Source organism: Nocardia exalbida NBRC 100660, from assembly GCF_000308575.1.
Taxonomy (GTDB): domain Bacteria; phylum Actinomycetota; class Actinomycetes; order Mycobacteriales; family Mycobacteriaceae; genus Nocardia; species Nocardia exalbida.
Window position 1 is genome coordinate 1 of record NZ_BAFZ01000108.1, and the last position, 41153, is coordinate 41153.

The following is a 41153-nucleotide window of genomic DNA, read 5'->3' on the forward strand; positions in this document are numbered from 1 at the left end:
ATCTCGCGCCGCGCGACGCCATGGGCGGCATGCCGATCACGCACTGGAGCACCGTCGGCGGTGACCTGCGCGTTCCGCATTTCGTCGGACTGCACGGCATCCAGGTGCTGCTGGTGGTGGCCGTCACCCTCGCCTGGCTCGCGCCGCGCTACCGCTGGCTGCGTACGGAACGCGCCCGCGCGGCCGTCGTGGGTGTGCTCGCGGCCGGGTACGCCGGTCTGCTGGCGCTGGTCTTCTGGCAGGCGATGCGCGCTCAGTCACTGGTCCACCCGGACCCGGCCACCTGGCTGGCGGCAGGCGGGCTCGTCGCGACCGTCGGAGCACTGCTCGGTGCGGTGTACCTGCGCCACCGCGACACCGGAGCCGCGCACCGCCACCCGGCAGCGGGGCCGGTCAGCGCAGACGTTCCGCGTCACGGGTGAGCGCGACCAGAGTCCGGCCGAGCGCGGCCAGCTCCTCGGGCGTCGCGCCCTCCCCGATGGCGGTGGCGACGTCCTCGGCGGCGCAGCGGGCCGCGAACCAGCGATCGGCCAGGTCGGCGGCCTCCTGGGCACTGAGCACCACCGCGTCGTCGGGAATTCCGGTTCCCTTCAAGCTGTTGCGGTGTTCGTAGGCGCGTTGGCGACAGGACTGGCGGCAGTACCGGCGACGGCGGCCGGCCTCCGATTCCACGATCTCCCGCCCACACCACTGGCAGGACAAGCGGCGCGACATGACGCAGAACACTAATCGCTCGCCACCCGCGATCCGCTCAGCGACCCCCGCCGCGAATCACCCGGCCTCGGGCGTGGCGAGGCCTGCGCGACGCGGGCACTACAATGGAACGGTTCACCGCGGCCGCGTCGGGAACTATCGGCGCAGGCCCGATCGTTGTACGTAAGGTCCGGCGGGTGCCCCCGCGCACTCGTGCGGACACGGTCGCAGCGCACGAAGACTCGAGCACACAGGGAGAGGCACACCATGGCAGATCGCGTACTCCGAGGCAGTCGGCTCGGAGCGGTGAGCTACGAGACCGATCGCGACCACGACCTGGCTCCGCGTCGGATCGCCCGGTACCGGACCGACAACGGCGAGGAATTCGATGTTCCCTTCGCCGACGACGCCGAGATCCCGCCGACCTGGCTGTGCCGCAACGGCCAGGAGGGCGTGCTGATCGAGGGCACCAGCCAGGAGACCAAGAAGGTCAAGCCGCCGCGCACGCACTGGGACATGCTGCTGGAGCGCCGCAGCAAGGAGGAGCTCGAGGAGTTGCTCAAGGAGCGCCTCGAACTGCTCAAGACCCGCCGCCGCGCCTGACGGTCCGCGCTTCACGGACAACGGCCGCCGCATCATCGGATGCGGCGGCCGTTCGTGTCTCGCACACACCGGTCAGCGACTGGCCACCTTGCGGTAGCGCAGCAGCGCCAGCGGCACAGCGACCACGAGGATCGCCACCGAGCAGGCCACCGCGTACTCGACGCAGTGGTCGGCGGCCCAGCCGGTGGGCGGGACGAACGTGGGCGGCGAGTCGTTGTCGAACAACTTTCGCCCCGCCGCCGATACCGCGGTGATCGGATTCCACTCGGCGATCGTGCGCAGCGGGCCGGGCAGCGTCTCGGCCGAGATGAACGCCGAGGAGATGAACGTCAGCGGGAACAGCCAGATCAGCCCGGCGCTCTGCGCCACCTCGACGGTCGGTGACAGCAAACCGGTCAGCGCGCCGATCCAGGACATCGCGAACGCGAACAGCAGGATCACCGCGAACGCCAGCACGGCATCGGTGACGCTGCCGTGAATGCGCCAGCCGACCACGTACCCGCATCCGACCATCACCGCCAGGCTCAGGATGTTCACCACGAGGTCCGACAGCGTGCGGCCCATCAGCACGGCCAGCCGTGACATCGGCAGCGCCCGCATCCGGTCGATGATGCCCTTCTGTAAGTCCCCGGCCAGTCCGACCGTGGTGAACGCGGCATTGAACGCGACCGTCTGGGTGAAGATGCCCGCGAGCAGGAATTCCCGGTACTGGCCCCCGCCCAGTGAGGCGCCGAAGATGTAGGCGAACAGGAACACGAACATCAGCGGCTGGATCGTCGCGGTCACCAGCAGCGTGGGCACGCGCAGGATGGTCAGCAGATTGCGGTGGGCGACGATCGCGCTGTCCCGGAACAGCCGCAGGCGCGGAGCGGAATTCGGCTGCGCGGCGGCTTTTCTCGGCTCCGGCTCCGCCTTCGGGGTGGCCTCCCCCACCATTGCCGTGCTCACGACATGATCTCCTCTTGTACGTCGTCGGTCTCCGGTTCCGTGGCGGGCGCGCCTCCCGGTTTGCCGGTGAGGGAAAGGAATACGTCGTCGAGGCTCGGCCGGTGCACGTTCGCGTCGACCACGCAGACACCCGCGTCGTCGAGCCTGCGCAGTGCCTCCACCATGGTGCGCGAACCGTCGCCGACCACCACCGACACCTCGTCGGTGCCCGCCTCGTGGCCGGGCTCGCCGACGCCGATCTGCGCCAGGACGACCAGCGCGGGCTCGGCGGCCTGCCCGGCGGCCAGGGTGACGGTGAGGCGGTCGCCACCGATCGAGGTCTTCAGCTCGTCGGCCGAGCCGCGGGCGATGACCCGCCCGTGGTCGATGACGGTGATGCGGTCGGCCAGCAGGTCGGCCTCTTCGAGATACTGCGTGGTGAGCAGCACCGTGGTCCCGTCGTCGACGAGCTCGCCGATCACCCGCCACATGTCCAGCCTGCCGCGCGGGTCCAGACCGGTGGTCGGCTCGTCCAGCACCACCACGGCGGGCCTGGCGACCAGCGCGCCGGCGAGGTCGAGCCGCCGGGCCATGCCACCGGAGTAGGTTCCTGCCCTGCGGTGCGCGGCGTAGTCGAGCCCGAGGACGCCGAGCAGTTCGGTGGCCCGGGCCGAGGCCTGGCGTTGCGACATCCCGTACAGCCGGGCCACCATGCGCAGGTTCTCGTAGCCGGACAGGTTGCCGTCGACGGCGGCGTACTGGCCGGACAGGCCGATCCTTTTGCGCGCCGCGGCGGGATCGCGCAGCACGTCGATCCCCGCTACCCGCACCGACCCGGCGGACGGTTTCAGCAGCGTGGTGACGATCCGCACGGTCGTCGTCTTACCCGCGCCGTTCGGGCCGAGCAGGCCCATCACGGTGCCGGTGGGGATTCGTAGGTCGACCTCGTCCAGCACGCGGACCCGGCCGTAGTTCTTCACCAGGCCGGTTACCTCCACCGCGAAGCTCACCTGGGCGTCTCCTTCGTCTCCAGCCACCTCCGCAGCACCGGCCCGATCACCGCCAGCGCGTCCGGGGTGGTCATCGCGGAATGCGCGCAGCGCAGCTCGTGGTCATGGACGGCGCCGGTGACGTGCGGCTGCCAGGCGTCGGCGCGCCGGTCGGGGTCGTTCCGGTTGACCGGGTCGTCGCCCGCGGTGAAGAACAGCAAATCGCCGTCGAACGGCCGGGGCCGGAAGCTGTGCGCGAGCACGGTGCCGTTCTCGTAGCCCGCGTAGAGCCGCTCCAGATGCTCCACGGTCAGCGCCGCGAACGGCCCGGACCGGGCGCGCAGCAGTTCGGCCGCGTCCCGCAGACTCATGTCCGGATCGATCTCGCCATCGAGGTCGTCGTTGCCGAATTCTCCGACGATCTCGGCGACGCTCGGGGTCGCGTGCGCGAGCAATTCGTCGGACAGCCGGTAGCTGTCCATCATCGACAGCAAGGCGACCTCCTCGCCCGCCTCTTGCAGCTGCACCGCCATCTCGTGGGCGATCAGCCCGCCGAGCGACCAGCCGAGCAAGTGGTAGGGGCCCTCCGGTTGGATCTGCTTGATCGCGGCCACGTAGTGACCCGCGGCCTCGGCGATCGACTCGTAGCTGTCCTCCCCCGCGACGTGCGGAGCCTGCAAGCCGTAGACCGGCCGATCCGCAGGCAGGTGCGCGAGCAACCCCGAGTAGCACCATGCCAATCCGATCGCCGGATGCACGCAGAACAACGGCGCCTGACTCGCCGCGGTGCTCGGCCGGATCGGCAGCACCGGCGCGAGCATCGCCGCCACCGCGCTGCCCGAGGACGCGTCCGCCCCGTCCAGCCGCGCCGCGATCGCCGCGGGCGTCGCGTCGCCGAACATCAACTGCACCGGCAGATCGATACCCGTCTCCCGCACGTGCGCGACCACTTTCGTGGCCAGCAGCGAGTTGCCGCCGAGTTCGAAGAAGCCATCGTCGACGCCCACCGACTCCACACCGAGTACCTCGGCGAAGGCCGCGCACAACGCCTCCTCCGCGGGGGTGCACGGTGCGCGGTAGCCCTCGCCCGCGGTGAACACCGGCTCCGGCAGCTTCGCGCGATCCAGCTTGCCCACCGGGCTGAGCGGCACCTCGTCGAGCAACATGATCGACTGGGGGACCATGTAGTTCGGCATCAATCCGGTCAGGTGCCCGGTCAACTCGGCCGCGGTGAGCGTCACCCCGTCGCGCGCCTTCACATACGACACCAGCGCCGTCGCGCCGGCCGGGGTGCGATGCCCGATGGTGGTCGAGAACGCCACCGCGCCATGGCGGGCGAGCGCGGCGTCGACCTCGCCGAGTTCGATGCGGAAGCCGCGGATCTTGACCTGATGGTCGGTGCGGCCGACGTACTCGATCTCCGGCGCGGCATCCACCGCCGCCCCGTGCTCGCGCGACCCGGCCCACCAGCGCACCAGATCGCCGGTGCGGTACATCCGCTCCCCCGGCTTGCCGAACGGATTGGCGACGAACCGCTGGGCGGTCAATCCCGGACGGTTCAGGTAGCCGCGGGCCAGCGCGTCACCGGCCAGGTGCAGTTCACCGGTCACCCCGAGCGGAGCCGGATGCAGCCGCGCGTCCAGGATCGCCGCGTTCACGCCACGGATGGGTCCGCCGATGGTGATCGGCTCGCCGGGTGTCATCGGCTGGGAGATGACCGTGACGATGGTGGTCTCGGTCGGACCGTAGACGTTGTACAGGCTGCGGCCGGGCGCCCATCTGGTCACCAGGTCCGGCGGCAGCGCTTCACCGCCGACCAGCACGTGCTGCAACTCGCGCAGGCCGGTGGGGTCGACCGTGCCGAGGGCGGAGGTGGTGATGAACGCGTGGGTGATCCGTTCCGCGGCGAACACCTGCCGCAGATCGTCGCCGCCGACCACGCCGCCGGGCGTGATCACCAGGGTCGCCGCGCCGCCGAGGGACAGCAGCAGATCGAGCATCGCGGCGTCGAAGCTCGGAGTGGCGAAGTGCAGCACGCGGCATCCCGGCTGGACGTCGAACCGGTGGGCGGTCTCGGCGGCGAAGTTCGACAATCCGCCGTGCGTGACCATCACGCCCTTCGGTGTGCCGGTGGAGCCGGAGGTGTAGATCACGTACGCCGGGTTGTCGATGCGCAGTGGAGCGAGGCGCTCGGTGTCGGCGATCGGCGCGTCCGGCGCGTCGAGCACCCGCGCGCGGAAGGCCGGATCGTCGAGCACGATCCACTCCGTGCCCTCGGGCAGCTCGCCGCGGTAACTCGCCAGTGTGATACCCAGCGCCGCACCGGAATCCGACAGCATGTGGGTGATGCGCTGCTGCGGGTACAACGGGTCGACCGGCACGAACGCCGCCCCGGCCTTGGCCACCGCGAGCACGGTCGCCACCGACTCGATCGATCGCGGGATACCGAGCGCCACCAGGGTTTCCGGGCCGACGCCACGGGCGATGAGCACCCGCGCCAGCCGGTTGGTCCAGCGATCGAGGGCGTCGTAGGTCACCTCGGTGCCGTCGGAGACCAAGGCGACGGCGGCGCGATCGACGCTCGCGGCCTGCTCGAACACCTCGGGGAAGGTGATCGGCCGGTCCGGTTTCCCTCCGCGTACCGGAGCCAGCCCCGACCACTCGGCTGGGTCGAGCAGCTCCAGATCGCCCACCGCGGTGGTCGGGCTCGCGGCGATCGCGGCGAGCAGCCGGGCAAGGCGCTTGCCGAGCCGCTGGGCGGTCGGCTCGTCGAACAGATCCCGCGCGTAGTTCACCGACACCGTGATGCCGGCCGGATCTCGGTGCGCGGTCTGCGTTTCGGTCAGGGTGAACTGGAGATCGAACTTCGCGATCCCGGTGTCGATGTCCGCGGCCTCGATGCGCATCCCCGGCAGGTCCAGCCCCCCGACCGGCTCGTTGCGGACCGAGAGCATCACCTGGAACATCGGATGGTGCGCCTGGGACCTGGCCGGATTGAGCACCTCCACGAGACGTTCGAACGGCAGGTCCGCGTGGGCGAAGGCGTCCAGGTCGGTTTCGCGCACCGTGTGCAGCAAGTCGGTGAACCGGGCGCCCGGGTCGATCCGTGTGCGCAGCACGAGGGTGTTGACGAACATGCCGACCAGCCGGTCCAGCGCGGGATGACCGCGGCCCGCGATCGGGGTGCCGACGGTGATGTCGTCGGTAGTGGTCATCCGGTGCAGCAGCACCGCGAGCGCGGCGTGCAGGACCATGAACAGGCTGACGTTGTTGCTGCCCGCGATCGTCTGCAGCTCGCGGTGGGTGACCGGGTCCACCGCGCACTCGACGGTGCCGCCCCGGTAGGACGGAGCGGGCGGGCGCGGGCGGTCGGCGGGCACGGTCAGCAACTCGGGGATGCCGTCCAGGGCCTGCCGCCAGTAGGCCAGCTGCCCGCTCACCGCCGAGTCCGGGTCGTCCTCGCTGCCGAGCACGTCCTGCTGCCACAGGGTGTAGTCGGCGTACTGCACCTCCGGCTCCGGCAAGTCCGGTGCGCCGCCGCCGCGAGCGGCGCGATAGGCCACCGCGACGTCGGCGGCCATCGGCTCGAGCGACCAGCCGTCCATCGCGATGTGGTGCACGACCACGACGAGAACATGCTGCGCCGGTTCGTCGGCGCCGCTCGGCACCGAGATCAGCGCCGCACGGATCGGCACGGTGGTGGCCAGATCGAATCCCGGTGCGACGAAACGCCGTACGGCGGTCTCGATCTCCTCCGGACGCGCGGTCATCCGCGCCAGCGGGATCGCCGCCTCGGCCGGGTCGAGCACGACCTGGGCGGGTGCGCCGTCGGTCTCCGGGAACACCGTGCGCAGGGTTTCGTGCCTGACCTGCACCGCACGCAGCGCCGAGACCAGCGCGCCGACATCCAGGTCGCCGGTCATGCGCAGCACGAGCGGGATGTTGTAGGCGCCCGCCGACTGTCCCCCGCTCGACCCGCCCGCGTTGAACCGGTTGAGGAACCACAGCCGCCGTTGCGCGGCCGACAGCGGTATGCGCTCCGGGCGTTCCCTGCGCACCAGCGCGGGGCGGTCCGCGTCGGACGCCGCACCCGTGTCCAGCAGCTCGGCGAGTCCGGCGACCGTCGGCGTGGCGAACACGGCGCGCACGGCGAGCCGCACGTTCGTCGCGGCGGCCAGCCGCGCGACGAGCTGGGTCGCCAGCAACGAGTTGCCGCCGATGTCGAAGAAGTTGTCGTCGGCGTGCACACCCTCGGCCCCGATCAACTCGCCCATCACGGCGGCGACCAAGCGCTCCGTGTCGGTCCGGGGCGCACGACCGGTCGAATCGCCGACGGACTGCGGCTCGGGCAGTGCGCCGACGTCCAGCTTCCCGACGGGGGTGAGCGGGATGGTGTCCAGCACGGTGACACCGGAGGGCACCATGTGCGTGGGCAGCCGGTGCGCGACGAACGCGCGCAGCGCTTCGGTGTCCACCCCGGCCGTGCGGTCGGCGGGCTGGACGAAGGCGATGATCCGGTCGGCGCCCGCGATGCGGCGCACCTCGGTGTGCGCGAATCGCACCGACGGGTGTTCGCCGAGCGCGGCGGTGATCTCGCCGAGTTCGACACGGAAACCGCGCAGTTTCACCTGGTGGTCGCTGCGCCCGAGGTAGACCAGCTCGCCCGAGGCGTTCCAGCGCACCACGTCGCCGGTCCGGTACATCCTGGCGCCGGCGGGGCCGTGCGGATCGGCCACGAAACGTGTCGCGGTGAGGCCGAATCGGTCGAAGTACCCGCGTGCGACGCCATGCCCCGAGAGGTACAACTCGCCGGGGACGCCGACCGGTACCGGGCGCAGCCGCTCGTCGAGAACCGATGCCCGGGCACCCCGCACCAGGGTGCCGATGGTGATCGGCTCACCGGCGCGCATCGGGCCGGAGATGGTGATGACCACCGTGGTCTCGGTGGGCCCGTACACATCGCACATCACCCGTCCCGGCGCCCACCGCGACACCAGGTCCGGCGCCACCGCCTCGCCGCCGACCATGAGCGCCCGCATATGCGGCAGCGGCCACCGTTCGTGGTCGATCGTGGCCAGTGCGGCCGGGGTCATGAAGCCGTGCGAGACGCGCTCGCGTTCCATCAGCGCGGCCAGCTCGTCGCCGCCGTAGATGTCGGTCGGGCAGATCACCATCGCCGCGCCCGCCCCCAGTGCGATCAACAGGTCCAGGATCGCCGCGTCGAAACTCGGCGTCGCGAAGTGCAGTGTGCGGGAATGCTCGTCGACGCCGATGCGGTCGCGGATCTCGTCGGCCAGGTTGGCCAGACCGCTGTGGGTCACCGCGACGCCCTTCGGCGTTCCGGTCGACCCCGAGGTGTAGATCAGATAGGCCAGATCGGCCACCTGGATGGTGCGCGAACGCTCGCGGTCGTGGATCGGGGCGTCGTCGTGGCCTTCGAGTTCGGCGGCGAACTCGGGGCGGTCCAGCAGCAACCACTCGATGTCGCGCCCCGCCGGGGCGCCCTCGCGCAGGTGCCGCACATGCGTGGTGATCGCGACGCCGGTCGCGCAACCGGAGTCGGCGAGCATGTGCCGGATGCGGTCGGCGGGGTACTTCGGGTCGACCGGGACGAACGCCGCGCCGGACTTCGCCGCCGCCAGCATCGCCACCACCGAATCGGTCGAGCGGGTGAGCCCGAGCGCCATCCGCGTCCCCGGACCGAGTCCGCGCGCGATCAGCGCGCGCGCCAGGCGATTGGAGCGCCGGTCGAGCTCGGCATAGGTGAGTGACGTCGTGCCCGCGCACAGCGCCGTGTGGTGTGGATACCGCTGCGCGGTCGCGGTGAAGTACTCGGCCAGCGTGCACGGCGGGGCCGCCGGGCCGCCCCGCGCGGGGGCGAGGGTGCGGCGCTCGTGGTCGGTGCGCGCGTCGACGTCGCGGATCAGTACGCGCGGGTCGCCGGTGACGGCGGTGAGCACGCGCAAGAATCGGTCCGCCAGCGTCTCGATCGTCATCGCGGCGAAAAGCTCGGCGGCGTAGATGAATTCGAAGACGCTGTCCGCCTCGCCCGCGATGGACCCCGGCCGGCCGGTGTCGTTCGCGACGCGCAGCTCCAGATCGAACTTCGCGGACGCGATGTCCAGCGGCTCCGCGCGCAGTGCGAGACCGGGCAGTTCCAGCGTCGGCGCCGGACCGTCCTGCACGCTCAGTGCGACCTGGAACAGCGGGTGCCTGCCCGAGGAGCGGGCTTCGGCGCCGAATTCGTCCACGATGCGCTCGAACGGGATGTCGGCATGCGCCAGCGCGGCCAGCTCGGTGTCCCGATCGGCGCGCAGCAGATCGGTGAAGCTGCGGTCCGGATCGACGTCGGAGCGCAGCACCAACGTGTTCACGAACATGCCGACCAATCGGTCGAGCTTGGTGTCGGTGCGCCCCGCCACGGGGGTGCCGATCACGATGTCGCGACCACCGGTGACACAGCGCAACAGCACCGCGAACGCCGAACGCAGCACCATGAACTTGCTGACGCCGCGCTCGCGGGCCAGCGCGGCGAGTTCGCGCTGCACCTGTTCCGGCACCGTGAAACGCACCGTCCCGGCCTGCTGGGTCGGCTCCGCGGGCCGCGGCCGGTCATACGGCAGCGGCAGCTGATCGGGGAGGTCGGCCAGCGCGGTGCGCCAGTACTCCAGTTGGGTCGCCGCGGCACTGTCCGGATCGCTCTCCTCACCGAGGCAGGCACGCTGCCAGAGTCCGAAGTCGGCGTACTGCACCGGAAGCGGCGTCCACGACGGCGCCTCGCCCTCGTGCCGTGCCGCATAGGCGGCGGCCAGGTCCCCGGTGAGCGGGCCGAGCGACCAGCCGTCGGCCGCGATGTGGTGCAGCACGACACCGAGCAGGTAGCGCTCGGGCGAGGTGCGCAGCAGCGACAGCCGCAGGGGCGGCTCACCGGTGAGGTCGAACCCGTTGTGCGCCAGTGCTTCCAGGGCAGCCTTCGCGCCGGAGTCGTCGATGTCGGTGACCGCCACCTCCGGCAGTGCGCGCTCGACCGGCAGGACCACCTGCTGGGCGCCTTCAGCGTCCTCCGGGAAGACGGTGCGCAGCACCTCGTGCCGCCGCAGCACATCGGCGAGCGCTTCGCGCAGTGCGGGCACGTCGAGATCACCGGCAACGCGGATCACGAAAGCGATGTTGTAGGCACTCGATTCGGGCGCGAATCGGTTGAGGAACCACAAACGCTGCTGCGGCAGCGACAATGGAATACGTCCCGGACGCGGTGTCCGCACCGCCAGCGCCGGCCGCTGCGTCCGGGGCGCTCGATCCAGTTGCCCGGCGATCCCGGCGACCGTAGGCGCCTCGAAGATCGACCGCACCGGCAGCTCCACACCGAACTCCGCGTGCAGCGCGGCGGCGAGCCGGGTGGCCAGCAGCGAGTTGCCGCCGAGATCGAAGAAGCTGTCCTCGGCTCCGAGGACCGGGCGTCCGAGCACCCCGCCGAACACGCCCGCCACGCCCAGCTCCAGCGCGGTGCTCGGCGGGCGGGAGGTTCCCGCGGCCGCGAACACCGGCGCGGGCAACGCCTTTCGATCCAGCTTGCCCGCGGGGGTGACCGGGATCTCGTCGAGCACCGCCACCGAGGCGGGCACCATGTAGCCGGGCAGCTGCCTGCGCGCGGTCTCCAGCACGGCCCGCGTCTCGACCGGCCGGTCGGCCGTGACATACGACGCCAGCCGTACCTGGCCGTGCTCATCGGTGTGCACCACGGTGAGCGCGAACCGGATGCCGGGATGCAGGCGCAGCACATTGTCGATCTCGCGCAGTTCGATGCGGAAGCCGCGGATCTTGATCTGGTCGTCCGCGCGTCCGAGGAACCGCAGCCGCCCCGTCCGCTCCACGACGACCAGATCGCCGGTGCGGTACATCCGCTCCCCGCGCCTGCCGTGCGGGTTGGCCACGAACCGCTGCGCGGTCAGGGCGAAACGTCCGTGGTAGCCGCGGGCGACGCCGGGACCCGACACGTACAGCTCGCCGGGCGTGCCCGGCGGCACCGGGTGCAAACGGTTGTCCAGCACGAACAGTCGCATGCCGCGGACGGGCGAACCGAGCGGCACCGGGCGACCCGGCTCCATCGGCCCGCTCGCGGTCGCGGCGACGGTGGCCTCCGAGGGACCGTACATGTTGTGCATACGATGCCCGGCGGTCCAGGTCTCGACGAGTTCCTCCGAGCAGGCGTCACCGCCGACGATGACCGTCTCCAGCTCGTCGAGCCCCTCGTTCGGCACGGTGGCCAGCGCGGCGGGAGTGACGAAGGCGTGGGTGACCCGCTCATCGCGCAGCAGTGTGGCCAGCTCGGCGCCGCCGTACATGCCCGAGGGGGCGATCACCATCGTGGCGCCCGCGGCGAAGCCGAGCAGCATCTCCAGCACCGATGCGTCGAAGCTGGGCGAGGAGAAGTGCAGCGTACGCGCCGCGTCCGAGATGCCGAACAGGTAGTTCTGCTCGGCGGCGAGGGACGCGATGCCCGCGTGGGTCACCACGACCGCTTTCGGCATGCCGGTGGACCCGGAGGTGTAGATGAGGTAGGCCGGGTGGCTCACCCGCATCGGGTGGTGGCGCTCGTCGTCGGTGATCGGGTCCGCCGGGCGGCCCGACGACTCCGCGGTCAGTTCGCCGGAGCCCAGGACCAGCCAGTCGGCCTCACCTTTGCGATGCTTGCCCCGCGAGGGCCACGCGGGCAGGGCCGCCAGGCAATCGGAGTCGGTCAGGCCGAGCATCGCGCCGGAGTCACCGATCATGTGCGCGATGCGCTCAGTCGGGTAGTTCGGGTCGACGGGCACATAGGCCGCACCGGTTTTGGCGACGGCCCAGATCGCGGTGATCGCGTCGAGACCGCGCGGCAGCGCGATCGCGACGACCGTCTCGGGCCCGGCGCCGTGCTGGATGAGGGCGCGCGCCAGCGTGTTCGAGCGCTCGTCGAGTTCGCGGTAGGTGGTGTCGGCACCGAGGTAGCGCACCGCCACCGCGTCCGGCAGCCGGCGCGCGGTGGCGGTGAGCAAGGTGGCCAGGGTGATCGGCGGCTCGGCCGGCGCGCCCGCGATGGGCACGAGGTTCTCGGTTTCCCTGCGGTCCAGGATCGGCAGGTCGCCCACCGGAAGCTCCGGGGCCGCCACGCCGCCCGCCAGCACCGCGATGAACCGGCGGGCGAACGACTGCACCGTGGATTGGTCGAAAACATCGGTGGTGTAGCCGAATTCGGCCGACAGCGGGCCGTCGCCCGAGTCGTCGTGGACGACCAGCTGCAGATCGAACTTGGCGACGTCCGAAGCGATCGGCAGCACCTCGGCGCGCACCCCGGGCAGATCGATCCGCAGGTCCGGCGCGTGGTCGTAGGACAGCATCACCTGGAACAACGGGTGCCGCGACGGGGAACGCTCCGGGTTGACCACCTCGACAAGCCGCTCGAACGGCACGTCGGCGTTGGCGAAGGCGTTGAGATCGGTCTCGCGCACCACGTCGAGCATGCGGTCGAATCCGACCGCCGGGTCGACCGCGGTTCGCAGGACGAGGGTGTTGACGAACATGCCGACCAGGTCGTCGAGCGCCGGATCGGAGCGGCCCGCGATCGGGGTGCCGATCGCGATGTCATCGCTCGCGCACAGCCGCGACAGCAACGTCGCCAGCGCCGCGTGCAGCACCATGAACATGCTCACGCCCCGGCTGGCCGCGAGTTCGATCGCGCCCCGGCGGATCTCGGCCGGGATGGCGAACTCGACCCGGCCGCCGACGGTCGATCTGCGTAGCGGGCGCGGGCGATCCAGCGGCAGGTCGAGCTGCTCGGGCAGGCCGGCCAGCGCCGAGCGCCAGTGGGTGAGCTGCCTGCTGAGGGCGCTGCCCGGGTCCGACTCCTCGCCGAGCAGTTCGCGCTGCCAGAGCGCGAAATCGGCGTACTGCACCGGCAGTTGCGTCCACTGCGGCGCGACACCGTTCGCGCGCGCGGCCACCGCCGTCATCAGGTCCTTGGCCAACGGTGCGATGGACCAGCCGTCACCGCAGATGTGATGCAACACGATGAGGAAGACGTGCCGCTGCGGACCGGTGCGGTAGAGCGCCACCCGGATCGGGGCCTGGCGGCGCAGATCGAAGCCGTACCCGGCGAATTCGGTCGCCAGTTCCGCCACATCGGATTCGGCCGCATCGATCGGGTCGAGCGTCAGCGGGATCGCCTCGGCCGGGTGGATCAGCTGGCAGGGCCCGTCCGGCGACTCCGGGAAGGTGGTGCGCAGGCTCTCGTGCCGTTCGATGACGTCCACCAGACCCGCCCGCAGCGCGGCCACATCCAGCGGCCCCTCCACCGCCACCGCCAGCGGCATGTTGTACGCGGCGGCATGCTCGGAGAACCGGTTCAGGATCCACAGCCGCTGCTGTGCCTGCGACAGCGGGATCCGCTCCGGTCGTTCGGCGGGCGCCAGCCGCGGTGAGGAGACGTCGGCGGTCTGCGTGGCGAAGCGACGGGTGAGCGCGTCGATCGTCGCGGCCTCGAACAGATCGCGGATGGTCAGCGCGGTGCCGAGCGCGGCGTTGATCCTGGACACCGCCCGCGCGGCGATGAGCGAGTTGCCGCCCAGATCGAAGAAGTTGTCCTCGACGCCGACCTCGGTGTCGAGCACCTCGGCGAAGATGCCCGCGAGGACGCGCTCCACCTCGGTCCGCGGCTCGGCGATCGGCCGGATCGACCGCACGCTCGGCGCGGGAGCGGGCAGCGCTTTGCGATCGATCTTGCCGTTGGCGCTCAGCGGCAGCTCGTCGAGTTCCATCAGCGCGGAAGGCACCATGTACCCGGGCAGCGTGTGCCGCAGCGCGGTCAGCAGCGCCGCCGTGTCCAGCGGAGCGTCGTCGTCCTCGTGCTTCGCCGCGACCACGTAGGCGACCAGCTCGTCACCGGTGCGTCCGGTGTGCGCCACGCACACCGCGCGAGCGACCTTCGGGTCGTCGAGCAGTGCGGCCTCGATCTCGCCGAGCTCGATGCGCAGGCCACGGATCTTGACCTGGAAGTCGCTGCGGCCCAGGTATTCCAGCACACCGGGCTCGCCGCCGGAGCGGCCGATCTGCCAGCGCGCCAGGTCACCGGTGCGGTACATCCTGGCACCCGGGGTGAACGGATCGGCCACGAAACGGTCCGCGGTCAGCCACGGTTGCCTCAGGTAGCCGCGAGCCAGCTGGACTCCGGCGAGATACAGTTCGCCGACCACGCCGGGCGGGACGGGCTGCAACCGGTCGTCCAGCACATAGGTCTCGGTGTTCCACACCGGCGAGCCGATCGGCACGACGCTCGCGTCGGGTGGGCACGCCCAGTAGGTGACGTCCACGGCGGCCTCGGTCGGGCCGTACAGATTGTGCAGTTCGGCGGCCGGTAACGCCGCGTAGAACTCCCGCACGGTGGCGGCGGGCAGCGCCTCACCGCTGCAGAACACCCGGTGCAGGCAGGCGCAGCCGCTCAGATCGGCCTCGGTGACGAACACCGATAGCATGGACGGCACGAAATGCGCTGTCGTGATCCGTTTTTCGGAGATGATCCGGGCGAGGTACGCCGGGTCGCGGTGCCCGTCCGGTGCGGCGATCACCAATCGAGCGCCGATCTGCAACGGCCAGAAGAACTCCCACACCGAGACGTCGAAGGTGGCCGGGGTCTTCTGTAGTACCGCGTCACCGGGGGTGAGCGGATACTCGTGCTGCATCCAGCGCAGCCGGTTGACGATCGCGGCATGGGTTACGCCGACGCCCTTGGGTTTTCCGGTCGATCCCGAGGTGAAGATGACGTAGGCGAGGTGATCGGGACGCAGTGTGGCCTTGCGGTCGGCGTCGGTGATCGGCGCGTCGTCGAATCCGGAGACCCGGGCGGTGTCGATCTCCAGCCGGGAGACGGTCGCGGGCAGTTCGACATCGTCGCGGGACGCCGTGAGCACGCACAGCGGTTCGGCCTGACGCACGATCTGCCCGATCCGCTCGGCCGGATGCTCGGTGTCCAGCGGCAGATACGCCGCTCCCGCCTTGACGATGGCGTACATGCCGACCACCAGGTCGAGGCTGCGGCGCAGGCACAGACCGACCGTCGTATCGGGTCCGGCGCCGCGCGCGATCAGCAGCCTGGCCAGGCGGTTGGCGCGGGCGTCGAGTTCGGCGTAGGTCAGCGCCTCGGCACCGAATTCGAGCGCGACCGCGTCCGGGTCCGACGCGACGCGCTCGGCGAAGAGGCTCGCGAGCGTGCCGTCTTGCCGGGGCGCCGTGGTGGCGTTCCAGCCGTGCAGCACCTGTTCCCGCTCGGCGTGCGTGATCGCGCCGAGGGACTCGGCGGCCGACAGCGGATCGGCGGCCAGGAACCGGCCGAGGAAGTCCAGGTAGCGCGCATGGTGCACGCTCACTTCGGCCTCACCGTAGAGGCGGGGGTTTGCTTCGAAGTCGACGTGCAGGCGGCCGCCCGCGCCGTTGTAGACGTTGACCGAGAGATCCTCCACCGGGCCGGTGGCCAGCACGTGCATGGAACCGACCAGGCTGCCGAAACGCAGTTCGTCGTGGAACAGCATCAGGTTGACCATCGGGCCGAAGAATCCGCGCGCGTCACGGGAGTAGCCGCTGTCGCGCCGGATGTCGTCGTGGCGGTAGCGCTGATGACGTAAGGCGCCGGTGATCTGCAACTCGGCCGCCTTCACCAGGTCGCCGATCGTGGTCGCCTCGTCGAATCGCAGCCGGATCGGCACGACGTTGGAGATCACGCCCGCCGAGCGGCGCAGCGACACCGTGGTGCGCGCCGAGACCGGCAGGCTCAGGACCACGTCCGAGTTGCCCGTCACCGACCGCACGTACGCGGCCAGCGCGGCGACGAACACCGCCGAGTCGGTGGTGTTCCACGCGCTGGTCGCCGCCTCGATCGCGGCATGGTGGCCGTCGTCCAGCACGGCGGTGGCCAGCCTGCGGCCCGCGTCATGGGTGATGGTGCCGAGGCGGGCGCCACCGAGGCTCACCGGCTCGCCCACGCCCGACAGCTGCCCGAGCCAGTACTCGCGATCGTTCTGGAAACGACTGGAGTCGTGGTAGCGCGCCTCGTCGGCGTAGATCTCGGCCAGGGAGGTCGCCCGGGACGCGACCGGCTCGGTCCGATTCTCCAGCGCGGTGTAGATCTCCGCCGTGCGGGTGAGCGCGTTCATCGCGCCGTAGCCGTCGATGACGATGTGATGGGCGAACGAGTACCAGAGGTAGTCGGAGTCTCCGATCCGCAGCACCGCGTTGGAGGTCAGCGGGTCGCGTTCCAGGTCGATCGGCGAACTCGTGTGCTCGTGCATCCAGCGCAGCGCCGCCGCGTACGGATCGGCCTCGCCACGCAGGTCGATGCGGACCCAGCCCGGCCGGTGCACCGGGTCCACGATCTGATACGGAGTGCCATCTATCTCCACCATGCGAACTTGACCCACCTGGGTCTCCGCACCGAATCGCTCGATCGCGTACAGCAACCGCCCCTCGTCCAAGTCGCCGTGTATCTCGACGTACTGGGAGATCGTCAACGGTACGTCGGGGCGAATGCGCTGCGCGTACCAGAGGGCAGTCTGTGCGGGTGACAGAGCAAACGGTTGTGCAGAGAATTCGCCGGATGAACATTGGTCGACGCGATCCGTGGCCAATGAACTCATCAATCACTCCGTTCTGCCGCTGTTGACGCAACTCCCCGAGCACCACCCCAGCAAGCGCGCGCGCCAGCTGTAGGACGTGATCCACGCCCTATGATTCGGAGCGTCGCATCAACCGGATTGCCGACGTTTTGGATTTGTGTCACATCCAACGTCCTTGGCAGAAGGCCACTTTGGTTGGTTACATTTCCGCAAACATTGCGACTCGACTAGGTCGATCCGAAGCAAAACGGGCCCTGACCAGACCGTTCGATGGTACCCCGGCGAGCGCCTACGTTGTCTGGCGAACAGTGCGCAACTTAATTACGCACCTTCACTTCCGGGACAATGGGGGCAAGAACATACCAAATGTTCGGTTAACTTCCGGTCGGCGGGGAAAAATCTAGCGTTCGCCGACGAGACCGGGCGTCGGCCGGGCCCTGCGCGCAGCTCGCCGCCGGGCGACCGCGGCCAGCGCGGCGGCAGCCGTCAGAATAACGAAAATCCGCTCCGGCGCAGGACCTATTCGCGTTGCGAGAGTGGTGTCGTCCCGCAACGGAAGCTCCGCGACCAAAGCGGCGGGCACGAATAACGCGGTTTCCTGCCGGATAGTGCCGTCGGCGCTGATAATGGCGCTCACGCCCGAGGTGGCCGCGACGACCAGCGATCGTCCGTGCTCGACGGCACGAATGCGAGACATGGCCAGTTGCTGATAAGTCATCTCGCTGTCGCCGAAGGTCGCGTTGTTCGTCGGCACGGTGAGCAACTGCGCACCCGCGCGCAGCGCGTCCTCGAACGACCGGTCGAAGGCCACTTCATAGCACGTCGCGACACCGATGTCGATACCCGCCGCGTGCACAACTCCGTCACCATTTCCCGGTACGAAATATCCGGCCCGATCGGCGTATTCGGAGAAAAGCCGGAAAAAACTCCGCATCGGCAGGTATTCCCCGAAGGGCTGGATGATCTTCTTGTCGTGGCGCTCACCCGGGCCCGCCGCGCCATTCCACACCATCACCGAGTTGGTCGTCGTCCGGTCCTGGTTGATCAGCACGGCGCCGACCAGGATGGGCGCGCCGATCCGCTCGGAGGCCGCGGTGATCAGGGCGGCGGCGTCGGTATTGCGCAGCGGATCGATGTCGGAGGAGTTCTCCGGCCAGATCACCACATCGGGGCGCGGCGCGCGGCCCGCCGCCACCTCCTCGGCCAGTTCTTCGGTGCGCCGGACGTGGTTGTCCAGCACGGCCCGCCGTTGCGCGTTGAAGTCCAGCCCCAGGCGCGGCACGCTGCCCTGGATCGCCGCGACCGTGACCGTTCGGACGCCGACGTCCGGATCGGGCAGCGCGGATCGCAGCAGCAAACCGGTGAGCGGCACAACGAGCACGGTGAAAATCACCGCGGCGTATCCGAGTCGGGTCGCGGGACCGCGCACGGCGCCCGGTCCGAGCGGACCGGTCTCGTCAGCGCCGGTTTCGCACCCGCCTCCGGGGGTAAGCGAGGATTGGAGCAGGGCGACCAACGCCGCCGTAGCGGTACCGGTGAGCGCCACCGCGAACCCGACCAGCGGGGCGCCACCGACCGCTGCCAGCGACAGGAACCAACCGTCGGCCTGTCCGAACGCCAAACGCCCCCACGGGAACCCGCCGAACGGGAAGCTGGATCTGCCCCATTCGGCCGCCGTCCATGCCGATGCCACCCACAGCGGCCAGCCGGGCAACGTACCGACGAGCCGGCCGAGCAGACCGAAGACCCCCACGTACAGCCCGCAGACGAGGGACAGCGCCAGCCACGGCAGCGGCCCGACGTAGATGCCGGTCCACGGCAGCAGCGGCACGAAAAACGCCAGTCCGGCCAGCAATCCGTAGCCGAAGCCAGCCCGCAGCCGACCGTCGCCGCGTACGGCGAGGGTGAGTATCGCAACGCCGAGCGGCGCGAGAAACCACCACGGCCTGGGCGGAAAACTGCCGAACAACAGCAGTCCCGCGACGATCGCCGCCACCGAGCGCGCCGTCACCGGATGCCCGCGTAATACCGCGGACACCTTCCGCCCCATCCCTAGCGCTCGCTCCCGCACCATCACTCGGCCACTGCCCACCATCGGACCGGCGACCGCCGGTCAGCCGCCGACCGCCGTGGGGCCGACCGGCACGACGCCGGACGCACCCCACCGAAGGATCGCCGCTCGGCATATCCCGAACGACGAGATGATGTGGCGTTCGTCACACGAAAAGTCAAGGCCGCCACAAGCGGCCCGGCCGGGCAGCCCTCGGCGCACCGGTCGGACCGAGCCGGACCGGCGGCGATCTCACGCCGCACGACCGGCTCGACCCGAGCACGGCGCAGAACTACGCCAGCCACGACCGCATCCGGGCAATCGGGCGTCCACCTGAGAATCGTCACCAGCCACCGGATCGTTAACCGCCGCTGCCACGATGTCGGCTTCCTGATCGCATTCCTCCGGAAAAACCGGCAATTCCCGGCCGGAACCAGCGAACCGGTAGCCCGAGTTGGCGCCGGGTGAACTCGCCACTCGAACGTGCGAGGCCGCTGCCTCGCAGTCCCGTCCGCGCTCGCACCGCCGCTCTTCCGGGAACCCGCCGCTCTGGCACTCAGTGCCATGCCCGTCCTCGTACCGGCGCGGTAGCGCCACACGGCGGACAGGTGGCGGCCCGAGTTCCGCCGGGTCATCGAGCGTAAGCATCCCGCTGTCCGGCGATCAGGCCTGAGAAACCCGGTTACCGCACTCCCGCAAACGCACTCCGCTCGGCGGACTTCATCTTTTGTGACTGCCCTCCACGCACGCTCCGGACTGGACGCCGGCTGCCCTGCGGTCGTCGGCTGGAGATACGGCGTCCGCCGTTCGGCCGACCTGGGGCCCGTAGAGGGAAAGCGAGAGGGGAATGTCCGGCCCAATTTACGTACCCGAGGGCCGGGAGCCGTCGCGGGCTCCGCGGCCGCCCGCTCATCGCGCATAGATCGTCACTCCCCGGTGCACGGTACGCAGGCACGTGGGCAGCGGTGCGTCCGGTTCGAGCGCGGGCAACCCCGGCACGCGCGACCGCGGGTCCGTGGACCAGCGCTGCACCGAGTCGGCGGCCGCGGCGACGACGAGTTCGCCGGTATCCCAGATCGCGTAGGAAGCGGGCGCGCCGGGTACCAGGGTGCCCGCCACCCCGTCGCGGACGCCGCCCGCGCGCCAAGCGCCGCGGGTGGCCGCTGCGAACGCGGCGCGCGGGGACAAGCCGTGGCCGGGGGTGCGGTGAGCGGTCGCGGCACGCACCGCCGCCCACGGGTCGAGCGCGGTGACCGGGGCGTCGGAGCCGATCGCCAGGGCGACGCCCGCGGAGGCCATGGCGGCGAACGGGTTCAACGCCGCGGCGCGCTCGGCGCCGAGCCGCGCGGCGTACATGCCGCCCGGCCCACCCCACGCGGCGTCGAATCCCGGTTGCACACTGGCGATCACACCCCAGCGCGCCAGGCGGGCGATGTGCTCGCCGTGGACGAGCTCGGCGTGTTCGACGCGATGCCCGAGTGCCGCGACCGCCGGGACGCCGAGTTCGGTGACCACCCGTTCGACACCGGCGAGGACGGCGTCCATGGCGGCGTCGCCGATCGCGTGGAATCCGGCCTGGATACCGGCGACGGTGCAGGCGCGGACGTGGACGGCGATCGCCTCGGCGTCGAGATAGCTTCGGCCGCAGCCGGATTCGTCGGCATAAGGCGCACGCAGCCATGCGGTATGCGATCCGAGGGAGCCGTCGACGAACAGGTCACCGCCGAGGGCGTGCACCCCGAGTTCGTCGATCAGGGCGCGGGCCTGCTCGGCGCTACCCACCGCCTCGCCCCAATAGGCCCGGACCTGGACGCCGTGTTCGAATTCGAGCAGTTCGCGCACGTCGGCGCGGCCCGCGATCTCCGGGCCAGCGCACTCGTGGACCGCGACGACACCGCGCGCGGCGGCGTGGTCGAGTGCCACGGCGCGCGCTCGATCCCGTTGCGCCCGGGTGAGATTCGCGAGCGCGGCGGCGCGCACCGCGTGATGGGCGGCGGCGCGTACGGGCTCGCCACGGGTGAATCCGTCGGTGCCGGGCAGTTCGGGCCGCGCGTCCAGCAACGCCGAGGACGCCACCGCGGAGTGCGCGTCCACCCGCGAAAGGTAGACGTGCCTGCCCGCACCCGCCGCCGTGTCGAGCTCCTCGACGGTGGGCGGCCGTCCCTCCGGCCAGGTGGTCTCGTCCCAGCCGTCGCCCAGGATCGCGCCGTCGGGCTGTGCCTCGGCGAACTCGCGCAGCAACCGCAGGCAGTGCTCGAGCGACCGGGTGGCCGAGAGGTCGAGCCCGGTCGATTTCAGGCCCAGCGCGGTGACGTGCACGTGCGGATCGACGAACGCGGGCGCGACGAAGGCGCCGTCGAGGTCGACGATCTCGGCCTCCGGGTGCAGCGCGCGACCCGGTTGCTCGGCGCCCAGCCAGACGACGGTGCCGTCGCTCACCGCCATCGCCGTGGCGTCGGGTGAACTGGCACTGTAGAAACGACCGCCGATCAGCAACTGGGTACTCACGAGGCACCAGTCTGCCGTATGCCCGATCCGGCGGTTTCGGTCAGCCGTTCAGCAGGGGGTGGCGCGCCAGATCCTCCGGCTGCGCCAGCACCGCCATCACTTCCGCGTATTCCGGCGGCGCACCGCCGGTCGCCGCGGCCGCCGGGGGCAGGCAGCCCGCCTCCACGGCGATCAGCTCCAGCCGCAGCGCCGCGGCCGTGAATCCGGAAATCGACTGTCCCGCAGCGGCCGCCGCTCGTTTGACCGCGGCAGCCAGCTCCTCGCTCACCGTTACGGTGAGTTGCTCGGTGGCCATCGCGCCACGATAGCCCTTCGCGGCGCGACAGGGAACCGGGTACGCCGACTCCGACGCTCAGGCCGAGGTGATCGCGCGGCGTGCGTTGCCCTGGCCGTCGTCGTACCACTGCCCCATGACGGCGCCGTCGACCACTTCGCCTCCGTCGACCACCACGCCGCGATAGGGCGCGGCCGCGACGAGCCTGCGGAAGCGGCGCGCGGCGAAGGCCAGCACGAGGGGACGCACCAGAACTCGTGTGGGAGGCAGCAGCAAGAGCAGGCCGAACAGCGACGTGACCAGGCCGGGCACGAACATCAGCACCCCGCCCGCCGCGACCAGGGCGCCGTCGGCCACGGCGGTCCCGGGCGCCACTTCCCCCCGCGCGGCCCGGCGGAACTGCTCGAACACCCGCCGCCCCTGGGAGCCGACCAGCAGCATGCCCGCGGCCGATCCGGCGATCAGCACCAGGATGGTCGGCAGCACGCCGATCAGCTGACCGACCGCGACCAGGGCGGCGACTTCGACGACGACGTACAGCACGAACAACAGGGCGGGCATGGCGATCCTTTCGGACGATCTACCCGGTCAACGTTCCGCAGCCGGGTTTTTCTCCCCGATCCGCCTGATAAGGCGCTGAGATCCGCCTCGCATCAGCCGCCCGGCCGCACCAGCCCCGTCTCGTAGGCCAGCACGACCGCCTGAACCCGGTCGCGCAGACCGAGTTTGGTGAGCACCCGGCCGACGTGTGTCTTGACCGTCGCCTCCGACAGGTACAACTGCTCGGCGATCTCGGCGTTGGAGCGTCCTGCCGCGATCTGCTCGAGCACCTCGCGCTCGCGGGCGGTGAGCACGTCGAGCACGCCCGGGTCGCGGGTCCGTGCCGGGTTCTCCGCGATGAGCCGGTCCAGCAGGCGTTTGGTGACCTTGGGCGAGACCACGGCGTCACCGGCGGCAACGCTGCGGATGGCCGAGACGAGATCCTCCGGTGGGGTGTCCTTCAACAGGAATCCGCTCGCCCCCGCCCGAAGCGCGCCGAGCGCGTGCTCGTCGAGGTCGAAGGTCGTCATCACCAGCACCCGGCTGCCATGACCTGCCTCCACGATGCGGGTGGTGGCGACGACCCCGTCCACCACCGGCATCCGCACGTCCATCAGCACCACATCGGGGCGCAGTTCCGCCGCTGCGGCGACCGCGGCGGCGCCGTTGGCCGCCTCGCCGATCACTTCGATGTCGGGGTGCGCGCCGAGCACCATCTTCAATCCCATCCGCATGAGTTCCTGGTCATCGACGACGAGCACGGTGATCGGCACGTTGCCCAATGTAACGTGACCGCTTCCGCGCGCCGGGCGACCTGTGCCGTGACGGCTCGCGCGCACCAGTCCGTGGAGGCCGAAACCCTGTGCGGCGCAGCGCTCTACGCGTCGCGGAAGAATAAGGTGGCCCGGCTCACTCCGCTACGACCGGTCGCAGCGGGATGCCGGCGTGCACGCGCCAGGCTCCGTCGGCGTCGCGGCCCGCTTCCAGACTGCCGCCGAGGACGGCGACGCGTTCGCGCATCCCGACCAAGCCGAGCCCGCTGCCCTCGATGCGCGTGCCCGATTCGTGCAGTGGGACCCCGCCGGTGTCGGTGACGTCGATCAGCACGTCGGCGTCGGTACGGCGGACCCGCACCCACGCCTTCGGGTGCGGCCCGGCATGCCGCAGCGTGTTGGTCAGCGATTCCTGCACGATGCGATGCACGCCGAGGCTCACCTCGGGGGCGATGTCGTCGAGTTCGCCGGTCAGCTCGAGTTCCACGGCCAGACCGGTGCCCCGCATCATCTCCACGACCTTGGCGATGCCGGCGGTACCGTGCTGGGGCAACTGGTCGGGAGCGTGTTCGGTGCGCAGCAGAGCCACGGTTCTGCGCAGTTCGCGCAGTGCTTCGCGGCCGGTGCCCGCGATGGTGGAGAGCGCCTGTTCGGCGGCGTCCGGGTCGCGGCGCAGTGCGTATCTCGCGCCGTCGGCCTGCACGATGATCACGCTCACCGCGTGGGCCACCACGTCGTGCAGTTCCCGCGCGATGCGGGTGCGTTCAGCCGCGACGGCGTCGTGCGCGCGACGCTCCCGGTCGTAGTCGGCGACCGCGAGCCGGGCCGCCACCTCGGCGTCGTAGGCGTGCCGCGCGCCGATGAACTCCGCGAGCGTCCAGCACAAGGCGTAGAACATGATGGTGAACACGCTGTCGGAGCCGGAGGGTTTCCCGATCGCCACGACCGAGAGCGCGAGATCCACCGCCAGGCCGAGCCCGTACCACAGTCCCTCCCGCCTGCCGACGTAGGCGACCAGGGTGTAGAGCATGATGCCGTGCGACAGCATCGCGATGTGGTCGGCGTCGTCCTCGGACAGGAAGCCCACCAGCGTCGCCGTCAACGACAGTGCCAAGGTGGTGGCCGCCATGGCCCGGGGGTACACCCGGCGCAGGGTGAGCGGCAGCGGGAGCAGCACCCCGATGGCCAGGTAGGCGAGCTTGTTGTGCGCGCTACCCGCGCCGATGATCTCGAGCAGCACGAACACCGCAGCGAGCACCGAATCGGCCACGACGGGCTTGCCCCGGAGCCACAGACTGAAACGACGCACGCGCTCAGCCTAGATCCGCCCGCCTGGAAGGCAGGCGGGCCCGGCGGCGGGCTCCGTCACGGACGGTTGTCGGCCGCCGCGCTGACCGAAGCGGCTCCGAGCCCCTGACCGGCCCATTCGTCACCGGCCTCGGGGAGATCGCGCGCGAGTTCGACGTGTTCCCGGTCGTCGGAACGGTGGAGCTGGGCGCGATCTCCGGCACGACACCACCGTCGAGACCTGGTCGAGGGGCGTCCGAGGGTTGCCCGCGCACGATATCGCGGCCGCACGCGCGCCGGTCTCTCCGAGGACGACGCGTATCCGGTCAGGACCGATGGCGGGCCGAACACCCGGCCAGGCCGGGGTCTGGTTGTCTACCGGGGTGGAGATCGGAGACTGGGCGGTTCTGTTGACGGCGGCGACGGCCGCGGGCTGGGTGGACGCGGTGGTGGGTGGCGGCGGGCTGATCGTGTTGCCGACGTTGTTCGTGGTGGCCCCCGGCATCGCGCCGCAGACCGCGCTGGGCACCAACAAGCTCGCCGCGGTCGCCGGGACGAGCGCCTCGGTGCTGACCTTCGCGCGCAAGGTGCCGATGCGCTGGCGGGTGCTGCTGCCCGCGGCGGTGATCGCCGCGGCGGCGGCCGCGGTGGGCGCCGCCGCGGTCTCGCTGATCGACCGCGAACTGTTCGTCCCGATCGTGATGGTGGTGCTGGTCGGCGTCGCCGTGTTCGTCACGCTGCGTCCGTCGATCGGCGTCACCTTGGCCACTCACCCGCCCACCCGGCGCAAGATTGTGCTCACGGTGGCGCTGGCGGCGGGGTTGATCGGCTTCTACGACGGCCTGCTCGGTCCCGGCACCGGCACGTTCCTGATCATCACCTTCGCGACCCTGCTCGGCACCGAGTTCGTGCGGGCCGCCGCCATGGCGAAGGTGATCAACTGCGGCTCCAACGTCGGAGCGTTGATCTTCTTCGGGGCGACGGGGCACATCCTGTGGGCGCTCGGCGCGGGGATGGCCGTGGCGAACGCCCTCGGTGCCGTGGTCGGCGCGCGCATGGCGCTGCGCAAGGGCGCCGAGTTCGTGCGCGTCGTGCTGCTGGTGGTGGTGATCGTGATGGTGATCCGCTTGGGTTGGCAGCAGTTCGGCTGATCAGCCCACCGGTTCGGCGCGCTGGGTGGCGAGCCAGGGTTGCAGCACCTGCGATGTCGTCTCGTGAATCCTGCGCTGCAGGCGCTCCGCGTCCTCGACACCGGCCACCGGCTGCTGGAACAGCACGGTCAGCGCACCCGACACCGCGCCGACGACCGCGCCGACCAGGGCGGCGGCGCCGACCTCGTCGAGTTCGCCGGGAAACGCCTTGTGCAACTGTCTGGCGATCTCGCGCTGGGTGACCAGTTGGGCGTGCGCGGCGCGGCCGCTCACCGCGGGCACGGTCCGTGACACCTGGGCGCGCAGCGCGCCGATCCGGGCATAGAGGTCGTCGACGAGATGCTCGCCGGGGTTGTCACCGGCGGCACGCAAGGCGCGCAGCAAGACCTCCACCGGCCGTTCTCCCGGTCGTCGGCTGGCGATGGCCGCCACCGCGGCGCGCACGCGCTGGTCGGATTCCGGGAAGAGCAGCTCTTCCTTGCTGGCGAAATAGTTGAAGAACGTGCGGGTGCCGACGTCCGCCGCGGCGGCGATGTCGGCCACCGTGGTCTCCTCGTAGCCTCTGGTCTCGAACAGCTCGGCTGCGGCTTCCAGGATGGCTCGGCGGGTACGTTCGCGTTTGCGGTCACGAAGGGCGGATGGCGGCACGCGGGCACAGTACGGCATCCGGCGAGCAACACGCCGGAGGTACGAGTGTCGCGCGCGCCGTTGGCCCTGCGGCAGCGGCGCATTCCGCGCGAACCGGCACGCGATGCATTCTCGCACGGCGTGTGATCACCGCGCCCGCACGCACTCGCGGCGCCACCGGCTAGGTTGGTGCGGGTGAGCATCGCGACTTCCAGAGACGTGGACGCCGAGTTCCTCGACCTGCCGCTGGCCGCGCTCGCCGACGCCGCCCTGGCCGCGGCGACGGCAGCCGGCGCCGAACACGCCGACCTGCGGGTGCATCGCCTGGTCACCCAGTCGATCCGCTTGCGCGACGGCCGGGTCGAGGCGGTCACCGACAGTACCCGACTCGGCTTGGCCGTGCGGGTGATCGTCGACGGCACCTGGGGTTTCGCCTCGCACGCCGCGCTGACACCCGACACCGCCGCCGAGGTGGCGCGTACCGCGGTCACCGTCGCGACCACGTTGCGAGCGCTCAACCGCGAACGCGTCGAGTTGGCCGACGAGCCGCGCTACGCCGACGCGCGCTGGGTGTCGGCCTACGACATCGACCCGTTCAGCGTGCCGACCGGCGAGAAGCTGGCACTGCTGCAGGAATATTCGGAGCGGCTGTCGCACGCCGACGGGGTGGACCACGTCACCGCGAGCGTGCTGCAGGTCAAGGAGCAGACCTTCTACGCCGACACCGCGGGCTCGTCGATCACCCAGCAGCGGGTGCGGCTGCACCCGAGCCTCGAGGCGATCACGGTGGACACCTCGGCGGGAGTGTTCGAGACGATGCGCACGCTGGCCGCGCCGGTGGGCCGCGGGTGGGAATACGTCACCGGCGCCGACGGCGTGTGGGACTGGGACGGCGAACTCGCGCATATCCCGGAGTGGCTGGCCGAGAAGGTGAAAGCGCCCAGCGTGCAGGCCGGCCCGACCGATCTGGTCATCGATCCGACCAACCTGTGGCTGACGATTCACGAATCGATCGGTCACGCCACCGAGTACGACCGGGCCATCGGCTACGAATCCGCCTACGCGGGCACCTCCTTCGCCACGCCCGACAAGCTCGGGTCGCTGCGCTACGGCACCCCGATCATGCACGTGACCGGCGACCGCACCGAATCGCACGGGCTGGCCAGCGTCGGCTACGACGACGAAGGCGTCGCGGGGCAGCGCTGGGACCTGGTCCGCGACGGCGTCCTGGTCGGTTATCAACTGGACCGGGTTTTCGCGCCGCGCCTGGGTCTGCGGCGGTCCAACGGCTGCTCGTACGCGGACTCGGCGCATCACGTGCCGATCCAGCGGATGGCCAACGTCTCGCTGCAACCCGATCCGGACCGCGACACCAGCACCGAGGAGTTGATCTCGCGGGTGGACGACGGTCTCTACATCGTCGGCGACAAGTCGTGGTCGATCGATATGCAGCGCTACAACTTCCAGTTCACCGGCCAGCGGTTCTTCCGCATCCGCGGCGGGAAGCTGGACGGCCAGGTGCGCGACGTCGCCTACCAGGCCACCACCACCGAATTCTGGGGCGCGATGGAAGCCGTCGGCGGACCGTCCACCTGGCAGCTCGGGGGCGCGTTCAACTGTGGCAAAGCGCAGCCAGGCCAGGTCGCCGCGGTCAGCCACGGCTGCCCGTCGATCCTGGTGCGCGGCGTGAACATTCTCAACACCCGGACGGAGGCCGGCCAGTGAGCGACGATCTGTTCCCCGCGAGCGCGACCGTGGAGCGGGCGCTGGCGCTGTCGCGCGCCGACGAGGCGATCGTGATCGTCCGCGACGAGCACGAGGCGTCGCTGCGCTGGGCCGGGAACTCCATGACCACCAACGGGTCCTCGGTGTCGCGGCACTGGACCGTGGTCTCGGTGTTCCGCGACGGACCTACCCTCGCCCGGGTCGGCACGATCGCCTCGACCAGTGTCGATCCCGGCGATATCGAGGCCGTGGTGCGGGCGAGTGAGGCGGCGGCGCGCGACGCCGAGCCCGCACGAGACGCGATGCCGCTGCTCGAGCCGGACGCCGCCGACGACGACTGGACCGCCCCGGCGGGTGGTACCGGCATCGAGGTGTTCACCGATCTGGCCGAGGGCCTGGCCGCCGGATTCGACAGTGCCGACCGGCTCTACGGCTTCGCCCACCATCAGATGCACACCACGTGGCTGGGCACTTCGACCGGCATCCGCCGCCGCTTCGTGCAGCCGACCGGTTCGGTGGAGATCAACGGAAAGCGCGGTGAAGGCGCGGATCTGGCCAGCGCGTGGGTAGGGGTCGGCACCGCGGACTTCACCGACGTCGACGTTTCCGGACTGCTCGCGGACCTGTCCCGTCGCCTGGACTGGGCCGAGCGCAAGGTCGAGTTGCCCGCGGGCCGCTACGAGACGTTGCTTCCGCCCTCCACCGTCGCCGACCTGATGATCTATCTGGCCTGGTCGATGGAGGGCCGGGGCGCGCAGGAGGGCCACACGGCGTTCGCGCGGGCGGGCGGGACCCGGGTCGGCGAGCGCCTGAGCGATATCCCGCTCACCCTCTACTCCGACCCGCACGCCCCCGGCCTGGAATACCGCCCGTTCGTGGCGGCGACCGCGTCGTCGGAATCGATGTCGGTGTTCGACAACGGCTTGTCCGCCGAGCGCGTCGACTGGCTGCGCGAGGGCGTGATCTCCGCGCTGATCTATCCGCGCGCCAGCGCCGCCGAGTTCGACGCCCCCGCCACGGTTCCCGGCGAGAACCTGCTGCTCACCGGCGGTTCGGAAGCCACGATCGATGACATGATCGCGCACACCGAGCGCGGCCTGCTGCTGACCACGCTGTGGTACATCCGCGAGGTCGACCCGGCGACGCTGCTGCTCACCGGACTCACCAGGGATGGGGTGTACCTCGTCGAGAACGGCGAGGTCACCGCCGCGGTGAACAACTTCCGGTTCAACGAGAGCCCACTGGACCTGCTCCGGCGGGTGAGCGAGGCCGGCGCGACCGAACTCACGCTGCCACGCGAATGGAAGGACTGGTTCACCCGGACCGCCATGCCGCCCTTGCGGATTCCCGACTTCCACATGTCGTCGGTCAGCCAGGCGACCTGATCGGCGCGGGTCAGGCAGCGGGGGTGATCTCGATGCCGATGGTGCCGGACTTGCCGCGCCGCAGGTTGCTGCCGAGGATGACCAGCGGCCCGGTGAGCCAGTACTTGCGGCGCAGCAGTTTGCGCACCCGTTCGGTGCCCTCGGCGTCGAGCAGCCGCCCGGTCCCTTCGATCACCGCACCGCGCGGCTTGCCGGTGGCGTTGCACGCTTGCAGGGTGACCGCCGGATTGCGGCGCAAGCGCTTGACCTTCCAGCTGTCGGTGACGGTCCAGACGTACAGTTTGCCGTTGTCGGTCACCGCCCACACCGCGGTGCCGACGGGAGTTCCGTCCTTACGGAAGGTGGTCAGCAGCACGTAGTCGGCTTCGGCGACGGCGTCCAGCGAATTCGTCATGCCGGGCAGCGTATCCCGCATCGCGGCGCGGGGAGTCGGGCGGGAAAGGCGGCCTGCTCGCCGACGACCTATTCCGGCATCCGGTACTCCCCCGCTTCCAGGCGCGCCAGCACGCCCTCGGTCCACGTCGACAGGTTCGCGAACACGCCGCTCCACAGCTCCAGCAGATCGGCCGCGTGCGGCGCTTCGTATCGCCCGGGGAAGTCCGGGATCATGGCCAGCAGGTCGGCGCGCACCGCCGCACTGCGGCGGCTCTGTTCGCGCAGCTTCGCGATGACGTGCGCCCTGGGCAGCGCGTCCATGAAGGCGATGCCCGCCCCGAGTTCCTCCATGTCGACGCTGACCAGTGCCTCGTCCATCAGCTTGCGGAATTCGGCCTCGCCCGATTCGGTCAGCTCGAACAGCGTGCGCCCGGGGCCCTGGTCGCTGTTCTCGGTCGCGAACGCGCTCAGCTTCCCCTCCCGCGTGAGCTGTTTCAGCGCGTGATAGATCGAGCCGGGCTTGACATTCGTCCAGGTCTCGGCGCGCCAGGACAGCAGTTCCTGGCGCAGGGCGTACCCGTGTACGGGCTGACGCAGGCGCATCACCCCCAGCACCAGCAGGCGCACCACCGACATCGTGAACTCCTTTCGCCTCCCGAACCGCATGGTAGTCAAGTTTGACTTCCGGGCGGACAGGGGCCTACCCTTCGCTAATCAAAATTGACTACCGCAGGTAATCGGGAGGATTTCATGGCCGACATGGCGGTACCGCAGCTCTGGACCGACGACCTGTCCGGCACGCTGGATTTCTACAAAACACTCGGTTACACGGTGACGCACGAGCAGACCCGCCCCTACGTCTACGGCGCGATAGAGGACCACGGCTGCGCGCTGCACTTCGTGCCCGCACCCAAGGACGGCGACGTCCCCACCGAACGCGCGGGCTGTCTCGTCTTGGTCGACGACGTCGCGAGCAGGCATCAGGCTTTCAGCACGGCGCTGCGCACCCGCTACGGCAAGGTCCCCGCGAAGGGTCTGCCCCGGATCACCCGCTTCCGGCCGGGGCAGTCCCGGTTCACCGTGGTCGATCCGGCGGGTAATCAGGTGATCTACATCCAGCGCGACGAACCCCCGGAAGTGGAATACGGCGGATCGAAGAAGCTGGACGGGCTGGCCAGAGTGCTGGACAACGCCCGCATCCTGCGTGATTTCAAGACCGACGACAAGGCCGCGTTCCGCGTGCTCGAGGTCGGTCTCGGCCGGTTCCGTGCCGAGGCGCCGCGGCTGGACGTTGCCCGGGCGCTGGCGGCGCTCGCCGAACTGGCCGTCGCGATCGGAGAACCGGGTCGCGCCGAGCAGTTCCGCGACGGGTTGCGCGCGATGGGGCTGTCCGCCGGGGAACGCGCGTCCATCACCGGGGAGTTGCGCGCCTCCGACGACCTCACGGCCTGGCTGTCGGAGACATAGCCGCCGGTCGGCGCACTCACGCCGCGGTCAGCACCTCCGGTCCGTCCGGAGTGATCGCGATGGTGTGTTCGGAGTGGGCGGTCCGCGAGCCGTCCGCCGAGCGGATGGTCCAGCCATCGGGATCGGTGACGATGCGGTCGGTCGTGCGCGCGAACCACGGTTCGATCGCGATGGTGAGTCCGGGCCGCAGCCGATAGCCGCGCCCGGGCCTGCCCGCGTTCGGCACGTGCGGGTCCTCGTGCATGGTGCGGCCCAGGCCGTGTCCGCCGAACTCCGTATTCACCGGGTAGCCGTACGCACGCGCCACCGCGGCGATGGCGGCGGAGATATCGCCGATGTGGTTGCCGGGCACCGCGGCCACGATCGCCGCGGACAGCGCCTCCTCGGTGGCCCGCACCAGCCGCGCGTCCTCGTCCGCGGCGGAACCGGTCACCACCGTGGTCGCCGCGTCCGCGACCCAGCCATCGATCCCGACCGCGAGGTCCATACTCAGCACGTCGCCGTCGCGCAGCGTGTAGTCGAACGGAAGTCCGTGCAGCACCGCGTCGTTCACCGACAGGCAGACGGTGTTGCGGAACGGCCCGCGCCCGAACGAGGGGGCGTAGTCCCAGTAGCAGGACTGCGCGCCGCGTTCGCGGATGCGCTCGCGGACGTGGGCTTCCAGGTCGAGCAGATTCACTCCCACCCGCGCGCGCTCACGAAGCTCGGCGAGCACGCCCGCGACGAAACGCCCTGTCACTCGCATTCGCGCGATCTCCCCGGGGCTCTTCAACTCGACCATCTATCCTCCGCACATCGGTATTTTAATACCACGATAGCCGTGCCGGTATTTTAATCCCAATCGGGTCGCTTGCGGTGCTCACCGGCCGTCCGTAGCCTGAGCGCATGGTCCGGCTCCCGTTGACCCCCGCGCAGATCGAGGCAGGCCGCCGCCTCGGCACCGCCTTGCGCGCCGCTCGCGCGGACCGCGAACTCACCGAGGTCGCGCGGGCGGCCGGAATCTCCCCGGAGACGCTGCGCAAGATCGAGACCGGCCGGCTGCCCTCTCCGGCCTTCGGCACCGTCGTCGCGTTGGGGCAGGCGCTGGCGGTCCCGCTCGACGATCTCGCGGACATCTGGCGCTCGGCGGGGCTCGCCGAATCCGCCTAGGGCAGATCGCCTGTCGTCCTCGGATCGATCGCGATGCCGACGGACGCGTCCGCGCCGCGCAGCAGCTTGTGGCCGCGAATGGCGAGCCGGCCGATGAGGCCGTACTTGCTCGCTACCAGGTCCCGGACCCGTTGCGTGCCGTCCGCGTCGAGGATGCGGGCGCTGCCCGGCAGGACCTCCTGCGCGGTGGGGCGGCCGCGCCCGTCACAGACCTGCAGCGTGACGTCGGGGTTGCGGCGGATCCGCTTGACCTTCCAGGTCTTCGGATTGGTCCAGACGACGATCCGGTCCCCCTCCGGAGCCACCCACACCGGTGTGCCGACCGGCGTCCCGTCCTTCTTGAAGGTGGTCAGCAGGACGGTCCTGCTCTGGCTCATCTCGTTCCACGTCATAGGGAAACGGTAGACCCGAACACCGGCGCAGACATCCGACCGGAGAACGGTTCGCCATTACGCGTTCGCGCGTAGCTCTCCGGCGGACGTGGGCGGCGACGCGCTCGCTCCGCCGCCCTCTCGACCGCTACCCGCGATGCTTGCGGAAGAAGGCGCGGACATCGGCCACGAACAGCTCCGGTTGCTCCGCCGCGGCGAAGTGCCCGCCCTCGCTGTATTCGGTGAAATGCTCGATGTGCCCCTCCGGATTCATCACCCGGCGCATCAACGGGTGCGTGCCGAACACCGCCCATCCCTGCGGCACCCCGGATGGCATCACCCAGTCCATCCCGGAATGAGCGTTCTCCCAGAGGAATTGCGCCGCCGACGCGCCACTGCGGGTGAACCAGTAGATGCTGACATTGGTCAGTAGCAGGTCACGATCCACCGCCTCACCCACCGGCCGTGCCGGGTCGGTCCAGGCTTGGAACTTCTCCGCGATCCAGCCGAGCTGCGCGATGGGCGAATCGGTCAGGGCGGCCGCTATGGCGTTCGGCTGAGTGGTCTGCAGCGTCAGGTATCCCTTCTGCTGGGCCCACTTCTCCCGTTCAGCACCGATAACGGCGAGCTCGTCGCCGGTGAGCCCGTCCGGCATCGGCAGTTGCTCGCCCACCAGGCCGAGTGTGCCCGGGTCGCTGTTCACATGCGTCGCGATCACCCGCTCCGGATGGGTGGCGGCAAGGCGTCCGGTGACGCCCGCGCCGATGTCGCCGCCCTGCGCCACGAACTTCTCGTAACCCAGCCTGCTCATCAGTTCCGCGAACGCCTCGGTCGTGCGCGCCAGCTCCCACCCCGTCGCGGCCAGGGGCGTGGAGAACCCGAACCCGGGCAGCGAGGGGATCACCAGGTGGAAGGCATCCGCCGGGTCACCGCCGTGCGCCCGCGGATCGGTCAGCGGGCCGATCAGCTCCAGGAACTCCACCACCGATCCCGGGTAGCCGTGGGTGATCAGCAGCGGAATCGCGTCCGGCTCGGGCGAGCGCACATGGAAGAAGTGGATGGTCTGGCCGTCGATCTCGGTGGTGAACTGGGGGTGGGCGTTCAACCGCGCCTCCTGCGCGCGCCAATCGAATTCGTCACGCCAGTACTGCGCCAGTTCGCGCAGGTAGTTCGGCGCGATCCCGCGGTCCCAGCCCCCCTCGGTGCCCGGCACCACGTACGGCGAGCGCGCCCGGCCGAGCCGCTCCCGCAAGTCGTCGAGGTCGGCCTGGGGGATGTCGATGCGGAAAGGCCGGATCTGCTTCGTGTTCGTCATGAGAGCCACTGTCGCGTCTATTGCGGAAGACTTGCTTCCGCAATCTGCCGACTTCGTCGCACGGTTTCCGGTCGGGCGCCGGGGACGCTGTGCGGGTACGGCGAAGAGCCGAGAATGGGTGTCATGATGGCGCGGCATCTCGAGGGCACGGCCGGCTCGGCGACACCCCGAGCGGCATCGGACGCGGATCGGCACCGCTCGCGCGGCGACCTGGTCTGGTACGCCGCGTACGGCTCCAATATGAGCCTGACCAGGCTGCGCACCTACCTTCGCGGCGGCAGACCGGAGGGCGGAGCGCTCACCCTGCCCGGCTGCCGCGACCACGCCGACCCGATCCGCTCGATCCCCCTCCTGCTCCCGGGCGTGCTGTATTTCGCCACCGAATCGCTGACCTGGACCGGCGGCCGCGCCTTCTACGACCCGGGCTGCCCCGGCGAGATGGCCGTGCGCGCCCACCTGCTCACCACCGCCCAGTTCTCCGACATCGTGGCGCAGGAGATGTATCGCGCCCCGGGCACGGAGCTGAAGTTGACCGAGGTGCTCGAGACGGGGACGACAACGCTCGGTCCCGGCCGGTACGAGACCCTGGTCTGCACGGGAACACATACCGGACACCCGGTGCTCACCTGCACCGCACCGTGGCGTTGTCGCGACGTGCGGGGCAATCCGCCCGCCGCCGCCTACCTGCGGCACCTGGCCGCGGGCCTGCGTGCCGCGCACGGCTGGTCCCGCCGGGCGACCGCGGGCTACCTCGCCACTCGTCCCGGCGCCGACCGGCGATGGACGCCCGAAGCGGTTCACGAACTGATCGGCGCGAAGGAGCCTCGGCGGCGAACCTACGAGGAGACCGCGGCCGCCCGGGTCCAATCCCCGACCGGCGACTCGTCCTCGTTGTCCCGGTAGCTGCGGGCGACCAGCGCGGCGCGCAGATACCAGACCCCGGAGGCCTGAGCGGGGTCGAATCCGGTGAGCTGACCGATGCGCTTGAGCCGGTAGTCCACGGTGTTGGTGTGGATGTGCAGCGATCGCGCGGTGCGCTGGCGATTCAGGTTCGTACCGATATGCCGTTTGAGCGTTTCGAGGAGTTCGGGGTGCTCGTCGAGCGGATCGAGCAGCGTCCGGAGGGTTTCCAAGCCGGGGCCCGGCCGGGTGAGCTGGTATTCCAGCGCCAGGTCGTCGAATCGGAACAGCCCGCGTCTCCAGCGCAGCCGCTGCACCATGTCGAGCAGTTCGTGGGCGCGGTCGGCGGCCGTCGGCACCTCGACCGGTGCCGCGACGATCACCGTCGCCACGATCGGCACCTGGGCCGCGCGGCCGAGCCCCTCCACCAGGTCGTCGAGGGCCTTGTCCTCGAACGAGGCGGACGGCAGCAAGACGGTGCCGCCGTCCACGCTCAGCAGCGACAGCACCGCCTCACCGCAGCGGGTCGCGAGTTCGGATTGCACCCGGCGCAGTTTTCGCCGCGCCACCACCGCCCCGTCGAGTTGCGGATTGCGTTCGTCCGGATGGGGTGGAATCGCCAGCGCGAGAACCGAATAGGAGTCGGCGATCTGGATGCCGCACTCGCGGGCCATGGTGAAGGTGGGGTGTCCGCCGAGCAGGGCCGAGGCGAGGGTGTGCGCCGCCGTGTGATGCTCGCCGACCACCGCGCGCAACTCGGTCACGTAGGCGCGCGAGACAGTCGAGGTGATGGTGTCCAGGATCTCCAGCAGGCGGCGGCTGATGTCCTTGAGGCTGTCGAAATCCGCGGCGGTCGCGTTCGCGACGATCAGGTCGAAGCCGAGCTTGAACCCTTCGTGCACGGCGTGGTGGATGGTGTCGATCGGGATGCCCTCACGCGCCCAGCCCGCCGCGGCGTTGCGCAGCAGCAAGGTCTTCTCCGGGATGTCGCTGCCGTCGAGCATGCTGACGGCCAGTTCCAGGCACAAGCGGGTGATGTTGGTGATGTCGCCGTTGAGCGCCTCGCCGGGGAGGGTCCGGCAGTGCGCGACGGTCTCGATGAAGTGGCCGACCATTTTGCGAGACAGATTCCGCACGTCCCGCAGGGAAGAACTGGCCGGGCGGCCCGAGAGGGTCAGATCCGGGCCTGCCGAATCGGTGATGGACATGTGACTCCTTCAGTCCCCGATCACGGAAAGTACTCCACGGTAACTTGACCGGGTCGACGTGCCGAGGGTCGCGCCCCCGGTTGGGGACACCACCCGAACCACGCGGTGCGCGTCTGTGAAGCATCACAAGTCGTATTCGCGCGGTCGAATTCTTTCGATCCCCGTCGTAACGTCGGTAGCAGCAGGGTCGCCGGGCGGAGGGAGGGCCATGAATATCGGCCCGCACGAGAAAGATCGGGACATCGCCGAGGTGCCCGCGAGATCCGATCGTGGCACCCGTCGCAGCGGTCCCGACGCGCTGATCCGAATGGGGCTGGAGTTGGCCCTCGTGCTGGTCGACGCGGCCGAGGCGGCCGGAAATCTCGCCCTGGGCCGGTTCGAGCACGCGGCCACCCGGTGCGCCCAGGCGGGCATCCCGATCGAAGCGGTGCACGCCGTTCTGCGCGACAGCGTCGACGCGGGCCTCGCCGGGCCCGTAGCCGGTTCGCCCGAGCGACGCACCCCACGTGACCAGGTCGAACCCGGCGTTCTCAGCGAATTCCTCGAGGCGCTGAACTCGGTCGTGGCGCGCAGCTACGCCAACTGATCCGACCGGGTCGCGGTCCGCTCACAGCGCGGCGACCAGCGCCGCGCTCTCCAGCGCGCATCCGTACCCGATGGTGATGCCGGAGCCGCCGTGGCCGTAGTTGTGGACGACGGGCGTGCCGGGCAGCACGGCGGTGTCGAGTTCCACGCGGACTTCCCGGCGACCGGGGCGCAGTCCCACCACGGTTTCCAGCACTTCGCTGCCCGCGAGAGCGGGAACCAGATCGCGGCAGCGCCGCAGAATCGATCGAGTGAGGCCGGGAGCCGGCGCCGTGTCCCACTCACCGATGTCCAGGGACCCGCCCAGCACGCAGTCGTTCGCGCGCGGATGGACGTAGGCGCGGCCGAGCGGATGCGCCTCGTCGCGGACCGAGACGGACAGTCCGGGATTCGCGACCCGCACGATCTGACCGCGGATCGGATACGCCTCCCGGTCGCCGACCAGCTCGGCGGCCCGCAGGCCTGCGCAGTTGATCACGACGTCCGGCGACAGGTCGGCGAGTTCGTCGAGCCCTCGCACGGTGCGCGGCACGCGGTGCGCGCCCGCCGCGTCCACTTGCGCACTGAGGAAGGGCAAGTAGGTCGGCATCTCCACCAAGGGAACTTCGAAACGGAACCCGAATCGGTAGCCCGGCGGCAGTTCGGCGCGCTCGGCCGACCGGAACGAGCGCACCGACCGCGACCACGCCGGTATCGGGGGTTCGTCGCGATACAGCGCCATCGACGAGCACATCCGCACACCCGGCGCGCCCGCGGCGGCCAACCCCGCCAAGTGCTCGAAAGTGATCGCGCCCCAGGCCCGCACACGATCGGCGGGGCCCGCGGCGGTCGGAAACCAGACCGCGGCGGCCAGGAAAGACGTCGTCGCCGTGATCGGCTCCGCGCTGACGACGATGACCTCGTGCCGCGCCCGGAGCAGTTCGGCCGCGGTGGACAGGCCCGTGATGCCCGAGCCGAGGACGACGATCCGCATGGAGGCGACATTATCGACCCCGGCCCGTGGGGGCCGTTGCCGCAGCACCGCCCATGGGGAGCCGTGCGTTTCGGCTGACTAGCCGGGGCGCCCCTGGGTATTGCCTGCACATGGACGATGGGCGCCTGACGGTCGGCGTAGAAGAAGAATTCCTGCTTGTCGACCCCCGTACCGGCGCGCCGCTGGCGCGCAATGTGGAAGTGGCGCGCACCGCCGAGGAGATCGGGGTCGACCTGCAACTCGAGCTGACGCGCTGTCAGGTGGAGACCAGTACAGCGGTCCACACCGATATCGGCGCACTGCACCGGCAGTTGCGGGAATTGCGCCGCGATATCGCCGCCTGCGCCGAGCGCAACGACGCACGCCTGCTCGCGGTCGGCATCCCGCCCACGGTCCCGCACGACTTCCCCGTCACCGATACGCCGCGCTACCAGCGCATCGCCGAGAACTTCGGCATGCTCGCCCACGAACAGGGACTGTCGGGCTGCCACGTGCACATCGGCGTCCCCGACGCCGAAACCGCGGTCCAGGTCAGCAACCACCTGCGGCCGTGGCTACCGCAACTGCTGGCGATGACCGCGAATTCGGCCATCTACCGCGGCACCGAAACCGGATTCGCCAGCTGGCGCAGCATCCTGTGGCGGCGCTGGCCCAGCGCGGGGCCACCGCCGTATTTCGAGTCCGCCCGTGACTACGAGGCGATGGTCGCGATGATGCTCAACAGCGGCAGCATCCTGGACAAGCAGATGGTCTACTGGGACGTTCGCCCGTCGGTCTCGTTCCCGACGGTCGAAGTGCGGGTGAGCGACATTCCCGCCACGGTCGAGGAGACCGCGCTCTTGGCGGCGCTGGTACGCGCCATCGTCGTCACGGCGCGGAAATCGTTGGCCGCGGGGCAGATCGCACCGCCGGTACCCGCCGAAGTGCTGCGGGCGGCGTACTGGAAAGCCGCCCGTTCGGGATTGGACGGCGACGGCGTCGATCCCTATGACAGCAATGTGGCGCCGGTGCGCGACCTGCTGTTCCGGCTGATCGAGCACGTGGCGCCCGCGCTGGACGAGGCAGGCGACCGGCAGTTCGTCGACGAGGCGTTCGCACACCTGCTCGCGCGCGGCAACGGCGCGCATAGGCAGGTCGCGGCGCTGCGGGCGCGCGGCGAGATCGATGACGTCGTCGAGGAGGTCGCGCGCGCGACCCTCGAAGGGTGCGACTAGCCAGGGGCGTCTCGGCGCAGGCCCCGGCGGCTCGAAGACGCTCAGCCCAGCGTGACAGCGGCGATCTGCGGCGAGGTCGGCCGCGGCGATCCTTTCGCTGGTTCGATGGTGACGGCGACGATGTCGGCGGGATCGACTCCGGTCGCCACGCCCGCCCGCGGCACGCCGGTCAACACGCCCGCCGAACGCGGCGTACCCGCGGACGACACGACCCAGAGCTGATATGCCCGGCCGGGCGGTGGGGCGGGTACCGCGTCGAAGGTGACCGCGACCGCTCCGAGCCGGTCGGAGGTGCTTACCGTCAGCGTGCCGCCGACGGACAGTTCGATCACCCGGGAACGCGCGTCCGGTTGCCTCGAGACCTGGTCGGCCGTGACCGCCGCGGCATGCGACCCCGCGGTCCGCTCGGCCACCACCACGGCGCCCGCACCCGCCGCGACGGCCACAGTGGCGGCCACCACCAACCGTGCGAGGCGACGGCGGCGGGCGAGAATTTCGCGACGGCGCCGCGCGCCGGGACGCGAGTCGTCGATCGCCCCGAGGATCTTCGACTCCAGGGTCGGTGGAGGATTCACCGCGGCGGTCGCGCTCAGTGCCGCCAGCGTCTCCCGGATCCCGTGCACCGCCGCCGCGAACGTCGCGGCGGTGCCGGAATCGGTCTTCGCAAGCCGGTTTTCGATGCGCCTGCGCTCGATCTCGGCGACCGCGTCCATCGCGTAGGGGTACGCCAGGTCGAGCAGATCCGCGCGCGAGGTCTCGGTACCGGTCATCGCCGGGCACCTCCGGTCGGTAGCCGTGGGTGCGCTCCATTCACCCGTCGCGCCGCTACCTCCGCACGCGAACCGTCCCTGGACTCCGCAGGCGAACGACCGCGCGTGGCGGGACCCGCGCCGCGGTTTCGGCGCACCTGCCCTGTGCCAACCCGCATGCCTTGACTTCGCGGCGAACGGCCTCGCGGATTGGATTCTCGCCATATCCGGCACGAACACGGGTACGCTGCTCGTCCGCCGGAATCGTCCCTATCGTCTCGGTCATGGCGTTGCCGGGTGCAGGGAAAAGGCCGCGCGCTACGACCCGGGGCACGTCCACGCTCGACGGCGGAACCCGACCGCTTTCCGACGCAGAGGAGAATATCGATGCTCACCGTGCTCCGCGATGAACGCGACGTCCCGCTCGAGCACGTCACCGTGGCACTGGGCTGGGACCCCGCTACCCGTTCGCGCTTGCTCGGCCGGCGCAAGGAGATCGATCTCAACGTCGCGGCCCTGCTCTTCGCCGCGGACCGGCTCGTCGACGTGGTGTATCACGAGCAGCTCACCTCGACGGACGGGGCGGTCCGCCTGCACGGCGACAGTCTCACCGGAGAAGGGGAGGGCGACGACGAGGTCATCAGCGTGGACCTGTCCCGCCTCTCCCCACACGTCACCACCGTGCTGTTGCTCATCACCAGCTACACCGGCCGGACGCTCGATCGGATCGCGAACGCCTACTGCCGGGTGATCGACACCGCGGCGGGCACCCAGCTCGCCCGCCACGAGCTGACCGGCGGCGGCTCGCACACCGGCATGGTGCTCGGTCGAGTGCGTCGCGCGGGCGGCGGCTGGCACTTCGAGGGCATCGGCGCGGGCCTGCAGGCGCGGCACCCGGTCGAGGCCGTTCCGCAGATCGGCGCCTACATCGAGTGACCTCCCAGCGATTTCGTTTGCACCGCAATCGCTTCGGAGACCGTCGCCGCCCGGCGAGCGCGGGTCGGCCCGGCCCGCGCACCGCTTACCCGAGCCGCGTCCGACCGGCCCGATGTCCGATTGGAATCCGGTCGCGCGGGTAGTCGCGGTGGAGGAGGTGTGACATGCCGAAGGAGGTCTCATGACCGAGACGACACAGATTCGGCCGCCCGCGAACGCTCGGTCGGTCACCGAACTGGTGGAGGACGCCACCGCACAGGTGTCCCGGCTCATCCGCGACGAACTACAGCTCGCCCGTGTCGAGATGCGGGAGAAGGGCAAGCGGTTCGGGCTCGGCGCCGGCTTGGCGGGGGTCGGGGCGCTGCTGGCGTTCTACGGCGGCGCGGCGTTGGTCGCCGCGGCGGTGCTCGGCCTCGCCGAGGTCCTGCCGGGCTGGGCCGCCGCGCTCATCGTCGCGGGCGCGCTGCTGGTGGTCGCGGCGGTCCTCGGGCTGTCCGGGAAGAAGAGCGTGGAGCACGCGGCGCCGCCGATACCGCAGGAAGCGGTCGAGGGCGTGCGCGAGGACATCGAGGTGATCAAGGACAGGAGGCGGGGATGAGCGACAGCCGACCCCGGGCCGGGCAGCCCACCGACGACGTCGCGGCCTTGCGGCGCGACCGCGACGAGGCCAGAGCGGAATTGGGCAGGACGGTCGAAGAGCTGGGCCACAAGCTCGACGTGCCCGCGCGGAGCAAGGAGA

At 70.4% G+C, this 41153-nt stretch carries 31 protein-coding genes and 1 pseudogene; 13 read left to right on the forward strand and 19 right to left on the reverse strand.

All coding sequences use genetic code 11. The features are described 5' to 3' along the window. Positions 1-422 (forward strand): annotated as a pseudogene (locus ON29_RS25185) (hypothetical protein); the annotation flags it as partial. Here the strand turns inward: ON29_RS25185 and ON29_RS25190 are convergent. Continuing rightward, complete coding sequence (locus tag ON29_RS25190) at positions 394-714, reverse strand: hypothetical protein (RefSeq protein ID WP_040870108.1); 321 nt, start codon at positions 712-714, stop codon at positions 394-396. The pseudogene ON29_RS25185 and the gene ON29_RS25190 overlap by 29 nt on opposite strands. Positions 715-960: 246 nt before the next feature. Between ON29_RS25190 and ON29_RS25195 the strand changes: the two genes are divergently transcribed. Beyond that, positions 961-1296: an RNA polymerase-binding protein RbpA gene (locus tag ON29_RS25195; protein WP_040779429.1), complete on the forward strand. Its 336-nt coding sequence runs from the start codon at positions 961-963 to the stop codon at positions 1294-1296. 72 nt (positions 1297-1368) lie between these two features. On the opposite strand, the gene ON29_RS25200 is transcribed toward ON29_RS25195, so the two are convergent. From ON29_RS25200 to ON29_RS25240, 9 genes are all read right to left on the reverse strand, one after another. Continuing rightward, positions 1369-2151: an ABC transporter permease gene (locus tag ON29_RS25200; protein ID WP_040870144.1), complete on the reverse strand. Its 783-nt coding sequence runs from the start codon at positions 2149-2151 to the stop codon at positions 1369-1371. Between the two features lie 89 nt (positions 2152-2240). Then, on the reverse strand, positions 2241-3233 hold the full coding sequence (locus ON29_RS25205) for a daunorubicin resistance protein DrrA family ABC transporter ATP-binding protein (RefSeq protein ID WP_040870110.1): 993 nt from the start codon (positions 3231-3233) through the stop codon (positions 2241-2243). Then, positions 3230-16873 carry a non-ribosomal peptide synthetase gene (locus ON29_RS25210; protein WP_040870112.1) on the reverse strand — a complete coding sequence of 4548 codons (13644 nt, stop codon included), beginning with the start codon at positions 16871-16873 and terminating at the stop codon, positions 3230-3232. Before ON29_RS25210 ends, ON29_RS25205 begins: the two co-directional genes overlap by 4 nt. Before the next feature lie 379 nt (positions 16874-17252). Further along, positions 17253-18902, reverse strand: a complete 1650-nt coding sequence (gene lnt / locus ON29_RS25215; protein WP_051175573.1) for an apolipoprotein N-acyltransferase — start codon at positions 18900-18902, stop codon at positions 17253-17255. A gap of 909 nt (positions 18903-19811) precedes the next feature. Continuing rightward, on the reverse strand, positions 19812-21410 hold the full coding sequence (locus ON29_RS25220) for an amidohydrolase (RefSeq protein ID WP_040870114.1): 1599 nt from the start codon (positions 21408-21410) through the stop codon (positions 19812-19814). A gap of 40 nt (positions 21411-21450) precedes the next feature. Then, entirely contained in the window at positions 21451-21705 is a 255-nt protein-coding gene (locus ON29_RS25225) for a ribbon-helix-helix protein, CopG family (protein WP_040870117.1), read from the reverse strand. A gap of 57 nt (positions 21706-21762) precedes the next feature. Next, positions 21763-22245, reverse strand: a complete 483-nt coding sequence (locus ON29_RS25230) for an FxsA family protein (RefSeq protein WP_040870118.1) — start codon at positions 22243-22245, stop codon at positions 21763-21765. A 92-nt stretch (positions 22246-22337) separates the two neighbouring features. Further along, the gene (locus ON29_RS25235; protein WP_040870148.1) at positions 22338-22997 is read right to left on the reverse strand and encodes a response regulator; all 660 of its coding nucleotides are present in this window, start codon (positions 22995-22997) and stop codon (positions 22338-22340) included. Between the two features lie 136 nt (positions 22998-23133). Next, a complete protein-coding gene (locus ON29_RS25240) occupies positions 23134-24306 on the reverse strand; it encodes a sensor histidine kinase (protein ID WP_040870120.1) in 1173 nt (390 codons plus the stop codon). A 361-nt stretch (positions 24307-24667) separates the two neighbouring features. On the opposite strand from ON29_RS25240, the gene ON29_RS25245 reads away from it, so the two are divergent. Further along, on the forward strand, positions 24668-25435 hold the full coding sequence (locus ON29_RS25245; RefSeq protein WP_040870122.1) for a TSUP family transporter: 768 nt from the start codon (positions 24668-24670) through the stop codon (positions 25433-25435). Here the strand turns inward: ON29_RS25245 and ON29_RS25250 are convergent, their stop codons facing one another. Beyond that, the gene (locus ON29_RS25250) at positions 25436-26083 is read right to left on the reverse strand and encodes a TetR/AcrR family transcriptional regulator (RefSeq protein ID WP_245549102.1); all 648 of its coding nucleotides are present in this window, start codon (positions 26081-26083) and stop codon (positions 25436-25438) included. A 180-nt stretch (positions 26084-26263) separates the two neighbouring features. Here ON29_RS25250 and ON29_RS25255 point away from each other — a divergent pair, with 180 nt between their 5' ends. Both ON29_RS25255 and ON29_RS25260 read left to right on the forward strand, forming a co-directional pair. Continuing rightward, complete coding sequence (locus tag ON29_RS25255) at positions 26264-27787, forward strand: TldD/PmbA family protein (protein ID WP_085994943.1); 1524 nt, start codon at positions 26264-26266, stop codon at positions 27785-27787. Continuing rightward, complete coding sequence (locus tag ON29_RS25260) at positions 27784-29172, forward strand: metallopeptidase TldD-related protein (protein ID WP_245549103.1); 1389 nt, start codon at positions 27784-27786, stop codon at positions 29170-29172. The genes ON29_RS25255 and ON29_RS25260 overlap by 4 nt, the downstream gene beginning before the upstream one ends. A 10-nt stretch (positions 29173-29182) precedes the next feature. Here the strand turns inward: ON29_RS25260 and ON29_RS25265 are convergent, their stop codons facing one another. Both ON29_RS25265 and ON29_RS25270 read right to left on the reverse strand, forming a co-directional pair. Continuing rightward, positions 29183-29566: a PPOX class F420-dependent oxidoreductase gene (locus tag ON29_RS25265; RefSeq protein WP_040870152.1), complete on the reverse strand. Its 384-nt coding sequence runs from the start codon at positions 29564-29566 to the stop codon at positions 29183-29185. Positions 29567-29634: 68 nt separating this feature from the next. Further along, positions 29635-30183, reverse strand: coding sequence for a PadR family transcriptional regulator (locus ON29_RS25270; RefSeq protein ID WP_040870124.1), 549 nt, complete (start codon positions 30181-30183; stop codon positions 29635-29637). A 114-nt stretch (positions 30184-30297) separates the two neighbouring features. On the opposite strand from ON29_RS25270, the gene ON29_RS25275 reads away from it, so the two are divergent. Beyond that, the gene (locus ON29_RS25275; RefSeq protein ID WP_040870126.1) at positions 30298-31014 is read left to right on the forward strand and encodes a DUF8817 family protein; all 717 of its coding nucleotides are present in this window, start codon (positions 30298-30300) and stop codon (positions 31012-31014) included. A 16-nt stretch (positions 31015-31030) separates the two neighbouring features. Here the strand turns inward: ON29_RS25275 and map are convergent, their stop codons facing one another. Continuing rightward, on the reverse strand, positions 31031-31795 hold the full coding sequence (gene map, locus ON29_RS25280) for a type I methionyl aminopeptidase (protein ID WP_040870128.1): 765 nt from the start codon (positions 31793-31795) through the stop codon (positions 31031-31033). Positions 31796-31899: 104 nt separating this feature from the next. On the opposite strand from map, the gene ON29_RS25285 reads away from it, so the two are divergent. Beyond that, positions 31900-32163 carry a helix-turn-helix transcriptional regulator gene (locus tag ON29_RS25285; RefSeq protein WP_040870129.1) on the forward strand — a complete coding sequence of 88 codons (264 nt, stop codon included), beginning with the start codon at positions 31900-31902 and terminating at the stop codon, positions 32161-32163. On the opposite strand, the gene ON29_RS25290 is transcribed toward ON29_RS25285, so the two are convergent. Next, positions 32160-32555: a PPOX class F420-dependent oxidoreductase gene (locus ON29_RS25290; RefSeq protein ID WP_040870130.1), complete on the reverse strand. Its 396-nt coding sequence runs from the start codon at positions 32553-32555 to the stop codon at positions 32160-32162. The two genes, ON29_RS25285 and ON29_RS25290, sit on opposite strands and share 4 nt — an antisense overlap. Positions 32556-32682: 127 nt before the next feature. Next, positions 32683-33849: an epoxide hydrolase family protein gene (locus ON29_RS25295; RefSeq protein ID WP_040870131.1), complete on the reverse strand. Its 1167-nt coding sequence runs from the start codon at positions 33847-33849 to the stop codon at positions 32683-32685. 123 nt (positions 33850-33972) lie between these two features. Here ON29_RS25295 and ON29_RS37275 point away from each other — a divergent pair, with 123 nt between their 5' ends. After that, positions 33973-34752 carry a histone deacetylase gene (locus tag ON29_RS37275; RefSeq protein ID WP_245549104.1) on the forward strand — a complete coding sequence of 260 codons (780 nt, stop codon included), beginning with the start codon at positions 33973-33975 and terminating at the stop codon, positions 34750-34752. On the opposite strand, the gene ON29_RS25305 is transcribed toward ON29_RS37275, so the two are convergent. Continuing rightward, positions 34686-35957 (reverse strand): PucR family transcriptional regulator, encoded by a 1272-nt coding sequence (locus tag ON29_RS25305; protein ID WP_040870132.1) that lies wholly within the window; start codon positions 35955-35957, stop codon positions 34686-34688. The two genes, ON29_RS37275 and ON29_RS25305, sit on opposite strands and share 67 nt — an antisense overlap. 208 nt (positions 35958-36165) lie before the next feature. Between ON29_RS25305 and ON29_RS25310 the strand changes: the two genes are divergently transcribed. Continuing rightward, entirely contained in the window at positions 36166-36543 is a 378-nt protein-coding gene (locus ON29_RS25310) for a hypothetical protein (RefSeq protein ID WP_040870134.1), read from the forward strand. Positions 36544-36564: 21 nt separating this feature from the next. On the opposite strand, the gene ON29_RS25315 is transcribed toward ON29_RS25310, so the two are convergent. Further along, positions 36565-37515 (reverse strand): FAD-dependent oxidoreductase, encoded by a 951-nt coding sequence (locus ON29_RS25315; protein WP_040870136.1) that lies wholly within the window; start codon positions 37513-37515, stop codon positions 36565-36567. A 110-nt stretch (positions 37516-37625) separates the two neighbouring features. On the opposite strand from ON29_RS25315, the gene ON29_RS25320 reads away from it, so the two are divergent. Continuing rightward, positions 37626-38729 (forward strand): glutamate--cysteine ligase 2, encoded by a 1104-nt coding sequence (locus ON29_RS25320; protein ID WP_040870138.1) that lies wholly within the window; start codon positions 37626-37628, stop codon positions 38727-38729. Between the two features lie 41 nt (positions 38730-38770). Here the strand turns inward: ON29_RS25320 and ON29_RS25325 are convergent, their stop codons facing one another. Continuing rightward, positions 38771-39499 carry an anti-sigma factor gene (locus ON29_RS25325; RefSeq protein WP_040870139.1) on the reverse strand — a complete coding sequence of 243 codons (729 nt, stop codon included), beginning with the start codon at positions 39497-39499 and terminating at the stop codon, positions 38771-38773. A 366-nt stretch (positions 39500-39865) separates the two neighbouring features. Between ON29_RS25325 and ON29_RS25330 the strand changes: the two genes are divergently transcribed. The 3 genes from ON29_RS25330 to ON29_RS37840 form a co-directional block, all read left to right on the forward strand. Continuing rightward, positions 39866-40414, forward strand: coding sequence for a TerD family protein (locus tag ON29_RS25330; RefSeq protein ID WP_040870141.1), 549 nt, complete (start codon positions 39866-39868; stop codon positions 40412-40414). A gap of 181 nt (positions 40415-40595) precedes the next feature. Next, entirely contained in the window at positions 40596-41012 is a 417-nt protein-coding gene (locus tag ON29_RS25335) for a phage holin family protein (protein ID WP_040870142.1), read from the forward strand. Further along, the coding region (locus tag ON29_RS37840) for a DUF3618 domain-containing protein (protein WP_157172898.1) at positions 41009-41153 on the forward strand (145 nt) is incomplete at its 3' end. The genes ON29_RS25335 and ON29_RS37840, both read left to right, overlap by 4 nt.

Coding starts and splice junctions, on each gene's coding strand:
- ON29_RS25190 (WP_040870108.1), bottom strand. CDS start 714: ATGTCGCGCCGCTTGTCCTGCCAGTGGTGTGGGCGGGAGATCGTGGAA.
- ON29_RS25195 (WP_040779429.1), top strand. CDS start 961: ATGGCAGATCGCGTACTCCGAGGCAGTCGGCTCGGAGCGGTGAGCTAC.
- ON29_RS25210 (WP_040870112.1), bottom strand. CDS start 16,873: ATGAGTTCATTGGCCACGGATCGCGTCGACCAATGTTCATCCGGCGAA.
- lnt (WP_051175573.1), bottom strand. CDS start 18,902: ATGGGGCGGAAGGTGTCCGCGGTATTACGCGGGCATCCGGTGACGGCG.
- ON29_RS25225 (WP_040870117.1), bottom strand. CDS start 21,705: ATGGCCACCGAGCAACTCACCGTAACGGTGAGCGAGGAGCTGGCTGCC.
- ON29_RS25230 (WP_040870118.1), bottom strand. CDS start 22,245: ATGCCCGCCCTGTTGTTCGTGCTGTACGTCGTCGTCGAAGTCGCCGCC.
- ON29_RS25265 (WP_040870152.1), bottom strand. CDS start 29,566: ATGACGAATTCGCTGGACGCCGTCGCCGAAGCCGACTACGTGCTGCTG.
- ON29_RS25270 (WP_040870124.1), bottom strand. CDS start 30,183: ATGTCGGTGGTGCGCCTGCTGGTGCTGGGGGTGATGCGCCTGCGTCAG.
- ON29_RS25275 (WP_040870126.1), top strand. CDS start 30,298: ATGGCCGACATGGCGGTACCGCAGCTCTGGACCGACGACCTGTCCGGC.
- map (WP_040870128.1), bottom strand. CDS start 31,795: ATGGTCGAGTTGAAGAGCCCCGGGGAGATCGCGCGAATGCGAGTGACA.
- ON29_RS25285 (WP_040870129.1), top strand. CDS start 31,900: ATGGTCCGGCTCCCGTTGACCCCCGCGCAGATCGAGGCAGGCCGCCGC.
- ON29_RS25290 (WP_040870130.1), bottom strand. CDS start 32,555: ATGACGTGGAACGAGATGAGCCAGAGCAGGACCGTCCTGCTGACCACC.
- ON29_RS25295 (WP_040870131.1), bottom strand. CDS start 33,849: ATGACGAACACGAAGCAGATCCGGCCTTTCCGCATCGACATCCCCCAG.
- ON29_RS37275 (WP_245549104.1), top strand. CDS start 33,973: ATGATGGCGCGGCATCTCGAGGGCACGGCCGGCTCGGCGACACCCCGA.
- ON29_RS25305 (WP_040870132.1), bottom strand. CDS start 35,957: ATGTCCATCACCGATTCGGCAGGCCCGGATCTGACCCTCTCGGGCCGC.
- ON29_RS25310 (WP_040870134.1), top strand. CDS start 36,166: ATGAATATCGGCCCGCACGAGAAAGATCGGGACATCGCCGAGGTGCCC.
- ON29_RS25315 (WP_040870136.1), bottom strand. CDS start 37,515: ATGCGGATCGTCGTCCTCGGCTCGGGCATCACGGGCCTGTCCACCGCG.
- ON29_RS25320 (WP_040870138.1), top strand. CDS start 37,626: ATGGACGATGGGCGCCTGACGGTCGGCGTAGAAGAAGAATTCCTGCTT.
- ON29_RS25325 (WP_040870139.1), bottom strand. CDS start 39,499: ATGACCGGTACCGAGACCTCGCGCGCGGATCTGCTCGACCTGGCGTAC.
- ON29_RS25330 (WP_040870141.1), top strand. CDS start 39,866: ATGCTCACCGTGCTCCGCGATGAACGCGACGTCCCGCTCGAGCACGTC.
- ON29_RS25335 (WP_040870142.1), top strand. CDS start 40,596: ATGACCGAGACGACACAGATTCGGCCGCCCGCGAACGCTCGGTCGGTC.